Annotated in this window: 47 protein-coding genes and 1 pseudogene (1 of these 48 only partly in view); 27 read left to right on the forward strand and 21 right to left on the reverse strand. The window is 70.9% G+C overall.

Annotation, left to right across the window (positions count from 1 at the left end; genetic code table 11):
• Positions 1-360 precede the first annotated feature (360 nt).
• The 3 genes from DFR41_RS24675 to DFR41_RS24685 are packed head-to-tail and all read right to left on the reverse strand — an operon-like array spanning position 361 to position 3,865.
• A complete protein-coding gene (locus tag DFR41_RS24675) occupies positions 361-1,605 on the reverse strand; it encodes an SAM-dependent methyltransferase (protein WP_114804683.1) in 1,245 nt (414 codons plus the stop codon).
• Positions 1,602-2,483 (reverse strand): DUF1365 domain-containing protein, encoded by an 882-nt coding sequence (locus DFR41_RS24680; RefSeq protein ID WP_017757050.1) that lies wholly within the window; start codon positions 2,481-2,483, stop codon positions 1,602-1,604. Before DFR41_RS24680 ends, DFR41_RS24675 begins: the two co-directional genes overlap by 4 nt.
• A complete protein-coding gene (locus DFR41_RS24685; RefSeq protein ID WP_114804684.1) occupies positions 2,480-3,865 on the reverse strand; it encodes an NAD(P)/FAD-dependent oxidoreductase in 1,386 nt (461 codons plus the stop codon). Before DFR41_RS24685 ends, DFR41_RS24680 begins: the two co-directional genes overlap by 4 nt.
• 179 nt (positions 3,866-4,044) lie before the next feature.
• Here DFR41_RS24685 and DFR41_RS24690 point away from each other — a divergent pair, with 179 nt between their 5' ends.
• From DFR41_RS24690 to DFR41_RS24715, 6 genes are all read left to right on the forward strand, one after another.
• The gene (locus DFR41_RS24690; protein ID WP_052383735.1) at positions 4,045-4,644 is read left to right on the forward strand and encodes a sigma-70 family RNA polymerase sigma factor; all 600 of its coding nucleotides are present in this window, start codon (positions 4,045-4,047) and stop codon (positions 4,642-4,644) included.
• Positions 4,641-5,321 carry a ChrR family anti-sigma-E factor gene (locus DFR41_RS24695; protein ID WP_114804686.1) on the forward strand — a complete coding sequence of 227 codons (681 nt, stop codon included), beginning with the start codon at positions 4,641-4,643 and terminating at the stop codon, positions 5,319-5,321. The genes DFR41_RS24690 and DFR41_RS24695 overlap by 4 nt, the downstream gene beginning before the upstream one ends.
• A gap of 224 nt (positions 5,322-5,545) precedes the next feature.
• A complete protein-coding gene (locus DFR41_RS24700) occupies positions 5,546-6,052 on the forward strand; it encodes a sigma-70 family RNA polymerase sigma factor (RefSeq protein ID WP_114804687.1) in 507 nt (168 codons plus the stop codon).
• Entirely contained in the window at positions 6,049-7,002 is a 954-nt protein-coding gene (locus DFR41_RS24705; RefSeq protein ID WP_114804688.1) for a FecR domain-containing protein, read from the forward strand. Before DFR41_RS24700 ends, DFR41_RS24705 begins: the two co-directional genes overlap by 4 nt.
• Before the next feature lie 93 nt (positions 7,003-7,095).
• Positions 7,096-9,606 (forward strand): TonB-dependent siderophore receptor, encoded by a 2,511-nt coding sequence (locus DFR41_RS24710; RefSeq protein ID WP_114804689.1) that lies wholly within the window; start codon positions 7,096-7,098, stop codon positions 9,604-9,606.
• A complete protein-coding gene (locus tag DFR41_RS24715; protein WP_244917866.1) occupies positions 9,603-10,823 on the forward strand; it encodes a PepSY-associated TM helix domain-containing protein in 1,221 nt (406 codons plus the stop codon). The genes DFR41_RS24710 and DFR41_RS24715 overlap by 4 nt, the downstream gene beginning before the upstream one ends.
• Here the strand turns inward: DFR41_RS24715 and DFR41_RS24720 are convergent.
• Genes DFR41_RS24720 through DFR41_RS24735 form a run of 4 tightly spaced genes read right to left on the reverse strand, consistent with a single transcriptional unit; the run spans position 10,801 to position 13,756 of the window.
• Positions 10,801-11,217, reverse strand: a complete 417-nt coding sequence (locus DFR41_RS24720) for a DUF2177 family protein (protein WP_114804690.1) — start codon at positions 11,215-11,217, stop codon at positions 10,801-10,803. The two genes, DFR41_RS24715 and DFR41_RS24720, sit on opposite strands and share 23 nt — an antisense overlap.
• A 37-nt stretch (positions 11,218-11,254) precedes the next feature.
• Positions 11,255-11,875: a DUF6134 family protein gene (locus tag DFR41_RS24725; RefSeq protein ID WP_147284426.1), complete on the reverse strand. Its 621-nt coding sequence runs from the start codon at positions 11,873-11,875 to the stop codon at positions 11,255-11,257.
• A gap of 35 nt (positions 11,876-11,910) precedes the next feature.
• Entirely contained in the window at positions 11,911-12,699 is a 789-nt protein-coding gene (locus DFR41_RS24730) for a DUF1295 domain-containing protein (protein WP_114804692.1), read from the reverse strand.
• Between the two features lie 10 nt (positions 12,700-12,709).
• On the reverse strand, positions 12,710-13,756 hold the full coding sequence (locus DFR41_RS24735) for an SAM-dependent methyltransferase (RefSeq protein WP_017758262.1): 1,047 nt from the start codon (positions 13,754-13,756) through the stop codon (positions 12,710-12,712).
• Positions 13,757-13,859: 103 nt separating this feature from the next.
• Here DFR41_RS24735 and DFR41_RS24740 point away from each other — a divergent pair, with 103 nt between their 5' ends.
• Both DFR41_RS24740 and DFR41_RS24745 read left to right on the forward strand, forming a co-directional pair.
• Entirely contained in the window at positions 13,860-15,188 is a 1,329-nt protein-coding gene (locus DFR41_RS24740) for a lytic murein transglycosylase (RefSeq protein WP_114804693.1), read from the forward strand.
• A 20-nt stretch (positions 15,189-15,208) separates the two neighbouring features.
• On the forward strand, positions 15,209-16,405 hold the full coding sequence (locus DFR41_RS24745; protein WP_114804694.1) for an amylo-alpha-1,6-glucosidase: 1,197 nt from the start codon (positions 15,209-15,211) through the stop codon (positions 16,403-16,405).
• Between the two features lie 15 nt (positions 16,406-16,420).
• On the opposite strand, the gene DFR41_RS24750 is transcribed toward DFR41_RS24745, so the two are convergent.
• The 5 genes from DFR41_RS24750 to DFR41_RS27805 all read right to left on the reverse strand — a co-directional run bounded on the left by DFR41_RS24750 (position 16,421) and on the right by DFR41_RS27805 (position 19,785).
• Positions 16,421-16,825 (reverse strand): Fur family transcriptional regulator, encoded by a 405-nt coding sequence (locus DFR41_RS24750; RefSeq protein WP_043115684.1) that lies wholly within the window; start codon positions 16,823-16,825, stop codon positions 16,421-16,423.
• 116 nt (positions 16,826-16,941) lie between these two features.
• The gene (locus tag DFR41_RS24755; RefSeq protein WP_043115682.1) at positions 16,942-17,886 is read right to left on the reverse strand and encodes a metal ABC transporter solute-binding protein, Zn/Mn family; all 945 of its coding nucleotides are present in this window, start codon (positions 17,884-17,886) and stop codon (positions 16,942-16,944) included.
• Positions 17,887-17,936: 50 nt separating this feature from the next.
• A complete protein-coding gene (locus DFR41_RS24760; RefSeq protein WP_114804695.1) occupies positions 17,937-18,809 on the reverse strand; it encodes a metal ABC transporter permease in 873 nt (290 codons plus the stop codon).
• Positions 18,806-19,642, reverse strand: a complete 837-nt coding sequence (locus tag DFR41_RS24765) for a metal ABC transporter ATP-binding protein (protein ID WP_017759590.1) — start codon at positions 19,640-19,642, stop codon at positions 18,806-18,808. The genes DFR41_RS24760 and DFR41_RS24765 overlap by 4 nt, the downstream gene beginning before the upstream one ends.
• A complete protein-coding gene (locus tag DFR41_RS27805) occupies positions 19,639-19,785 on the reverse strand; it encodes a hypothetical protein (RefSeq protein ID WP_170159466.1) in 147 nt (48 codons plus the stop codon). The genes DFR41_RS24765 and DFR41_RS27805 overlap by 4 nt, the downstream gene beginning before the upstream one ends.
• Positions 19,786-19,958: 173 nt before the next feature.
• Between DFR41_RS27805 and DFR41_RS24770 the strand changes: the two genes are divergently transcribed.
• The 5 genes from DFR41_RS24770 (at position 19,959) to DFR41_RS24790 (ending at position 28,431) form a co-directional block, all read left to right on the forward strand.
• Positions 19,959-21,824: a glycosyltransferase family 2 protein gene (locus DFR41_RS24770; protein ID WP_114804696.1), complete on the forward strand. Its 1,866-nt coding sequence runs from the start codon at positions 19,959-19,961 to the stop codon at positions 21,822-21,824.
• 89 nt (positions 21,825-21,913) lie between these two features.
• The gene (locus tag DFR41_RS24775) at positions 21,914-24,292 is read left to right on the forward strand and encodes a Tex family protein (protein WP_114804697.1); all 2,379 of its coding nucleotides are present in this window, start codon (positions 21,914-21,916) and stop codon (positions 24,290-24,292) included.
• A gap of 102 nt (positions 24,293-24,394) precedes the next feature.
• A complete protein-coding gene (yjjJ, locus tag DFR41_RS24780; RefSeq protein ID WP_114804698.1) occupies positions 24,395-25,777 on the forward strand; it encodes a type II toxin-antitoxin system HipA family toxin YjjJ in 1,383 nt (460 codons plus the stop codon).
• Between the two features lie 92 nt (positions 25,778-25,869).
• The gene (locus tag DFR41_RS24785) at positions 25,870-26,940 is read left to right on the forward strand and encodes a patatin-like phospholipase family protein (RefSeq protein ID WP_114804699.1); all 1,071 of its coding nucleotides are present in this window, start codon (positions 25,870-25,872) and stop codon (positions 26,938-26,940) included.
• Between the two features lie 246 nt (positions 26,941-27,186).
• On the forward strand, positions 27,187-28,431 hold the full coding sequence (locus DFR41_RS24790; protein ID WP_114804700.1) for an EAL and HDOD domain-containing protein: 1,245 nt from the start codon (positions 27,187-27,189) through the stop codon (positions 28,429-28,431).
• An 88-nt stretch (positions 28,432-28,519) separates the two neighbouring features.
• Here DFR41_RS24790 and DFR41_RS24795 read toward each other — a convergent pair whose 3' ends face one another.
• Positions 28,520-29,656, reverse strand: a complete 1,137-nt coding sequence (locus tag DFR41_RS24795; protein WP_114804701.1) for an iron-containing alcohol dehydrogenase — start codon at positions 29,654-29,656, stop codon at positions 28,520-28,522.
• Positions 29,657-29,844: 188 nt separating this feature from the next.
• On the opposite strand from DFR41_RS24795, the gene DFR41_RS24800 reads away from it, so the two are divergent.
• Positions 29,845-30,801 carry an alpha/beta hydrolase gene (locus DFR41_RS24800; protein ID WP_244917868.1) on the forward strand — a complete coding sequence of 319 codons (957 nt, stop codon included), beginning with the start codon at positions 29,845-29,847 and terminating at the stop codon, positions 30,799-30,801.
• A 40-nt stretch (positions 30,802-30,841) separates the two neighbouring features.
• Complete coding sequence (locus DFR41_RS24805; protein WP_114804768.1) at positions 30,842-31,720, forward strand: YbgC/FadM family acyl-CoA thioesterase; 879 nt, start codon at positions 30,842-30,844, stop codon at positions 31,718-31,720.
• 50 nt (positions 31,721-31,770) lie between these two features.
• Here DFR41_RS24805 and ygfZ read toward each other — a convergent pair whose 3' ends face one another.
• Positions 31,771-32,688 (reverse strand): CAF17-like 4Fe-4S cluster assembly/insertion protein YgfZ, encoded by a 918-nt coding sequence (gene ygfZ / locus DFR41_RS24810; RefSeq protein WP_114804702.1) that lies wholly within the window; start codon positions 32,686-32,688, stop codon positions 31,771-31,773.
• A 123-nt stretch (positions 32,689-32,811) separates the two neighbouring features.
• Between ygfZ and mltG the strand changes: the two genes are divergently transcribed.
• The 7 genes from mltG (at position 32,812) to DFR41_RS24845 (ending at position 39,604) form a co-directional block, all read left to right on the forward strand.
• A complete protein-coding gene (mltG, locus tag DFR41_RS24815) occupies positions 32,812-33,810 on the forward strand; it encodes an endolytic transglycosylase MltG (RefSeq protein WP_017762010.1) in 999 nt (332 codons plus the stop codon).
• 2 nt (positions 33,811-33,812) lie between these two features.
• Positions 33,813-34,463, forward strand: coding sequence for a dTMP kinase (gene tmk / locus DFR41_RS24820; RefSeq protein WP_114804703.1), 651 nt, complete (start codon positions 33,813-33,815; stop codon positions 34,461-34,463).
• Entirely contained in the window at positions 34,451-35,476 is a 1,026-nt protein-coding gene (locus tag DFR41_RS24825; RefSeq protein WP_114804769.1) for a DNA polymerase III subunit delta', read from the forward strand. Before tmk ends, DFR41_RS24825 begins: the two co-directional genes overlap by 13 nt.
• The gene (locus tag DFR41_RS24830) at positions 35,473-35,844 is read left to right on the forward strand and encodes a PilZ domain-containing protein (protein ID WP_114804704.1); all 372 of its coding nucleotides are present in this window, start codon (positions 35,473-35,475) and stop codon (positions 35,842-35,844) included. Before DFR41_RS24825 ends, DFR41_RS24830 begins: the two co-directional genes overlap by 4 nt.
• 54 nt (positions 35,845-35,898) lie before the next feature.
• The gene (locus tag DFR41_RS24835) at positions 35,899-36,705 is read left to right on the forward strand and encodes a TatD family hydrolase (RefSeq protein ID WP_114804705.1); all 807 of its coding nucleotides are present in this window, start codon (positions 35,899-35,901) and stop codon (positions 36,703-36,705) included.
• Positions 36,702-37,391 carry an ankyrin repeat domain-containing protein gene (locus tag DFR41_RS24840; protein WP_017757188.1) on the forward strand — a complete coding sequence of 230 codons (690 nt, stop codon included), beginning with the start codon at positions 36,702-36,704 and terminating at the stop codon, positions 37,389-37,391. Before DFR41_RS24835 ends, DFR41_RS24840 begins: the two co-directional genes overlap by 4 nt.
• Before the next feature lie 206 nt (positions 37,392-37,597).
• Complete coding sequence (locus DFR41_RS24845; protein ID WP_244917869.1) at positions 37,598-39,604, forward strand: putative bifunctional diguanylate cyclase/phosphodiesterase; 2,007 nt, start codon at positions 37,598-37,600, stop codon at positions 39,602-39,604.
• Between the two features lie 27 nt (positions 39,605-39,631).
• Here DFR41_RS24845 and mdeB read toward each other — a convergent pair whose 3' ends face one another.
• Entirely contained in the window at positions 39,632-42,298 is a 2,667-nt protein-coding gene (mdeB, locus tag DFR41_RS24850) for an alpha-ketoglutarate dehydrogenase (protein WP_114804707.1), read from the reverse strand.
• Between the two features lie 102 nt (positions 42,299-42,400).
• Between mdeB and DFR41_RS24855 the strand changes: the two genes are divergently transcribed.
• The 4 genes and pseudogenes from DFR41_RS24855 (at position 42,401) to DFR41_RS24870 (ending at position 46,359) form a co-directional block, all read left to right on the forward strand.
• The gene (locus tag DFR41_RS24855) at positions 42,401-42,877 is read left to right on the forward strand and encodes an Lrp/AsnC family transcriptional regulator (protein ID WP_017760352.1); all 477 of its coding nucleotides are present in this window, start codon (positions 42,401-42,403) and stop codon (positions 42,875-42,877) included.
• Between the two features lie 102 nt (positions 42,878-42,979).
• Complete coding sequence (locus DFR41_RS24860) at positions 42,980-44,491, forward strand: DegQ family serine endoprotease (RefSeq protein WP_114804708.1); 1,512 nt, start codon at positions 42,980-42,982, stop codon at positions 44,489-44,491.
• A 270-nt stretch (positions 44,492-44,761) separates the two neighbouring features.
• Positions 44,762-45,511: pseudogene (locus tag DFR41_RS24865) on the forward strand (acetoacetate decarboxylase).
• A 65-nt stretch (positions 45,512-45,576) separates the two neighbouring features.
• Positions 45,577-46,359, forward strand: a complete 783-nt coding sequence (locus tag DFR41_RS24870) for a 3-hydroxybutyrate dehydrogenase (protein WP_114804709.1) — start codon at positions 45,577-45,579, stop codon at positions 46,357-46,359.
• Here DFR41_RS24870 and DFR41_RS24875 read toward each other — a convergent pair.
• The 6 genes from DFR41_RS24875 to DFR41_RS24900 form a co-directional block, all read right to left on the reverse strand.
• On the reverse strand, positions 46,349-47,317 hold the full coding sequence (locus tag DFR41_RS24875; RefSeq protein WP_244917870.1) for a bifunctional helix-turn-helix transcriptional regulator/GNAT family N-acetyltransferase: 969 nt from the start codon (positions 47,315-47,317) through the stop codon (positions 46,349-46,351). The two genes, DFR41_RS24870 and DFR41_RS24875, sit on opposite strands and share 11 nt — an antisense overlap.
• Before the next feature lie 70 nt (positions 47,318-47,387).
• Complete coding sequence (locus DFR41_RS24880) at positions 47,388-50,507, reverse strand: efflux RND transporter permease subunit (protein WP_114804711.1); 3,120 nt, start codon at positions 50,505-50,507, stop codon at positions 47,388-47,390.
• A gap of 13 nt (positions 50,508-50,520) precedes the next feature.
• Positions 50,521-51,651, reverse strand: a complete 1,131-nt coding sequence (locus tag DFR41_RS24885) for an efflux RND transporter periplasmic adaptor subunit (RefSeq protein WP_114804712.1) — start codon at positions 51,649-51,651, stop codon at positions 50,521-50,523.
• Entirely contained in the window at positions 51,648-52,202 is a 555-nt protein-coding gene (locus tag DFR41_RS24890) for a hypothetical protein (protein WP_114804713.1), read from the reverse strand. The genes DFR41_RS24885 and DFR41_RS24890 overlap by 4 nt, the downstream gene beginning before the upstream one ends.
• 22 nt (positions 52,203-52,224) lie before the next feature.
• A complete protein-coding gene (locus tag DFR41_RS24895; protein WP_114804714.1) occupies positions 52,225-53,679 on the reverse strand; it encodes a TolC family protein in 1,455 nt (484 codons plus the stop codon).
• Positions 53,680-53,822: 143 nt separating this feature from the next.
• Positions 53,823-54,170, reverse strand: coding sequence for a hypothetical protein (locus tag DFR41_RS24900; protein ID WP_114804715.1), 348 nt, complete (start codon positions 54,168-54,170; stop codon positions 53,823-53,825).
• Positions 54,171-54,350: 180 nt separating this feature from the next.
• On the opposite strand from DFR41_RS24900, the gene DFR41_RS24905 reads away from it, so the two are divergent.
• Positions 54,351-56,469, forward strand: the 5' portion of a protein-coding gene (locus DFR41_RS24905) for a YgiQ family radical SAM protein (protein ID WP_114804716.1). Its footprint extends 263 nt past the window's final position; the window shows 2,119 of its 2,382 coding nt (coding positions 1-2,119); its start codon is at positions 54,351-54,353; its stop codon lies beyond the right edge, outside the window.

The following is a 56,469-nucleotide window of genomic DNA, read 5'->3' on the forward strand; positions in this document are numbered from 1 at the left end:
TCGGTCATATCGGCGCTGCCGTTCACCTTGTAGCGCAGCAGCACCATCGTTTCTTCGCGAACGCCGGGCGCGGTCATGGGCCTGGGATGCTCAGAAGGTGTGAATGAGGCCGGCGTGGCTGAGCGGGCTGCCAAAACGTGGCCGATCAGGGCGCAAGGCGCAGCCATAGCTCGGACTATGGCGAGCATTCGCAACGCAGAGCGGGCGTGTTTTGGCAGAACGAGAGGGCATGACGGACTCGTTCGACCCTTCTCAGTCCAGGCTGAGGTTGATCGAGCGGATGAGCCCGCCTCAGTCCTGGCGATCCTGGCGGAGACAGGAGGGCACGCCTTGGCGCGGCGCATGCCTCCGCGCGGCTGCTCAGCGGCCGTGCTCGAAGACGTAGAGCCCGACGTCGATCCGGCCTTCGCGGAAGCCCGCCTCGCAATAGGCCAGGTAGTACTCCCACAGGCGGTGGAAGCGCTCGTCGAAGCCCAGCGGCTGGATCGACGCCCATTGCGCCATGAAGCGGCGGCGCCACTCCGCCAGGGTCAGCGCATAGCTGTGGCCGAAGCGTTGCACCTCGGCCAGCCGCAGGCCCACCCGTTCGCCGTGCTCGCGCATCAGGGTCGGCGTGAGCAGCATGCCGCCCGGGAAGATGAAGCGCTGGATGAAGTCGGCACCGGCGCGGTACCGCGCGAAGGCCGATTCTTCGATGGTGATCGCCTGGATCACGACGCGCCCGCCGGCCGCCAGCCGGTCCTTCAGCACCTGGAAGTAGGTCGGCCACCAGGCCTCGCCCACGGCCTCGATCATCTCGATGGAGACGATGCGGTCGAACTGGCCCTGCACGTCCCGGTAGTCCTGCAGCCGCAGGTCGACGCGCTCTTGCAGGCCGGCCTGCGCCGCGCGGTCCTGGGCGCAGCGCAACTGCTCGGTGGACAGCGTGAGGCCGGTGACGAGGGCACCGGCTTGGGCGATCTGGCGCGCCAGGCCGCCCCAGCCGCAGCCGATCTCCAGCACCGACTGCTCGGGCGCCACATCGAGCAGCTCGACGATGCGACCGAGCTTGCGGGCCTGTGCGGCTTCGAGCGTCTCGTGGTCGTGGGCGTAGATGGCGCTGGAGTACTGCAGGCCCGGGTCGAGCCAGCGCTCGTAGAAGGCATTGCCCAGGTCGTAGTGGAAGGCGATGTTGTCGCGGCTGCCGCTGCGGCTGTTGTCGCGGCGCAGATGGGCCAGCCGGGCCAGCCAGCGGGCGGGCCGCATGCCGTCGATGGCACCCTGCCACGCGGCCTCGTTGGCGGCGCCGAGTTCCAGCACGGCCAGCAGGTCGGGCGTCGACCATTCGCCGTCGCGATAGGCGATGGCCAGGCCCAGGTCGCCCTGCGCCAGCAGGCGCAGCAGCGGGCGCCAGCGGTGCAGCCGGATCAGCGCCTGGGGACCGGGCAGGGCGCCGCGCGCCTCCAGCCGCTCGCCATGGGGCAACTGCACGATCAGGTGCCCGGCCTTCAGCTGCCTGAGCAGGGGGCGGATGCAGCGACGGGCCAGCAGCGCCGCCAGCAGGCCGGGCCGTCGCGAGTCGGGCGGCGGTGTCAGGTCGCAGGAGGGATCGAGGGGAGCGGTCATGGCGTGGGACGCAAGGTGGCGGACGGGCCGGAGGGCAGGGCCGGGGACTCTGCCGGCGACACGGTAACCGGATTCTGGGGAGGCGCCGGCCGGGCCACCAGGCCGACGCCCTTGAGCCACAGCTGCAGTGCCTCCCAGTGGATGGCGCCGATCACCTTGAGCGTGAGCAGCGGGTGGCTGAAGAAGGCCCGCAGCAGTGCGGCGTCGCCCAGCGGACGGGCCTGCGCGTCCAGCCGCGCCACCAGCAGCGGGCCCTGGGCGTCCACCGCATCCACGCCCACCGTCAGCGGGCTGTCGGCGCTGGCGTTCTCCTCGGGCGGGCGGATGCGGAAGCGGTAGTGCATGTCCAGCCCCAGGAAGGGCGAGACGTACAGCTGCTTGTCGCAGCGCTGCTCGATGACACCAGCGTGGTCCGCCGCGACAGGCAGCAGGTAGCTGTGGCGCTGGCCGAAGGTGTTGTTGACCTCGTAGAGGATGGCCTGCAGGCCGCCTGTGGGCGCATCGCAGAAGTACACGCTCAGCGGATTGAAGGCATAGCCGAGGATGCGCGGCATGGTCAGCAGGCGGATGCGCCCGCCCGTCGGCAGGCCGGCGGCCTGCAGTTGCTGCTCGACATGCGCGCGAGGCCCCTGCGCATCGCCGGCGCCGTAGTCACGCCAGTGCAGGCTGAACAGGTTGAAGCGCCCCAGCGAGAAGAGCCGGCTGCGCGCCGCAAGGGCCGGCACGCGGTCGATGTCCAGCAGCAGCGAATACACGCGGTAGCCCAGCCGGTGCCGCCGGGGCCGCAGGCGCTGATGCATCACGCGGCCGAGGTACAGGGCCTGTCCGTCGCCCTGTGCGGCGTCGGGCGTGCCAGCGGCCGCCGGACGCCCGCTCACGCGGCCACCTCGGCCGGCCGGGCGCCGAGGTGGATGCGCCCCGACTCGTTCGCGACCTGCCAGGGCCGGCGCACGCCGCCCAGCGCCTCGGCCACGGCCAGGCCCGACTGCAGGCCGTCCTCGTGGAAGCCCGAGCCGAAGTAGGCGCCGCAGTACCACACGCGCCGCTGGCCCTGGATCGACCACAGCGACCGTTGCGCCTCGATGGCCCGCGCGTCGAACAGCGGGTGCTCGTAGACCTGCGTACGGATCAGGTGGTCCCCATGGGGTTCCACGATGGGATTGAGCGTGACGAACAGCGGCGTCTTCTCGTCGATGCCCTGCAGGCGGTTCATCCAGTAGGTGACGCAGGGGGCGCCGTCGGGCTGGCGCCGGTCGGACAGGTAATTCCAGCTCGACCAGACGGCGCGGCGCCGCGGCATCAGCGCCGGATCGCTGTGCAGCACCGTGTGGTTGCGCGAATAGCGAAAGGCGCCCAGCAGGCGACTCTCGTCCCCGCTCGGGTCCTGCAGCATGCCCAGGGCCTGGTCGGCATGGGCGCCGACGACGATGGCGTCGAAGCGCTCGGGCCACCAGCCCGCGGCCGTGCGGACCCAGGCGCCTTCGTCGTCGCGGCGCAGCGCCACCACCGGCTGATCGAGGTACAGGCGATCCCGGAAGCCCGCCGTCAGCCGCTGCACGTAGGCGCGGCTGCCGCCCTTGACCGTGCGCCAGACGGGGCGGCCGTTGACCTGCAGCAGGTGATGGTTCTCGCAGAAGCGGATGAAGGCCTCGGTCGGGTAGCGGCCCACCTGCCCGGCGGGCGTGGACCAGATCGCCGCCGCCATCGGATAGAGGTGGTCCTCGCGGAAGGCGCGGCTGTAGCCATGGGCGTCCAGGAATTCCTCCAGCGGCTGCAGGCCGGCCTGGGCCGCGAGCGGCGGTGCCTCGCGGTAGAAGCGCATCAGGTCGCGCAGCATGGCCCAGAAGCGCGGGCGCAGCAGGTTGCGCGGCTGCGCGAACAAACCCTGCAGGTCGGTGCCGGCGTATTCGAGCGCGCCGCCGTCCTGGCTGACGGCGAAGGACATGTCCGAGGCCACCGTCGGCACCTCGAGGTGCGCGAACAGGGCGGTGAGATTGGGGTACGACGGCTCGTTGTAGACGATGAAGCCCGTGTCGACGGGCACATGGCCGCCGCCGGTGGCCGGCGCATCGACCGTGTGGCTGTGGCCACCCGGGCGGGGTTCGCTTTCGAAGACCGTCACGCGGTGGCGCGGGTTGAGCAGCCAGGCGGCGGACAGGCCGGCGATGCCGCCGCCGACCACCGCGATGTTCAGCGGCGCGTCCCCGGAGGCGACGGGCGCGGGCGGCAGGCCGGGGGCGACAGGGGTGGTCAGGCTCATCGGAACTCCAGGGTGCATGCTGCCTATACGGCCGGCCGCGGGATTTGGATTCGTGCTGTCCTACAAGGGATGCAGCCGTCGCCGTGATCCAATCCGCCGGCGGCAGCGTAAAGGCTTCCATCATGGAAGCTCGGTACCAGCCGTCGAACGTCCCCCCGCCACGGAAGCGTCCGCTGCCCGTGTCCATCGTGAACCTCGCCGACGCCCAAGCCGTACTCCCCACCTCTGCCGAACTGTGCGACCTGGTTCGCGCCGTGGCCGAGCGTCAGGACCGTACGGCCTTCGCGGTGCTGTTCAAGCACTTCGCGCCACGCGTCAAGACCTACCTCATGCGCGCCGGGGCCGACCCGGACGCCGCGGAAGACCTGGCGCAGGAGACCATGGTGGCGCTGTGGCGCAAGGCCGCGCTCTTCGATGCGCGGCAGGCCGGCGTGTCGACCTGGGTCTTCACCATCGCGCGCAACCTGCGCGTGGACCGCTACCGCCGGCAGGGCGGGGCGGTGGAGGTGCTCTCGGCCGAGCAGGCCGACCTGGATTCCATGCCCGAGGATGCCCCCGCACCGGACGAGCGCCTGCACGCCCGCCGCTGCGAGCACCGGTTGCGCGAGGCGCTGCGGCGCCTTCCGCCCGACCAGGTGCGGGTGCTCCACCTGTCTTATTTCGAGGACCAGCCGCATGCGCGGATCGCCGACGAACTCGGCATCCCCCTGGGCACGGTCAAGTCGCGCGTGCGGCTGGCCGTGGCGCATCTGCGCAAGCTGCTGGACGGCCTGGCATGACGACGGTCCGACATCACCCGACCGACGACATGTTGGTCGCACTTGCCGCGGGCACGCTGCCCGCCGGCCCGGCGGCCGTGCTGGCCTGCCATGTGGAAACCTGCCCGGCCTGCGCCGAGCGCCTGACGGAACTGGAAGCCCTGGGCGGCGCCCTGCTGGAGGAACTGCCGGATGCCGGCTTGGCGCCCGAGGCGCTGGCCCTCACGCTGGCCGCCATCGACGCGCCAGCGGCGACGCGTGTCACGCCGTCCCCTGCGCGGCGGGCGCGCGGTCACCAGCTCTCCCGTCCTGAGCTTCCGGCCGGCGCGCACTGGCCGCGTGCCCTGGACGGCTGCAGCGCCACGCCCTGGCGCTGGATCGGCCCTGGCATGCGGTGGAGCCGCCTGCACCTGCCGCAGGATCCGGCGGCCAACGTCTTCCTGCTGCGCATCGGCGCCGGCAAGTTCCTGCCGCCGCACACGCACAGCGAACTGGAACTGACCCAGGTGCTGTGGGGCAGCTTCCATGACGGCCGGGCCCTCTTCGGTCCGGGCGATTTCGATGCGGCGGACGGCGACATCCATCACCAGCCGGTGGTGCAGGCCGGCAGCGAATGCATCTGCCTCGCGTCCGTCGATGGGCGGGTGGTGTTCGACAGCTTCCTGGCGCGCACGCTGGGATCGCTCGTCGGCATGTGACCGGGCGGCACCGGCCGTCCGTTGGGGACGTACCGGTCGCCGGGGCTCGGCACTTTCCGCAGGTTCGCCACATCCAGCGGTCAGCTGGATGAAGATGAGAACCACTATCGTTTAAGATGGCGGCCCTCCGACACTGCGTGGCAGGGCGGGACGCGGTGGCCGTCGTGCCATGGCGTCCGTGGCCGGCCGCGCCATGCCCGCCGACCGTTCTCGCCTCGTTCCTCATGCCTGCCGTCTCCGACTCCGTGCAGCGCCACCTCGTGGGCGCGATGTATGTCGAACACCAGAGCTGGCTCCAGGGCTGGCTGCGCCGCAAGCTTGGCAATGCCTTCGACGCCGCCGACCTGACGCACGACACCTTCGTTCGAGTGCTCAGCCGCGACGACGCGCCGAACATCCGCGAGCCCCGCGCCTTCCTGGGCACCATCGCCCATGGCCTGATGGTCAACCTGCTGCGTCGGCGCAGCCTGGAGGCGGCCTATTTGGAGGCACTGGCCTGCCATGGCGAGGCAGCCTCGCCGTCGCCGGAGGAGCGCGCGCTGGTCGTCGACGCCCTGGTCCAGATCGATGCGCTGCTCGACGGCCTGCCGGCCAAGGTGCGCCGCGCCTTCCTGCTGCTGCAGCTCGAGGGCCTCACGCATGCCGAGATCGCCGCGCAACTGGGCGTCTCGGTCAGCTCGGTGCGGCAGTACATCGCCCGGGCCATGCAGAACTGCCTGCTGCTGCGATGACGCCGTCGCTCGACCCCGAGGTCGCCCGGGTGGCGGCGCTGTGGTTCTCCCGCGCCACCTCGGGCGAGTTCGCGGACTCCGACCGCGCGGCCTGGCTGGCCTGGCGGCGCAGCGATCCGGCCCATGAACAGGCCTGGGCGCAGGTGGAGGCGATCAGCCAGCGCTTCGGCCTGCTGCTGCCGGCAGCCGGCATGGCGGCACTGGCCCGACCGCGCCCCGAGGCGCGCCGCCGGGCGTTGCGCGCCATCGCGGCCTTGGGCGTGACGGGTGGTGCCGGCTGGCTGGCGTGGGAGCAGACGCCCTGGCGCGGCGAACCCGGCCGCTACCAGACGGCCACCGGCGAGCGGCGCTCGCTCACGCTCGAGGACGGCACCGCGCTGATGCTGAACACCGCCACGGAGGTGGCCGTCCGCATCGACGGGCAACTGCGCCGCGTGACGCTGCGCCGGGGCGAAATCCAGGTGCGCACCGCGCGCGACCCGCAGCAGCGGCCCTTCGTGGTGGCGACGCGTTTCGGCGAGCTGCGCCCTATCGGCACGCGCTTCGTGGTGCGGCAGGAGGACGAGGCCGTGCAACTGACCGTGCTGGAAGGCGCGGTGCAGGCGCAGCACACCCCGGCCGCGGCCACGCCGCCGGTACGGGTGGACGCCGGCCGCAGCGTCCGGCTGGACCGCCACGGCGTCGGCCCGGTGCAGCCCGCGCCGGAGAGTGCCGATGCCTGGACCCAGAGCCTGCTGTTGGCCGACGGCATGCGGCTGGCGGACTTCACCGCCGAGCTCTCGCGCTACCGGCCCGGCTTGCTGTCCTGCGACCCGGCCGTCGGCGCGCTGCGGCTGTCGGGCGCCTTTCCGCTGGACGACACCGACCGCGCCCTGGCGGCGGCCACGCGCGCGCTGCCGGTGCGGGTCCATCGCCTGACGCGCTGGTGGGTGCGCATCGGTCCCGCCTGATCGGCCCTTTGAAAGTTTTTTTCGGGCGGGGCCTGTCACTTTCGGCGCTTCGATTGGCAAGGAGGTGAACGACATCATCTCCAGGAGAAGCCCATGGCCCAGCGCCACCGCCGACCGCGCTCTTGCGCGCCCTCTCGATCCCTGATCCGTCCGACGGCACAGGCCGTCATGGCCGCGCTGGCCCTGCAGCTGGCGGGCACCGCCGTCGCCTGGGCGCAGGCGGGCCCTGCTGGCGCGGCGGTGGCCACGCAGCGGGACATCCCCGCCGGGCCGTTGGGCCGGACGCTGTCGCTCTATGCGGCGCAGGCCGGCATCGTGCTGTCCTTCGACGCCGCGCTGACGGACGGGCTCGCCTCCCGCGGCCTGTCCGGCCGCTACACGGTGCAGCAGGGCTTCGACACACTGCTGGCCGGCACCGGGCTGGAGGCGCTGCGCGCCACCGACGGCAGCTACGCGCTGCGCAGGTCGCCCACGGCCGCCCGCAACGGCGCGCAGCAAGCTGGGGCCGCCGCCTCGCTGCCGCCGCTGACCGTCAGCGCGGAGGCACAGAGCGCCGGATCGACCTTCGGCCCCCAGGCCCGGCGCAATACGACGGCCACCAAGACCGACACACCCAACATCGAGGTCGCCCAGGCCATCAGCGTGGTCACCCGCGACCAGATGGACGAGCAGGGCGCCGCACCCGCGCTGCAGGACGCCCTGCGCTACACGCCGGGCCTGATCGGCACGCGCGGCGTCAACCTCACCGACGACTCGTTCAACGTGCGGGGCTTCGCGGCAGGGCTGGCCACGTCGTCCAACACGCCGGTGTTTCGCGACGGGCTGCGCCAGGCGCCGGCGATGTATGCCTCGACCGTCGAGCCCTACGGCCTGGAGCGCATCGACGTGCTGCGCGGGCCGGGCTCGGTGCTGTTCGGGCAGGTCACGCCCGGCGGGCTGGTCAACGTGGTCTCCAAGCGGCCGACCGCCGACACGCTGCGCGAGGTCGACCTGCAGGCCGGCAGCCACAACCACCGCCAGCTCGGCCTGGACCTGGGCGGCAAGCTCGACGACGCGGGCGAGTGGACCTACCGCCTGACGGCCATGGCGCGCGACGCCGACACTCAGACCCGCTACATCCCCAACGACCGGCAGTACGTCGCGCCGGCCATCACCTGGCGTCCGTCGGCCCGCACTTCGCTCACGCTGCTGGCCAGCTACCAGAACACCGACACGGCCTACAACTGGGGCCTGCCGGTCGCCGGCACGTTGCTGCCCAACCGCAACGGCCAGCTGCCGCGCAGCACCTTCACCGGCGAGCCGGGCTTCGACCGCTATAACACCCGCACCTGGACGCTGGGCTACCTGTTCGAGCACCAGTTCGACGACACCTGGACCGTGCGGCAGAACGCCCGCTGGTACCAGTCGGACATGACCTGGGACTCGGCCTATGGCTCGGGCCTGCAGGCGGCCAACCAGCGCCGCCTCAACCGCTTCGCCTTCATCCGCTCGGACGACTACAAGTCCTTCAACATCGACACGCAGGTGCAAGCCAAATGGCGCCACGGCGTCTTCGAGCACACCACGCTGGCGGGCATCGACTATGCCGACGTGCCCTGGGTGCGCAACGAGCGCCGCGGCACGGTCGGGGCGCTCGACCTCTATGCGCCGGTGTACGGCTCGGCCATCGTCCCCAACTTCCAGCCGAGCCGTGTGCTCAAGACCGATTCGAGCCAGCTCGGCGTCTACCTGCAGGAGCAGGTCAAGATCGACCGCCAGTGGGTGCTCATGGCCGGTGTGCGGCACGACAGCGCGCGTAGCGACATCACCGGCCGGGTGACCAACGGCTCGGCCACCAGCCCGATCACGCCGGTCAACCTCCGCGACAACGTCTCGGCCACCACGGGCCGCGTCGGCGCGGTCTACCTGATGGACAGTGGCTGGGCGCCGTACCTGAGCGCCGCCACCTCCTTCGAGCCCGAGGCCGGTGCGCTCGACTACAACAACAACCCCTTCAAGCCCACCCGCGGGCGGCAGTACGAGGCGGGCATCAAGTACGAATCGCCGGACAGCCCGGTGTCGATGACGGCGGCGGTTTTCGACCTGCGCCGCACCAACGTGCTCACCACCGATCCCGACCATCCCGGCTATTCGGTGCAGGCGGGCGAGATCAAGTCCCGCGGCCTGGAGCTCGAGGCCAAGGCCCGCATCGGCCGCGCCTTCGAACTGATGGGCGCCTACAGCTACACCGACGCAGAGATCACGCGCAGCAACAACGGCGACCAGGGCACCGCGCCGCCCGGCGTGCCCAGGCACAACCTGTCGGTGTGGGCCAGCTACCGCCTGCCGCAGGACATCCTGCCCGGCGTGAAGGTGGGCCTGGGCGTGCGCCGCGTCATCGGCACCAGCGGCTATGTGCTGGGCAGCACGCCCACGCCGGCCGAGTTGCCGGCCTACACGGTGATCGACGCGCTGATCGGCTACGACCGCGGGCCCTGGAGCATCACGCTCAACGTGGGCAACCTGTTCGACAAGACCTACGTGCAGTCCTGCTACTACGCGACCACCACCTGCTTCTACGGCGACGGCCGCAACGCCATCGTGCGGGCCACCTACCGCTGGTGACCGGCGTGCGTCGCCTTGGGCGCGCGCATGTCGTGGCGCTGCACCGCTATGTCGGGCTGCTGATGGCGGCCTTCCTGGTCGTGGCCGCCGCCACGGGCAGCGTGCTGGCCTTCCGGGACGAGCTGGACGAATGGCTGGCGCCCGAACTGTTCGTCGCCCGTTCGGCTGCCTCGGCGCCGCTGCTGGATCCTTTCGTGCTGCGCGCCCGCGTGGCGCAGCAGGTGGCGCCGCAGGGCCGGGTGGATGCCCTGGTGCTCGACCTGCGTCCGGGCCGGACCGCGCGCTTTCCCGTCGCGCCGAATCCCGACGGCGCCGGTGGCTTCCACAGGCTGGACTACGACGAGGTGTTCGTGGACCCGCACACCGGCGCCATTCAGGGCGGCCGCGCCCGCGAGGCCATCGCCTTCACGGCGCAGCAGGCCGTGCCGCTGCTCTACAAGGTGCATCACAGCCTGGCGCTGCCGGGCATCTGGGGCACGCTGCTGCTGGGCGTGATCTCGCTGCTGTGGACATTGGACTGCTTCGTCGGCGCCTGGCTGACCTTTCCCAAGGGTCAGCCCTTCCTGACCAAATGGAAGCCTGCGTGGTGGGTGAAGTGGCGTGCAGGAGCGCACCGGGCCACGCTGGACCTGCACCGCGCCGGTGGCCTGTGGCTGTGGGCCGTGCTTCTGTTGTTCGCCTGGTCGAGCGTGATGTTCAACCTCCGCGAGCCGGTGTTCCGGCCAGTGATGGGCGTGGTGTTCCCTTTCGACGACTCCTGGCGCACCGTGCCCATGCGTCCGAAGCCCGTCGTCGCGCCGCGGCTGGACTGGCCGGCGGCGCATGCCGCCGCACGGCTTGCCATGCAGGACATGGCGGCCGAGGTCGGCTTCGCCGTCGACCGGGAGGACCGCCTGCAGCTCGACCGGCGCCGCGGCGTCTATGCCTACCTCGTGCATTCGACGGTGGACCTGCGCAGCGACGCCGGCAACACCGCCGTCCTGATCGACGCCGACACCGGGGCGCCGATGGGGCGCTGGCTGCCCACTGGGGGCCCCACGGGCAACACGGTCAGCAACTGGATGGGCGCGCTGCACATGGCGCAGGTCTTCGGGCGGCCCTACCAGGTCTTCGTCTTCGTGCTGGGCATCGCCGTGGTCGTCATCACGGTCACGGGCGTGATGGTGTGGCAGAAGAAGCGCAGGGCCCGAATCCTCAGCCGCGCCAGGCGAGCGTGAGCCGCGTCGCCAGCGCCGAGGCCACGCCGGTCACGAAGGTGCCCCAGATCAGGTCGGCCACGGTCACCTGCCAGGGCCATTGCTTGAGCGTGGCCTGGTTGGTGAGGTCGTAGGTGGCGTAGCAGATGAGGCCCAGCAGCGCGCCCATGGCCAGCGCCTGCAGGGGCTTGCGGGCTTCCAGCGCCGGGGCGATGGCGAAGACCACCATGCCCACCAGGTACAGCAGGTAGAAGATGACCGCGGGCGCCACCGAAAAGCCGTCCGCCATCAGGTGGCCGATGGAGGGCCGGTACAGGCGCGACGCCATCGTGCCCAGCCAGATCGCGTCCAGGCCGAGGAAGACGACAGCGGCGATGCCGTAGGCGGTGAGGTAGTGCGAAAAGGGCAGGGCCATGGTCGTTCGGCGGGGAGGGTGGATGAATGAAGTGCGCTCAGCGCAGGCGATAGCTCAGCAGCTTGCCGCCTTCGAGCGTGCCGTCCAGGCCCACCCAGCGGCCGCCGCCGTCGTACCAGAGGTCGATGCGCTGTTTGAGCGCCACGATGCGCCAGCGCTGTGCTTCGACCGACTGGCCGCGCACGTCGATGCTGGCGGCTGGCAGCGGCTCGATGCGCACTGCCTCCAGCTTGCCAGTCTGGGCATTGAGCAGCTCGCGCTGCTTCAGGATCGCGCGGTTCCAGTAGGCGAAGCTCATGGCGCAGCCGGCCAGCAGCGGGTCGCCGGGCTCCAGCCGCACGGCGAGCTTGTCGCCGTTGTCGTCGGTGTCGGCGCTGAGGGACTTCAGGCAGTCGCCCTGCCAGCGCTCCTGCGCCTGATGGCGGTAGCGGTAGACGGTGATGCCCAGCAGCTTGACGTCGAAACGGGCGTCGCTGCGCAGGCTGCGGGCGCCGCCGTCCTGCGTCTCCAGCGTGAAGACATGCTGGCCGATGGGCTTGCCGTCGAGGAATGCTTCGAAGGACCAGACCTGCTGCGCCAGGGAGCAGACGGGCAGGGTGAGGGCGATCAGAGCCAGCGCGGTGCGCAGGCGCCGGGGTGTGCATCTGGATTCGTGCACAGCGCTGTCACCGCCTGCGGCGGTCGGGCGCGTCATCATGCCGCGCGCCGCCGCGGCGGCCAGGGAATGAAGGCGCTGGTGCGGGCCACGTAGTCGCGGTAGGCCGGGCGGCGTGCGCTCAGGTCCTTCTCCAGCAGCGTCACGCCCGACACACGCAGCAGCATGAAGGTGATCAGCACCGGCGAGACGAAGCACCAGAGCGCGCCCGCGCCGCCGGCCTCCAGCGTCATCAGCGCCAGGCCCCACCACACGCAGCTCTCGCCGAAGTAGTTGGGGTGGCGGGTGTAGTGCCACAGGCCCTGGTCCATGACCGCATGGCCGCCTTTGTGCTTCGCGCGGAAGCCGGCCATCTGCGCATCCGCGACCGCCTCGAACACGATGCCGAACAGCACCAGCGCCCCCCCCAGCAGGTCGAGCGCGCCAAAAGGGCGGTTGCCTGCCATGCCGGCCAGCAGGGGGGCCGAGATGATCCAGCCCAGCACCCACTGCAGGCCGAACACGATGACCAGGCTCTTCCAGGCGAAGGCCGGGCCATGGCGCTCGCGCATCTCGGCATAGCGGCGATCCTCGCCATGGCCCCAGTTGCGCCAGCTGATGTAGACGCACAGGCGCAGCGCCCAGGCCAGCGCGAGGCCCAGCATCACGATGCGGCGTGTGGGATCGGTAGCCGGCATGGCGGACGCATAGGCCAGCGCCGGCACCGTGATCAGCCAGGGCCAGATGCGGTCGGCCAGGCTGGCGTCGCGCTTCCACAGGCTGGCCAACCAACCGGCCAGCGCGACCGGCAGCGACACCAGAAGACCCATAAGCGCGGCGTGGAGCATGGTCCGATCCTCAGCGCTTCTGGAACAGGTAGTGGCCCACCCACCAGCGCTGGCCTTCGTCCCAGCCGAAGAGCTCTTCGACCGAGAGGAAGAACAGGCGCCAGCGCATCCACCAGCGGTCGGCCTCGTTGGCGCCATAGGCGGCCGCGATGACGGGCAGGAGCTCGGGCCGGTGGGCGTCCATGTTGTCCAGCCAGGCGCGGGCGGTGCGGGCGTAGTGCCGGCCGTCCCAGCGCCAGCGGTCGACCAGCCGAAGGTCGTCCTGGCACTGCATCGCCAGGTCGTCGCTGGGCATCATGCCGCCGGCGAAGAAGTAGCGCGTCATCCAGTCGCTGGCGTCGCGCTCGACGAAGGGGTAGGGCGCCTCCTTGTGCACGAAGACGTGCATGAAGAAGCGGCCTTCGGGCGAGAGCCACTTGGCCACGCGGGCGAAGGCGGCTGGCCAGTTGCGCAGGTGCTCGAACATCTCCACCGACACGATGCGGTCGAAGCGCTCGTCGGTGTCGAAGGCGTTGACGTCGCAGGTGATGACCTTGAGGTTGCACAGGTGCCGCCGCGCCGCCTGTCCTTCGATGTAGGCCCGCTGCGAATGCGAGTTCGACACCACCGTGATCGGGCTGGCCGGGTAGCGCGCCGCCATGTAGAGCGACAGCGAGCCCCAGCCACAGCCCAGCTCCAGGATGCGCTGGCCGTTGACCAGGCCGGCGCGCTCGCAGGTGGTGGCCAGTGCGGCGGCCTCGGCGGCGTCGAGGTCCTCGATGCCCGGGCCCCATTCGCAGCAGCTGTACTTGCGGTGGGCGCCCAGCACGCCGCCGAAGAAATCGGCTGGCACCTCGTAGTGCTGCTCGTTGGCCTTCTCGGGCAGCGGCGCGAGCGGGGCGGTGCGCATGCTGGCGAGGAAGTCGCGGGTCTGCTGGGCCACGGCTTCGGCGTCGCCGCAGCGCAGTTCCTCGATGCGCTCGCGGATCAGGCGGCGGATGCCGAGGCGGATCACGCTGTCGGGCACATAGCCCTGTTCGACCCAGCGGATGGCGGTGGCGGTGTTGTCACGGGGCATGGCGGTGTTCGTGTCGCGTTGGGACGAAAGCGTGTGTGTCCGTCTGTACGCAGGCTGCGGGCTTTTGGATTTGCAGAGGGTGGTCAACGGGCGGCTGTGGACAATGGTCCGGATGCTCCTGCGCCTCTCGAATCGCCATTCCCCCCGCGCCTGCGCGCTGGCGGGTGCTCTTCTTCTGGCCGGTTGTGCGTCGACGCCGCCGACCGCGCCGCCGCCCACGACGACCCGCACGCCCGGGGCGCCTGCTGCGAGCGTGGCGAGGCCGCCGGCCGATGTGCCGCCGCCGGCACGGGCCCAGGTCGATGACCGGACGCCCGCATTTGCGGTATGGTTGTCGCAGTTCCGCCAACAGGCGCTCGCCGCCGGCATTCAGGAGTCGACGCTGCGCGCTGCGCTGGAGCCGGCGCGCTACCTGCCCGCCGTCGTCGAGCGTGACCGCAGCCAGCCCGAGTTCACCCGCAGCGTGTGGGACTACCTGGACACCGCCGTCTCACCGCAGCGCGTGACCCGCGGCCAGGCCAAGCGGCAGGAAGCGGCGGCCGCTGCCGATGCCGCCGCGGCGCGCTACGGCGTGCCGGCCGAGGTGCTGGTGGCCGTCTGGGGCATGGAAAGCAACTTCGGCAGCAACTACGGCGACATCTCCACCATCGACGCGCTGGCCACCCTCGGCTTCGACGGCCGGCGCGCGGACTGGGCGCGGCAGCAGCTGATCGCGGCCCTGCGCATCGTGCAGAACGGCGACATCGACGCCGCCCACATGATCGGCTCCTGGGCCGGTGCCATGGGGCAGACCCAGTTCCTGCCGACCAACTTCCTGGCCTATGCAGTCGACGCCGACGGCGACGGTCGCCGCGACATCTGGGGCAGCATGGCCGACGTGATGGCCTCCACCGGCAATTTTTTGATGCGCGAAGGCTGGCAGCGCGGGCAGACCTGGGGCAGCGAGGTGCGCCTGCCGACCGGCTTCGATCTGGCACGGGCCGACCCGTCGGTGCGGCAGTCCTCTGTGCAATGGGCGGCTGAAGGCTTGAGCGCCGCGACGGGCGGCCCGCTGCCCGAGCTGAGCGACGCATCCGTGCTGCTGCCCGCCGGCGCGCGCGGCCCCGCCTTCCTGGTCGGCCCCAACTTCCGCGCGCTGCTGCGCTACAACAACGCCACCAGCTACGCGCTGGGCGTCGGCCTGCTGGCGCAGCGCATCGCAGGCGGGCTCGGCGTGATCGCCGAATGGCCGCGCGACCTGCAGCCGCTGGGCCGCAGCGACATGCTGGCGCTGCAGCAGGCCCTGGCCGCACGCGGCTTCGACCCCGGCACGCCGGACGGCCTGCTCGGCCCGGCCACCCGAGGCGCCATCCGCGCCTGGCAGCGCAGCAGCGGCCAGCCGGCGGACGGCTATCCCACGCAGCAGATGCTCCAGCAACTGCGCGGGCACTGAACCTGCATGCCTTGTTGCCGATGAAGGACCTGAGCCCCGACGACCGCGCCCTCATTGCCCAGTGCGAGCAGGCCTCGCTGGACCTGCTGGTGCGCAACCTCTCGCCGCACGGCATCCTGGCGGCCAGCCGCACCGAGGCGGCGGTGGCGCGGCGCTACACGCGCATCTTTGGCCGCGACGCGGCCATCTGCATCATGGCCATGGCCGGCAGCGGCGTGCCGGCGCTGGAGGAAGGCGCCATCGCCAGCGTGCAGGCCCTGGCCGACCAGCAGGCGGCCAACGGGCAGATTCCCAAGTACGTGGATCCCGAAGGCCAGGACGCCGATTTCTGGTACCTCGGCTGCATCGACGCCACGCTGTGGTGGCTGATCGCCATCGACCACCTGCGCGGCCTGGGCCGCGTGCCGGGCGGACGATGGGCCGCCGGCGAAGCGCTGGCCATCCAATGGCTGCTGGCGCAGGAGCACCAGCACTTCCGTCTGCTCCAGCAGAACGAGGCCAGCGACTGGGCGGACATCATGCCCCGCTCGGGCTTCGTGCTCTACACCAATGCGCTGTGGTACGAGGTCAAGCGCCGCTTCGGTCTGGCCCATACGGACGCGACGAAGCACCACTTCAACCACCTCTTCAACCCCTTCCAGCGCGACCTGCCCGAGTACCACCGCGCCCGGCTGCTGCGCCACTATGCGCGGCGCGGGCGGCGCGACCCGGGCATGTACCTGAGCTTCGTCAACCTGTCGGTGGTGGGCGACGAGGGTGACGTGTTCGGCAATGTGCTGGCCATCCAGAGCGGGCTGGCCGATGCGGACATGGCGTCCAGCATCGTGCAGCGCATCGGCGAGGCGGCGGCGAGCGAGCCCTGGCCGGTGCGGGTGGTGCTGCATCCGCTGTCGCAGCAGCATCCGCTGTGGCGGCCCTACATGGGGCGCCACCAGCAGAACTACCTGCACCAGTACCACAACGGCGGCATCTGGCCCTTCGTCGGCGGCTTCTGGCTGATGGTGCTGGCGCAGCTCGGTCTGCACGACCAGGCGAGCGCCGAGCTGGTGAAGCTGGCCCGGGCCAATGCGCACGACGACTGGCGCTTCACCGAGTGGTTCCACGGCAAGACGCTGGCGCCCATGGGCATGGCGGGGCAGAGCTGGAATGCAGCCGCCTTCCTGATGGCATCGAAGGCCGTGCGCGACTCGGCGCCGGCCGCCGCGCGGGCCGGCTGAGACGCAAGGCCCGGATCAGCGGGCGGCGTCTGCGCCGCAGTCGGCGCAGACGCCGTACAGCGTCAGCTCGTGCGCCTCGACCGCGAAGCCGGCGGGCGCCAGGCCGGACAGGTCCCCGGGGCAGGCGTGGATGTCGAACACCCGGTCGCAACGTCTGCACTGGAAGTGGTGGTGGTGCGCATGCCGAGCCGATTCGTAGCGCGCCACGGCGCCGGGCAGTTCGACGGTGCGGATGGCGCCGCTTTCCAGCAGCAGCTTGAGGTTGCGGTAGATGGTCGCCATGCCCAGCGCCGGCACCTCCTGCTGGGCCACCGCCAGAATCTCGGCCGGCAGCAGCGGCCGAGGCGATTCGTCGATCACCCGCCGGATGGCGGCCCGCTGGCGGGTGCCGCGCGTGCCGATGGCGCCTTCCGGCGCCATGCCTTCGTCGGACGCGGGGGCGTCGTCCTCGTGGTCATGCGAATGGCGATGGGCGGCGCTCATGGCGGGCAGTCTATCGAGTCGGTCGGCCGGCCCGGCGCAGGACGGCACCGCCTTCACCGCGCCTTGGCGGTCAGCGCCGTTGCGATGGCGTCGGCGTTGAAGCGGAACAGCTGCAGGTAGCTCGCGGCCTCGGTGCCCGGCGCAGACAGGGCGTCCGAGTACAGCTTGCCGCCCACGGCCACGCCCGATTCGCGGGCGATGCGCTCCACCAGGCGTGGGCTGGAGATGTTCTCCATGAACACGGCGCTCACCTGGCCCTTGCGGATCTGCCGGATCAGCTGGGCCACGCCGGCGGCCGAAGGCTCGGCATCGGTGTTGATGCCTTGCGGCGACAGCAGCGTCACGCCATAGGCCGCGCCGAAGTAGCCGAAAGCGTCGTGCGACGTGAGGATGCGGCGGCGCTGGGCCGGGATGGCGGCGAAGCGGGAGCGGACCTCACGGTCCAGCGCCTGGAGCTTGGCGGTATAGGCGGCCGCCCGCTCGCCGATGGCGGCGGCATGGGCCGGGCGCAACTGAGCCAGTGCGTCGCGGATGTTGGTCACGTAGCGCACGGCGTTGCGCAGGTCCTGCCAGGCATGCGGATCGGTGCCTTCGCCGTGGCCATGGTCGTGGCCGTGTTCGGCCTCGTCGTCGTCGGCCTTGCGTGGCGTGACGCCGGCGCTGGCGACCACAACGCTGCCCCGGTAGCCGGAGGTCTTCACCAGCCGGTCGATCCAGCCTTCGAAGCCCAGGCCGTTGACCACCACCAGGTCGGCTGCGGCCAGGGCGCGGGCGTCGGCGGGCGTGGGCTGGAACACATGCGCGTCGGCATTGGGGCCGACCAGCGCCTGGACCTGCACGTCGGGGCCGCCGACTTCGCGCACCATGTCAGCCAGGATCGAGAAGCTGGCGACGACCTGGAGGGGCTTTTCCTGGGCGTGGACAGCGCTGCTGGCGACCGCAGCTAGGGCGAGCAGGCGGGTCAGAAAGGGACGGCGGGAGATCAGCAGGGACGGCATGGTGCGGTAACGGAAGACGAAGGAGTCTGGCGAGCGAGGAATCGGCGGCGTCATGCCAGCCGGTGCGGCCGCCGCAGCCGCTGCCAAAGCAAGCCCTCGCGGCTGCCGACGAACAGCGACAGCAGGTAGAAGGCGCCGGCCACCAGCACGATGGCCGGGCCGGATGGCCACTGCGCGTGGTACGACAGCAGCAGCCCGGCGAAGCCGGAGAAGGCGGCGATCAGCGCTGCCACCGCGATCAGCCCGCCGACCTGGCCCACCCAGAAGCGCGCGGCGGTGGCGGGCAGCATCATCAGCCCGACCGCCATCAGCGTGCCCATGGCCTGGAAGCCGGCCACCAGGTTGGCCACGGTGAGCACCAGGAAGGCCAGGTGCACCCAGCGGCCCGGTCCGCCCATGCTGCGCAGGAAGCCCGGGTCCACGCATTCGGCGATCAGCGGGCGCCACAGCAGAGCCAGCACGGCCAGCGTGACAGCGGTGGTGCCGCAGATCAGCAGCAGTGCGCCGTCGTCCACCGCCAGGATGGTGCCGAAGAGCAGGTGCATCAGGTCCACGCTGGTGCCGCGCAGCGACACCAGCATCACGCCCAGCGCCAGGGCGATGAGGTAGAAGGCGGCGAAGCTGGCGTCCTCGCGCTGCGCGGTGGCCCGCGCCACCACGCCGGCGCCCAGCGCCACGCCGATGGCGGCCAGGAAGCTGCCGATGCTCATGGCCGCGAGCGACGGGCCGGCGATCAGAAAGCCCAGGGCCGCGCCGGGCAGCAGCGCGTGGCCGGTGGCGTCGCCCATCAGGCTCATGCGGCGCAGCACCAGCAGCGTGCCCATGGGCGCGCTGCCCAGGGCCAGCGCCAGGGCGCCGACCAGGGCCCGGCGCATGAAGCCGAAATCGACGAAGGGCTGGATCAGCAGCTCGTGCAGCGTCATGGCGTGGCACCTTCGACCCGATGCAGCGTCGGCGTACCTTCGCAGATGGGCGCATGGTCATCCCAGGCCTGCGCCATGTGCCGCGCCGAGGCCAGGTGAGCGGGCTGCAGCACCTCGGCCACAGGCCCCCAGGCCACGCAGCGCCGGGCCAGCAGCAGCGCCTCGTCGAAATGCGCCTGCACCTGGGCCATGTCGTGCAGCACGGCGATGACCGTGCGGCCCTCGGCTCGCCAGCCCTGGACCACGGCGAGCAGGTCGTCGGTGGTTCGGGCGTCTACGGCGTTGAAGGGCTCGTCCAGCAGGATGACCTGCGCGTCCTGCAGCAGCGTGCGGGCGAAGAGCACGCGCTGGAACTGGCCTGCCGAAAGCTCGCCGATGTTGCGCCGCTCGAAGCCGCCCAGGCCGACGGTCTGGAGCGCGGCGACGATGGCCTCGCGGTGCGTGGCGCGCAGCCGGCCAAAGCTGCCGATCTGCCGCCACAGCCCCATGGCCACCAGGTCGAAGACCTGCAGCGGAAAGGTGCGGTCGACCTCCGCCTGCTGCGGCAGCCACGCGATGCGGCCGGCGCAGTGTGCGGCCAGCTCGACCCGGCCAGTGCTCGGCCGCAGCCGACCCATGATGGCGTTGAGCAGGGTGGTCTTGCCGGCACCGTTGGGGCCGACGATGGCGGTCAGCGCGCCGGCCGTGAAATCGCCCGACACATGGTGCACCGCCGGATGGCCGCGGTACGCCACGGTCAGGTCGTGCAGCCGGATGGGGCAGGTCTGGGTCGCCTGCACGGGCGAGGCCGCGATCGGCGTGGGCGGCGTCGTGGAAGGGCGGAGCGCGCTCATTCCAGCATCGCCCACCAGGCGGCCAGCGCCAGCGCCACCATCAGGATTGCGGCCAGCGCCAGACGCACGCCCGCGCCCAGGCTCAGGAGGCTGGTGGGCGAATGGGCCCAGGTTGAAAAGGCGTCACGAAGCTGCGAGAACACGATAACGATTGTACGTTATCAATAATGGGTCAGCGGGCTTCCCTTTTTTTCATCGCTCGTCGCGATCCCAACTAGCTCCCAGATGTCTTTGCAACATCGCGTGTCGGCAGGCTGCGTGACTCCGTCGGATGCGTGGCCTCCTGGTAGCCAAGAACAAGCGATGAAGAATTGATATGACTGTTTCGGTGGCTGTCTGGTCCCGCTGGACCGTGCTCGTGTTGCGCAATGCGCCAGAGCTGGCCTTGCGTATCCCCGTGGCCTGGCGTGTCTGGAGGAAGGTGGGCTGGCGCGGCCTGCTGGCTGAACTGCGCCGCAAGCTTCGCCCTGAGACCGATTACCTGCGCTGGGTGCACGAGCACGACACGATCACGCCCAAACTCCGCGAAGCCCTGCGTGCGCGTGCCGCAGCGCTGGCCGATGGCCCGCTAATCTCGGTGCTGATGCCCTGCTACAACCCCGACCCGCAGTTTCTGCGTGCCGCCATCGCCTCGGTGCAGGCCCAGCTCTACGGCCGCTGGCAGCTGTGCATCGCCGACGATGCCTCGCCCGCGCCCGAGGTGCGCCAGGCGCTCGAGGCCTGCCAGGCCGAGGACCCGCGCATCCAGGTCGTCTTCCGCCCGAAGAACGGCCACATCTCCGCCGCCTCCAACAGCGCGCTGGATCTGGTGCAGGGCGAGTGGATCGCCCTGATGGACCACGACGACCTGCTGCCCGAGGACGCCCTGCTGCGCGTGGCCGAATGCGTGCGCGATCATCCCGATGCGCAGCTCGTCTACTCCGACGAGGACAAGGTCGACGATGCGGGCCAGCGCTCGGACCCGTACTTCAAGCCCGACTGGAACCTGGATCTCTTCCGCTCGCACAACATGTTCAGCCACCTGGGCGTGCTGCGCACGGCACTGGTGCGCGAGGTGGGCGGCTTCCGCCAGGGCCTGGAAGGCTCGCAGGACTGGGACCTGGTGCTGCGCTGCGTCGAGCGCATCGCGCCCTCGCAGATCGTGCACATCCCGCGGGTGCTCTACCACTGGCGCATCCATGTGCAGAGCACGGCCAAGTCCATGGATGCCAAGCCCTATGCGGCCGTGGCCGGCGAGCGGGCGCTGGACGAGCACTTCCAGCGCCTGGGTATCCAGGCCAAGGCCGAGTACCTCGGTTACGGCTACCGCGTGCGCTATGCGCTGCCGAGCCCGCCGCCGCTGGTGTCGCTGATCATCCCGACGCGCAACGCGCTCGCACTGGTGCGCCAGTGCATCGAGTCGATCCAGAAGCGCACCGAATACCCAAGCTGGGAAATCATCCTGGTGGACAACGGCTCGGACGATCCGGCGGCGCTGGCGTACTTCGAGCGACTGGCGCAGCAGCCCAATATCCGCGTGCTGCGCGACGACCGGCCGTTCAACTATTCGGCGCTCAACAACCAGGCGGTGGCGCTGGCGCGCGGCGAGCTGGTGGCGCTGGTCAACAACGACATCGAGGTGATGTCGCCCGGCTGGCTCTCCGAGATGGTGAGCCTGGCCGCGCAGCCGGGCGTGGGCGCGGTGGGTGCACGGCTTTGGTACCCGGACATGACGCTGCAGCACGGCGGCGTGATCCTGGGGCCGGGCGGCTGCGCCGTGCACGCGCACAAGGCGTTGACTCACGACAGCCATGGCTACGCTTGCCGCGCTTCCCTGATCCAGTCCTTCAGCGCCGTGACGGCGGCCTGTCTGGTGGTGCGCAAGTCGCAGTACCAGCAGGTGGGCGGGTTGGACGAGGTGAATCTCACCGTCGCCTTCAACGACGTGGACCTCTGCTTGCGGCTGCGCGAGGCGGGCTACCGCAACGTGTGGACACCCTATGCCGAACTGCTGCACCACGAATCGGCCACGCGGGGCGAGGATGTGGCGCCTGAGAGGCGCGCCCGCTTCGAGCGGGAGCTTTCGTTCATGCGTCGGCGTTGGCGTTCGGTGATCGACCATGACCCGGCATACAACCCCAATCTCACGGTGCATGCCGAGGATTTCAGTCTGGCGTGGCCACCTCGGCACGCTCTGCCGTGATCGCCCGGTTTCCGTAGCGCTCGCCGGAGGGGCGGTCGACCCGCTATGGCAAACTGCCGCCCTTTTTCCCTGGGTAGAACCAAGCAAGCATGCAGAAGATCATTCGCCAGATCGCCGCCGAGCTGAAGGTGGGCGAGCACCAGGTCCAGGCCGCGACCGACCTGCTGGATGGCGGCGCCACGGTGCCGTTCATCGCCCGCTACCGCAAGGAGGCCACCGGCGGCCTGGACGATGCGCAACTGCGCGAACTGGAAGTGCGCCTGACCTACCTGCGCGAGCTGGAGGACCGCCGCGGCGCGGTGCTCAAGGCCATCGACGAGCAGGGCAAGCTCACCGACGCCCTGCGCCTGGCCATCGCCAGCGCGCCGACCAAGCAGGAACTGGAAGACATCTACCTGCCCTTCAAGCAGAAGCGCCGCACCAAGGGCCAGATCGCCCGGGAATTCGGCATCGAGCCGCTGGCCGACAAGCTGCTGGCCGACCCCACGCTGGATCCGGTGGCCGAGGCCCAGGCCTTCCTGAAGCCGCCGACCACGTTGGACGACGGCAAGCCGGGCCCCGATTTCTCGACCACCATGGCGGTGCTCGACGGCGTGCGCGACATCCTCTCCGAGCGCTGGGCCGAAGACCCGGCGCTGGTGCAATCGCTGCGCGAATGGCTGTGGGCCGAGGGCCTGCTCAAGTCCTCGCTGGTGGCGGGCAAGAACGAGAACGACCCCGAGGTCGCCAAGTTCCGCGACTACTTCGCGTACGACGAGCCCATCGGCCGTGTGCCTTCGCACCGGGCGCTGGCCGTGTTCCGTGGCCGGCAACTGGAGATCCTGGACGCCAAGCTGGTGCTGCCCGTGGAGCCCGAGCCGGGCAAGCCCAGCATCGCCGAAGGCCGCATCGCCCTGCACCTGGGCTGGAGCCACCAGGGCCGCAAGGCCGACGACCTGATCCGCAAGTGCGTGGCCTGGACCTGGCGCGTCAAGCTCAGCCTGTCGAGCGAGCGCGACCTGTTCTCGCGCCTGCGCGAAGAGGCCGAGAAGGTCGCCATCAAGGTCTTCGCCGACAACCTGCGCGACCTGTTGCTGGCCGCGCCGGCGGGCCCGCGCGTGGTGATGGGACTGGACCCGGGCATCCGCACCGGCGTGAAGGTGGCGGTGGTCGACGCCACCGGCAAGCTGGTGGACACGGCCACCGTGTTCCCGCACGAGCCGCGCAAGGACTGGGAAGGCTCGCTGCACACCCTGGGCAAGCTGTGCGCCAAGCATGGCGTCAACCTGATCGCCATCGGCAATGGCACGGCCAGCCGCGAGACGGACAAGCTGGCGGCCGACCTGATCAAGCTGCTCGTCAAGATGAGCGAGCAGGCCGGCGCGCCCGCGCCGCATGTGGAGAAGGTGGTGGTCAGCGAGGCCGGCGCCTCCGTCTACAGCGCCAGCGAATACGCCAGCCAGGAGATGCCCGATGTGGACGTGAGCCTGCGCGGCGCGGCCAGCATCGCCCGCCGGCTGCAGGACCCGCTGGCCGAGCTGGTCAAGATCGACCCCAAGAGCATCGGCGTGGGGCAGTACCAGCACGACGTCAACCAGAGCGAGCTGGCCCGCACGCTGAGCGCCGTGGTCGAGGACTGCGTGAACGGCGTGGGTGTGGACCTGAACACGGCCAGCGTGCCGCTGCTCAGCCGCGTCTCGGGCCTGACACCCAGCGTGGCCAAGGCGGTGGTGCGCTGGCGCGAGGCCAACGGCGCCTTCTCCACGCGCCGGCAACTGCTGGAGGTGAGCGGCTTCGGCCCCAAGGCCTTCGAGCAGAGCGCGGGCTTCCTGCGCATCCGCGGCGGCGCCGACCCGCTGGACATGACCGGCGTGCACCCCGAGACCTATCCGCTGGTGCAGAAGATCATGGAAAAGACCGGCAAGCCGGTGGCCGAGCTGATGGGCCGCGCCGACATGCTCAAGACGCTGCGGCCGGAGCTGTTCGCCAACGAGCAGTTCGGCGTCATCACCGTCAAGGACATCCTGTCCGAGCTGGAGAAGCCCGGCCGCGACCCGCGTCCCGACTTCAAGGTGGCCCGCTTCAACGAGGGCGTCGAGGACATCGCCGACCTCAAGGAAGGCATGGTGCTCGAAGGCACGGTGAGCAATGTGGCCCAGTTCGGCGCCTTCGTGGACCTAGGCGTGCACCAGGACGGGCTGGTGCACGTGAGCCAGCTCTCCCACAAGTTCGTCAACGACGCGCGCGAGGTGGTCAAGACCGGCGACATCGTGCGCGTGAAGGTGATGGAGGTGGACGTGGTGCGCAAGCGCATCGGCCTGACCATGAAGCTGGATGCGCCCACGGGCGGCGGCCGGCGAGACGGCGCGCGGGACGGCAACCGTTTCGATCCGGTCGGGCGGGGGCAGGGGCCCCGGCGCGACTCGGCCCCGCAGGCCGGCGGGCAGATGGCTGCGGCCTTCGCCAAGCTGCAGGGCATCAAGCGCTGACGATTTCGGGAATCTTCTCGAAAAGGCCGTTTGCCAATTGGCAAGTTGCTGATGGGAAAAGGAATTTCTGAATAAAATCTTCTCAGAAATCGTTTCATAACCATGCGGCCCGTTCAACTCAGCCCGGAAGCCTTGCGGCAGCAGCTGGCGCGCCAGGCCGCCCAGGCGGCGCCCGATCTGGCGGCGGCGCTCGGCGTCAGCGTGCCGACCCTGCATCGCCAGATGGCCCGCCTGCCGGCTGGCGAGGTGATCAGCGCCGGGCGGGCCCGGCGTACGCGGCATGCCCTCACGCGTCGCCTGCGGGGAGGACAAACGCAGTTGCCGGTGTTCTCCGTTGACCGCGAAGGCCGATTGCAGACGGTGGGCCCGCTCACGCTCACCGCGCCCGAGGGCAGTCATCTTCTGCTGGCAGCCGCCGGCTGGCCCGTGCCGGAGGAGGCTCGCGACGGCTGGTGGCCCGGCCTGCCTTATCCGCTGCACCAGATGCGACCCCAGGGCTACATGGGCCGGCAATTCGCGCGCCTGTCGCATCACCGGCTGCAGGTGCCCGAGGACGTGGCCCGCTGGAGCGACGACGATGCACTTTACGTCATGAGCGTGGCCGGCAGCGATCTGAGCGGCAACCTGATCGTGGGCGAGGCGGCCTGCCAACAATGGCTGGCCGAGCGCGCGCAGGCCCAGGCGCCGGTGGAGGAAGCGGACCTCGTGGCGCACTACCTGCAGCGCGCCGACGAGGCCGTGGCGGCCGGCGTGCCGGGCTCCAGTGCGGCGGGCGAGTTCCCCAAGTTCACCGCCGCGCGAGCGCTGACGGGTGCCGCCACGCCGCATGTCATCGTCAAGTTCTCCGGCGCCGACGATTCCGCCACCGTGCGCCGCTGGGCCGATCTGCTGGTGTGCGAACACCTGGCGCTCGAAACGGCGGCCACGTTGCAGGGCCTGAATGCAGCCCGCAGCCGCATCCTCGCGGGCGGCGGCCGGACCTTCCTCGAAGTCGAACGTTTCGACCGGCACGGCGAGGCCGGCCGCAGTCCGCTGTGCGCGCTCGATGTGCTGGACGCCGCTTTCCTCGGCCGCGGCGGCAGCCAATGGCCGGTGCTGACGGCCGCGCTGGCCGGCCTGGGGCTCCTGGTCGACGGCGTGGAGGCTGCCGTGCAGCGGCTCTGGTGGTTTGGCCGTCTGATCGCCAACAGCGACATGCACACCGGCAACCTGGCCTTTGTGCCGCAGGAGGGGCGGCTGACGCTGGCTCCGGCCTATGACATGCTGCCCATGCGCCTGGCGCCGCTGGCCGGTGGCGAACTGCCCGCGCGCGCGCCCGAGTTCGCCCTGCCGCTGCCCGAGGAGCGGCCCGCCTGGCACGAAGCCTGCACCGCGGCCCTCGGCTTCTGGGAGGCTGCAGCGGTCGACGTGCGCATCAGCGACGGTTTCCGGGCGCTGTGCGGCCAGCACGCGCAGGCGCTGCGGTCGCTGGCGGAACGGGCCTGAATGCCCGCCATTGCTCGCTGCGCCGCCAGTCCACGCCTGCCCCGCGGCGCAAACCCCGGCCTTCCGCACCATCCGCCGCCTTCCACGCTCCCATGAAAGCCCTGCGCATCCACGCCGGCCCCGCGGCCCGCGCCCACATCGAGAAGCACGGCCTCGCGCCCGAGCACATCCGCGTGATCCCCGGCGCGGCCGGCGGGCCCAAGGGGCTGATCCTTGGGCCGCTCGACCGCTTCATCTTCGGCGAATGGCTGCCGCAGTCTGGCCAGCCGGTCGACCTGGTCGGCGCCTCCATTGGCGCCTGGCGCCTTGCCACCGCCTGCCTGCACGACCCCGCCGAGGCCTTCGCCCGCTTCGAACGTGACTACATCGCCCAGCGTTTCGATCCGCCACCCGGCGCGCGACGCATGACGGCGCAGCAGGTCAGCGAGCGCTTCAATGCCGACCTGTGCGGCTTCTTCGGCCCGCGGGCCGCCGAGGTGCTCTCCCATCCCCGCTACCGGCTGCATATCGTCACCGCGCGCGGCCGCCATCTGCTGGGCCGCGAGGGCGGGGCGCGCACGGTGGCCGGTTATCTGGGGGCCTTCGTGGCCAATGGCGTGCATCGGCGCGGCCTGGGTGCATGGCTGGAGCGCTGCGTGTTCTCGGCCGGCGGTGCCGAACTGCCCTTCGACGCCCAGGACTTCCGCACCCGGCGGGTGCCGCTGGACGCGGCCAACTTCCATCCCGCGCTGCAGGCTTCGTGCTCCATCCCCTTCGTGCTCAAGGCCGTGCACGACATCCCGGGTGCGCCGTCGGGCGCCTATTGGGACGGCGGCATCACCGACTATCACCTGCACCTGCGTTACCGGGCCGACGACGGCCTCGTGCTCTATCCGCATTTCCAGCAGGCCGTGGTGCCGGGCTGGCTGGACAAGGGCCTCAAGTGGCGGCATCGGTCCACGCCCGCGCTCGACCGCATGGTGCTGATCGCGCCCGATCCGGACTGGGTGCGCAGCCTGCCGCGCGGCAAGCTGCCCGACCGTACCGATTTCACCGACCTCCAGCTGGACCCGGCCGCGCGCATGCGGGCCTGGAGCACGGCGGTGGCCGAGGCGCGCCGGCTGGCGGATGAATGGGCGCAATGGCTGCGCCGGCCCAATCCGGCCCGGCTCCTGCCGTTGTAGCCCCAGGCCGGCGGCGCCTGGCCTGCTCCGCAGGCCACTCGATCCTTCCCGCCGCATAAGTTCATGCCGCGCGCGTGCCAGGCCGCGTCGTGGCGAACTACTGTGAAATTGAATCCTTTGGATTTAATAAATGCCGAAATTTGTCCGGCACTGTGTTAAATCAAGAAGATTTTTCTTGAAAAAGCTAAAGACGGGGGTGACGCTGCCGATATCGCGCTAAGGGATCAGTCCCATGGAAGGCTTGCCATGCTCAACACCCAATCGCCCTCGCTGCCCGTGCCCGGTGACGAAACCGGCGCCCTGGCGCAGGACGGTGCAAGGCCTTCGCTGGGCCGGCGTGTGATCGTCGACGCGCACCGGCGCCTGGGCGGCTACCAGGCGGTGCCGCTGCGCGGCCGGCCTTCCGAACGGCTGATGGACCCGAGCCTGCGGGAGCCGCCCGACGGCTCGATGCCGGCGCTCAAGAGCCCCACCTTCCTCGCCTGCAGCTGCGACGACATCGCCGCAGGTGCGCTCGATGGCCTGGACACCGAGCATGTCGTGCTGCAGATCGCCGGCGGCGGGGCGCAGCATGGCCTCGACACCGACCTGCTGCAGGCCGCCCGTGCGCGCGGCTTCAAGCTCGCCTTCGACGTGCGGCTGCTCAAGGAATACGAGGCCTCGGTGCCGCTGGCCTCCTACGTCATCCTGGAGATGGGCGTGCTGCCGCTGGACCTGGCCTCGATGATGGCGCGGGCCATCCAGAAGACCACGCAGGCCATTCCGCTGGCGGTGCATGTGCGCACGCCGGTGCAGTTCAAGCAACTGGCCGCCGCCGGCGTGCGCCTGTTCGAGGGGCGCTGGTACCTGCAGCCGCCCACCGTCGCCGACCGCAGCGTGCAGCTGTCCTATGCCTCGATCATCAAGCTGGTGAACCTGGTGGCGCGCGAGGCCGAGATCTTCGAGATCGAGGCGCTGCTCAAGCACGAGCCCACGCTGGCCTACAAGCTGCTGAGCCACCTCAACACTGCGGGTATCGGCTTCGGCCACAAGATCGAGTCCTTCCGCCATGCCGTGATGGCCGTCGGCATGAAGCCGCTGCTGCGCTGGTCGGCCCTGCTGCTGGCGGGCAGCGCGCCCGGCAGCGTGGCGCCCGCGGCCGGCACCACGGCGGTCGTGCGCGGGCGCCTGATGGAGCTGCTGGCGCTGCAGGAGATGTCGCCGGGCGATGCCGACCAGGCCTTCATGGCCGGCCTGTTCTCGATGCTCGACGTGCTGATGTCCACGCCGCTGCGCGAGGCCCTGGCGCTGATGCCGCTGCCCGACGCGGTGCGCGAGGCCATCGTGCAGGGCAGCGGGCCGTTCGCCGGCCTGCTGGAGCTGGCCAAGGCCTGCGAGAGTGCGGACGCCGGGCTGCTGGAGATCGTCTCGCAGCGCTACCGCGTGCCGGTGGACCGGCTGCTGGCCATGCACGTCGAGGCCCTGGGCTGGGCCGAGCAGTTGGGCGTCTGAGTCGGCCCCGTCCGGCGCCTGCGCGAAGGGGCCGGGCGCCGCGCGGCGGATCGCCCGGGCGGGCAACCCGCCTGGTCGGTGCCGCGCCTCACATCGACGTGGCCAGCATCTCCCGGTAATCCTCGCGCGTCGCCAGCCGCGGATTGGTCTTGTGGCAGTGGTCGGCAATGGCGCCGTCGATGACCTTGTCGAACATCGCCTCGGTGACGCCGACCTCGGCCAGGCCCTTGGGCAGGCCGAGGCGGGCATTCATGTCGCGGATCGCCTCGCCGATGTCGCCCGGCTGGTCGAGGTGCATGGCGCGGGCCATGCGCTGCAGGCGCAGTTCCTTCTGCACCGACTCGGCCCCCGCGTTGAAGCGCACCACGGCCGGCAGGAAGAGGGCGTTGAGGGTGCCGTGGTGCAGACGCGGATCGACGCCGCCCAGGCTGTGGCTCAGGCTGTGCACGCAGCCCAGGCCCTTCTGGAAGGCCATCGCGCCCTGCATCGAGGCGCTCATGAGGTTCAGGCGGGCTTCGCGGTCGCTGCCGTCCTTGGTGGCGCGCTCGATGTGGTTCCAGGCGCGCTCCAGGCCGTCGAGTGCGATGCCGTCGGCCGGCGGATTGAAGGCGCCGGCCATGAAGGTCTCCATGCAGTGGGCGATGGCGTCCATGCCGGTGGCGGCCGTCAGCCTGGCGGGCAGGCCGAGGGTGAGTTCGGGGTCGCAGATGGCGGCCTTGGGCATCAGGTGCCAGCTGTGGAAGCCCAGCTTGCGGTGGTCGTCCACGATGATGATGGCGCCGCGGGCCACTTCGCTGCCGGTGCCGGCCGTGGTGGGTACGGCGATCAGCGGCGCAACCTGCTCAGTGATCTTCGGCGAGCCGCCTTCGATGGTGGCGTAGGTCTTGAGCGGCCCCTCGTGCGTGGCGGCGATGGCCACGCCCTTGGCACAGTCGATGGCCGAGCCGCCGCCCACGGCGATCAGCCCGTCGCAGCGGCCCTGGCGGTACACCTCGACGGCGGCGCGCACGGCGGCCTCCGTGGGGTTGGAGGGCGTCTGGTCGAAGACCGAGGCCTGCAGCCCGCCCAGGGCGGCGAGCGTCCTGTCCAGCAGGCCGGCGGCACGCACGCCGGCGTCGGTCACGACCAGCGGGCGTTCGATGCCGATGCGCCGGCATTCGTCGGCCAGCAGGCGCAGCGCGCCGAACTCGAACTGGATCTGGGTGAGGTAGTTGATGAGCGCCATCGTCGGTTGTCTCCGCGTTGAGGATTCGCCCGCATCCTAAAGCGAAGCCCGGCCGCGGCCATTCAACCCGGAGACAGGCTGCAGGTCCTCGGCCCCATCGCTGCGCGCTGTTGCCCCCGCGACCGGGGCCGCGCGCGACCGTCCACTACGATGGCGCACCGTTCCGCTGACCCTTTCCCCCGCCTCGCATGCCTCATGAATCCTCGGCCATGGCCGGCCTCACGCCCCGCATGGCGGGCGTGGTCGAGCGCATGGCCCGCGCCGGCCATCCGCCCCTCAACGCCCTCACGCCCGCCCAGGCCAAGCAGGCCTACGAAAAGGGCGCCGCCGTGCTCGAAGTGCCCCGGCCCGAGCTGGCGCGCATCGAAGACCTGCACATCCCGGCCCGCGACGGCGCGCTGCTTCCCGCGCGGCTGTACGCGCCATCGGCCGGTCAACTTCCGGTGCTGCTGTACTTCCATGGCGGCGGCTTCGTGGTCGGCAGTGTGGCCACGCACGACACGCTGTGCCGCGTGCTCGCCCAGCGCTCGGGGTGCGCAGTGGTGTCGGTCGACTACCGCCTGGCGCCGGAGCACCGCTTTCCCACCGCCGTGAACGACGGCTGGGACGCCTTCCAGTTCATGGCCGGCCATGGCGCCGAGGCGCTGGGCCTGGACCGCCGGCGCCTGGCTGTGGGCGGCGACAGTGCCGGTGGCACGCTGGCCGCGGTCTGCGCCATCCTGGCACGTGACGCGGGGTTGCCGCTGGCCCTGCAACTGCTCTTCTACCCGGGCACCGGGCCGTTGGCCGACACCGATTCGTACCGCCGCTTCGCCGACGGGCCGGTGCTTACCAAGGCGCTGGTGGACTGGTTCTTCGCCCAGTACATCGACGCCGCGGACCGCCACGACTGGCGTTTCGCGCCGCTGCTGGCCGAAGACCTGGACGGCGTGGCGCCGGCCTGGATCGGGCTGGCCGAGCACGACCCCGTGGTCGACGAGGGTGTGGCCTATGCCGACCGGCTGCGGTTGGCGGGCGTGCCGGTCTCGCTCGAGATCTACCGCGGCGTCATCCACGAGTTCATCAAGATGGGCCGCACCATCCCGGAGGCGCAGCAGGCCCATGCCGATGCCGCGCATGCCCTGGCGGCCGCGCTGCAGCCCTGATCCCCATGCCGGCCCGGCCGGACATTCCCATTCCAAGACCATGAGCACCGAGACATTGCCCCACCGCGTCGACTTCCGCTTCTTCCACCGCCTGCGCGTGCGCTGGGCCGAGGTGGACATGCAGAAGATCGTCTTCAACGCCCACTACCTGATGTACTTCGACACGGCCATCGCCGACTACTGGCGGGCGCTGGCCATGGCCTACGAGTCGTCGATGCATGCGCTCGGCGGCGACCTGTACGTGCGCAAGGCCACGGTCGACTACCGCGCCTCGGCACGCGTGGACGACGTGGTCGACGTGGCCATGAAGTGCGTGCGCATCGGCAATTCGTCCCTCGTGTTCGAGGGCGCGCTGTTCCGCCAGGACCAGTACCTGGTCGGCTGCGAACTGGTCTATGTGTATGCCGACCCGGCGACGCAGACCTCCAGGCCGGTGCCGGAGGCGCTGCGGGCGGTGCTGATGGGCTACGAGGCCGGCGAGGCCATGTCCGAGGTGCTCACCGGCGACTGGGGCACGCTCGGCGAGGCGGCCGGCGCGCTGCGCCGCACGGTCTTCGTGCAGGAGCAGGGCATTCCCGAGGCGCTCGAATGGGACGACGACGACGCCACCAGCCTCCACGGCGTGGCGCGCAACCGCCTGGGCCACGCCATCGCGACCGGCCGGCTGCTGCCGGCGGATGCGCAGGGCGTCGCGCGCATCGGCCGCATGGCCGTCGAGCGCGTGCTGCGCGGCCAGGGCCATGGCGAACGGGTGCTGCGCGCGCTCGAGGCGGCCGCCCGCGCCCGCGGCGACAAGGCGGTGGCGCTGCATGCCCAGCGCAGCGCCGAGCGTTTCTATGCGCGCTTGGGTTACGAGCCCGTCGGCGAGCCCTTCGAGGAGGCGGGGATCGCGCACATCACGATGCAGCGAGCCCTGTAGTCCATCCACGCGCGGCGGCGGCCGGGCCCGCATCCGGCCCGTTCACCTTTTCAGATGTCTTCCAGCAGCGGATAGGGCAGGGGCTGGATGGTCAGCGGCGCCTCGCCCGCCCGCAGGCCGCCGGCTTCCAGGGCCGCGGTCTGCAGCGACACGAACGCGGCCCAGCCGCCGCCCGGTGCCGGGGCCGCCGCCGCCACGGTGCCGACGGGCTGCTCGGGGTCGGCGCCGAAGACCTCCTGGCCGGCGGCCAGGGGCGCCTCGGCCGTCATCACATAGCCGCGCCGCTTGAGCGTGCCGCGGAACTGGCTGCGGGCCACCACCTCCTGGCCGGGGTAGCAGCCCTTCTTGAAGTTGACGCCGCCCACGGACTCGTAATTGAGCATCTGCGGTACGAAGGCATCGACCACCGGCGCGCTGATGGCCACCACGCCGCTCATCACCTCGCTCCAGGCCCAGGTCTCGGGGCTCAGCGCGGTGCCGGCCGGGGCGGGCGTGCCCGCGGGGGCCAGCCACAGGGCACGTGGCACGCCTTCGCAGCCGTGCAGAGCCACGACGCTCAGGCCCTCGGCGGGCGTCAGGCGCTGGCCGGGCGCCGCGGCAGGGTCGGCGCCGGCCGCAGCGATGGCCGCGCCGGCCAGGCCGCGCACATCGAAGTCGGCCGTGGCGTCGCTCAGCTTGACCTTGGCGCGCAGCACGAACATCGACAGCCGCTTGAGCGTGGGCGCCAGCAGGTCGCGCGCGCAGACCAGCAGGAACTGCTCCGGCGCCTGCCGCCAGGCGACGAAGCTGGCCAGCATGCGCCCCTTGGGCGAGCACAGCGCCGCCAGGCGGGCCGTGTCGTCCTTGAGGAGCAGGACGTCCTGCGTGAGCTGGCCATGCAGGAAGGCGGCCGCATCGGCGCCCTCTGCGCGGATCACGCCCAGCGCCGCAAGCGGGGGCGTCACACCTTGAAAAAGGGGAGAGGTCATGCCTGAATTATCATGGCCGGCTTTTGGCGGCGCCTTGCGCGGGACACTCGCTCCAGCCCGCGCCGCCGGCCCCGGCGGCCCGCCGATCCCGCCCTTCGGCCATTCCCGATCCACCCATCCGCCGTGCGTCGCTTCTTCGCCTCCCTGTTCCTGCTGGTCTTGCTGTCGGTGCTGGCCGTGGGCGGCTGGGCGCTCTGGTGGCTGCACCAGCCCCTGCGTCTGCCAGCGGCCAGCGTCGACCTCTCGGTCGAGCCCGGCACCACCCCGCGCGGCGTGGCGCAGGCGGTGGCCGACGCCGGCGTGGCGGTCGATCCGCGCCTGCTCTATGCCTGGTTCCGTGTCTCGGGCAAGGACCGCCAGATCCGCGCCGGCAGCTACGAGATGGATGCCGGCGTCACGCCGCGGCTGCTGCTCGAGATCCTGGTGCGCGGCCGCGAGGCCACCCGCAGCGTGGTGCTGGTGGAGGGCTGGAACATCCGTCAGGTGCGCGCGGCGCTGGCCAAGGCCGAGATGCTCAAGCCCGATACCGCCACGCTCTCCGATGCCGACCTGATGGCGCGCCTGGGCCGGCCGGGCCAGCATCCGGAAGGTCGCTTCTTCCCCGACACCTACACCTATTCCAAGAACTCGACCGACGTGGCGCTGCTGCAGCGCGCCCTGCGCGCCATGGACCGCAAGCTCGAGGCCGCCTGGGCCGCCCGCGCGCCCGACCTGCCGCTCAAGTCGCCCGAGGAGGCGCTGATCCTCGCCAGCATCGTCGAGAAGGAAACCGGCAAGGCCAGCGACCGCGCCGAGGTGGCCGGCGTCTTCATCAACCGGCTGCGCATCGGCATGCCGCTGCAGACAGATCCCACCGTCATCTACGGCCTGGGCGACGCCTTCGACGGCAACCTGCGCAAGCGCGACCTGCAGACCGACACGCCCTGGAACACCTACACGCGCCAGGGCCTGCCGCCCACGCCCATCGCGATGCCGGGCAAGGCCTCGCTGCTGGCGGCCGTGCAGCCGGCGCGCACCAAGTCGCTGTACTTCGTGTCGCGTGGCGACGGCACCAGCCAGTTCAGCGAGACGCTCGACGCGCACAACCGCGCGGTCAACCAATACCAGCGGGGAGGGCGGTGAGCATGGATCAGCAGGCGCGCCGGGGGCAGTTCATCAGCCTGGAGGGCATCGACGGCGCCGGCAAGTCCAGCCATCTCGATGCGATCGAGCGGTTGTTCGCTGCGGCCGGCCGTGAGGTCGTGCGCACGCGCGAGCCCGGCGGCACGCCATTGGCCGAGTCGCTGCGCGCGCTGTTGCTGAACGAAGCCATGGACCCGCTCACCGAGTCGCTGCTGGTGTTCGCGGCCCGGCGCGACCACGTCGTGCAGGTGATCCAGCCGGCCCTGGCGCGCGGTGCCGTGGTGCTGTGCGACCGCTTCACCGATGCCACCTTCGCCTACCAGGGCGCGGGCCGCGGCTTCGACCTCGCCGTGCTGCAGACGCTGGAGCGCTGGGTGCAGCAGCAGGAGGCCGGCGCCGCCTTGCTGCAGCCCGAACTCACGCTGTGGTTCGACCTGGCGCCCGAGGTGGCCGCCGAGCGCTTGGCCGGCGCCCGCATGCCCGACCGCTTCGAGGCCCAGCCGGCCGAGTTCTTCCGCCGCGTGCGCGAGGGCTATGCCAGGCGCGCCGCGGAAGAGCCCGGCCGCTTCGCCCGCATCGACGCCGACACGCGTCGCGAGGCGGTCTGGGCGCAGGTCGAAGCCGCCCTGCAGGAGCGCGGATGGCTGAAGTGAACGAGGCGCCCGCGCTCTCGCCCTGGCTGGCCCGCGCCCGCGACCAGCTGCTGCGCCAGCGCGGCCATGCGCTGCTGCTGCAGGGGCCGTCGGGCCTCGGCCAGTACGACCTGGCGCTGGCCCTGGCCGCCGCGTGGCTGTGCGAGCAGCCCGTATCCGAGGGCGCCTGCGGCCACTGCCCGAGCTGCCATGCCATCGCCGTGCGTACCCATGCCGACCTCGCGGTGCTGATGCCCGAGGTCGCCATGATGGAGCTGGGCTGGCCCATCGACGAAAAGGCCCAGTCCGAGATCGACGACAAGAAGCGCAAGCCCAGCCGCGAGATCCGCGTCGAGGCCATGCGCGACGCCGTAGGCTTTGCCCAGCGCACCAGTGGCCGCGGGCGCGGCAAGGTGGTGCTGGTCTATCCGGCCGAGCGCATGAATGCCATCTCGGCCAATGCGCTGCTCAAGACGCTGGAGGAGCCCGTCGGCGACGTGCGCTTCGTGCTCGCCACCGAAGCCGCCTGGCAACTGCTGCCTACCATCCGCAGCCGCTGCCAGGCATTCACGCTGCCCTGGCCGGCCGAAGGCGAATCGGAAGCCTGGCTGGCGACACAGGGCGTGCCGGCGGCCGAGGCCCATGCACTCCTGCGGGCAGCGGGCGGCCGGCCCTCAGACGCGCTGCGGCTGGCGCGCGGCGGCACCTCGGCCAAGGGCTGGTCGCTGCTGCCACAGGCCATGCGCCGCGGCGACGTGACGGCGCTGGCCGACCAGCCGCCCCCCGCCGCCATCGACACGCTGCAGAAGCTCTGCCACGACCTGATGGCCGTGGCCGGCGGCGGGCAGCCCCGTTTCTTCGAGGCCGCCTCGCTGCCGGCACCGCCGTCGGCGCCGGTGCTGGCGCGCTGGTCGGCGTCGCTGCTCAAGGCGGCCCGCACGGCCGAGCATCCGTTCAACGCGGGGCTGATGATCGAGGCCCTGGTGAGCGAGGCGCAGGCCGCCCTAAACTCCCGCAGCCCCGAACGCCCATGAACGCGACTGCTGCCCCGTCCTCCCCGATCCCGCGGCCCAGCGTCATCCAGCTGGCCATCAAGGAGAAGGGCGCGCTGTATGCGGCCTACATCCCGCTGTTCGCCGATGGCGGCATCTTCATTCCCACCGCGCGCGAGTACCGCCTCGGCGACGACGTCTACGTGCTGCTGACCCTGCCGGAGGATCCGCAGCGCTACCCGGTGGCCGGCAAGGTGGCGTGGATCACGCCGCCGCAGGCTGCGGGCAACCGCTCGCCGGGCATCGGCATCCGCTTTCCGGGCGACGAGAAGTCGCGCCAGCTCAAGGCCCGCATCGAGGAGATCCTCGGCGCCAGCCTGGCCGCCGACCGGCCCACCCAGACCCTCTGACGTGCCGGCCTCGCACGAGGCGCCGCGTCCCTTGCCTTCTTCTTCGCTTCGCCCATGTTCGTCGACTCCCACTGCCACCTCACCGAGCCCTCGCTGCTGCCCGACATCGACTGCATCCGCGCCGACATGGCGCAGGCGCAGGTCGACCGCGCGCTGTGCATCTGCACCACGCTGGAGGAGTTCGAGGCTGTGCAGGGCCTGGCCGCGCGCTTCGACAACTTCTGGGCCAGCGTGGGCGTGCATCCGGACAACGAGGATGTGCGCGAGCCCGACGTGGACCTGCTGGCCGCGCTGTCGGCGCAGCCCAAGGTGGTGGCCATCGGCGAGACCGGCCTGGACTACTACCAGATGGACGCCCGCAAGGGCGGCCGCACCGTGGCCGACCTGGACTGGCAGCGCGAGCGCTTCCGTGTGCACATCCGCGCCGCGCAGCGGGTGGCCAAGCCACTGGTGATCCATACGCGGGAAGCCTCGGCCGACACGCTGGCCATCCTGCGCGAGGAGGGCGAGGACGGCCGCGAGGGCGCCGCCGGTGGGGTCTTCCACTGCTTCACCGAGACGGCCGAGGTGGCCCGCGCCGCGCTCGACCTGGGCTTCTACATCTCCTTCTCGGGCATCCTGACCTTCAAGAACGCCCAGCACCTGCGCGATGTGGCCGCCTTCGTGCCCATGGACCGCGTGCTGATCGAGACCGACAGCCCCTACCTGGCGCCCGTGCCCTATCGCGGCAAGACCAACAACCCGTCGTACGTGCCTTACGTGGCCAAGCAGATCGCCGAGCTGCGCGGCATGACGGTCGAGGCAGTGGCCGAGGTCACCAGCCGCAACTTCGAACAGCTTTTCAAGGTCCACGCCGAATGAGCTTTCCTGCCCGCGCCTCCATCGCCCGCCGCACCCTGTTCGCCTTCGCGGCGGCCCTTGCCGCGGCCTCCTGCGCCACGGCCAGCCCCAGCGATGACTTCTTCCGCGCCGTCATCAGCGACAACCCCGGCGCGGTGGAGCGGCTGCTCAAGCAGGGCTTCGACCCGAACGGCCGCGACCCCAAGGGCCAGACCGGCCTGCTCCTGGCGCTGCGCGAGCCTTCGCCGCGCGTCGCCAAGGTGCTCATCGCTTCGCCGCGCGTCAACGTCGACGCCACCAACGCCAGCGACGAGACGCCGCTGATGATGGCGGCCCTCAAGGGCCAGAAGGAGTACGTCGACCTGCTGCTGGCCCGCGACGCGGCCGTCAACAAGCCGGGCTGGGCGCCGCTGCACTACGCGGCCACCAACGGCCACATCTCGATCATGAAGCAGCTGCTGGAGCAGCATGCCTTCATCGACGCGCAGTCGCCCAACGGCACCACGCCGCTCATGATGGCCGCCATGTACGGCTCGGCCGAGGCCGTGAAGCTGCTGCTGGACGAGGGCGCCGACATCGCCATGAAGAACCAGCTGGGCATGACGGCGCTGGATTTCGCCAAGCGGGGCAACCGCCCCGACGCAGTCGAAATGCTTACCCGCGCGCAGCAGCTCAGGCCCCGTCCGGCGGGCGCCGGCAAGTGGTGAACGGTCGCCCCTAGAACTTTCGGATTCAACGCTTCGGCGGGCTGACAAACCCGGCTCGAAAGTGCTTGCAAGCGGGCGGCAAGCGATGGCCCAATGCCCGCGTAACGTCCCGTTTCAAGGTGACATCGAGCGTGCGGCTTGACAGCCGCGCCGCAACGATGTCGCCCTGTCCTGCGGCCCGGGCGTGGGGCCGCCGTCCAGTGTCTATGAGTTCCCTTTCCGTCTCTGCTCCGGCCATGCATGCCGAGCACCTCGACGCGGCCGAGCTGCGCCGGATGGTGCGGCACGACCAGATGGTCGCCGTGCGCCACAGCGTGCTGGCGGCCATTCCCATCAATGCCGTGCTGACCGTGGCGGCGCTGCTCATGGCCTACAGCGGTGGCGAGCTGGCCATGGGCGTGGTATGGGCGATGCTGTCTGCCCTGGTCAACATCACCCGCGCCATCGTGTGCCGGCTGCCGTACCGTGGGTCCGAAGAGGTCACACCAGGCCAACCCGCCGCGCCGGCCCTCAGCGGGCGCTGGTGGCGCACGCGCAGCGTCGAATGGCACCTGCGCGCCGCGGCGCTGCTGGGCCTGTGCTCGGGCGGGGTGTGGGCGCTGGTTCCGCTGCTGTGCGACGGCTATACCTCGCCGCAGACCCTCTTCTACCTCACGGTGGTGTGCGGCATCACTGCCGGCTCAGTCACCTACGGCATTGCCTACGCGCGGGTACCCATCTTCTTCATCACGCCGGCCCTGCTGTCGGTGGCGGGCTGCCTGCTGGTCGCCGGCGGCTTCGAGCGGCAGATGCTCGCGCTGATGGTGTTCGTCTACCTGGCCGCGCTGATCCGCAGCGGCGTGCAGAGCGAAGCCGCCTTCAAGCGCGGCAGCCTGCTCAAGAACGAGGCCACCGCCATGGCCGAACGCCTGCGCCAGGCCCACGAGTCATCGCAGGCAGCGGCGCGGGAACTGGAGTTCCGCGCCATGCACGACCCGCTCACGCGGCTGTTCAACCGCGACGGCTTCACGGATACCGCCGGCCGTCGCCTTCAGGCGGCCGGCGAGCGCGAGCAGTGCCTGCTGATGCTGGACCTGGATGGCTTCAAGGCCATCAACGACGTGTTCGGCCATGGGGTGGGCGACCGCGTGCTGCAGGACGTGGGCGGCTGGCTCAGCCGCGAGCTGGAGCGGCTCGATGCGGTGGTGGGACGCTGGGGGGGCGACGAGTTCGTGGTGCTCTACGACGTGCCCGGCTCCGCGCAAGCGCCCGAGCAGTTGGCCCGGCTGCTGACGCAGCAGATCCCACAGGCCAGCGTGATGGAAGGCGGCCAACTGGGCGTGAGCGTGGGCCTGTGCGTGGGGCGCGGCCTGGGGGTGATGGACATGCTGAGCTTCGCGGACGAGGCGCTCTACAGCGCCAAGCGCGCGGGTGGCGACAGCTTCCGCTTCTTCGACCACGGGCTGCAGCAGGCCTTGATGGTGCGTCGCGACGTCGAGCGTGACCTGGCCCTGGGACTGGAGAGCGGTGGCATCGTGCTGTGGTACCAGCCCATCTTCACGGCGGGCGGCGAGCTGCACAGCTTCGAGGCCCTGCTGCGCTGGCTGCATCCGCGGCACGGCTGGGTTTCGCCCGAGCAGATCGTGCATGCGGCGGCGGCGACCGGACTGGCGAGGCGCTTGCTGAGCCATGTGCTCACGCAGGTGTGCCTGGCGGCGCGCCAGCTCGATGCGGCCGGCATGGGCCATCTGCCGCTGGCGGTGAACGTCTCGCCGCGCGAGATGGCGCACCTGGACGTGGACGACCTGGTGCTCGACACGCTGCAGCGCCATGGCGTGCCGCCGCGGCGCCTGCAGCTGGAGATCACCGAGGAGGTGGCGCTCAACGCGGAGAGCACGCAGGGCAAGCTCGCGCGGCTGGCCGCAACGGGCGTGGCGATTTCCATCGACGACTTCGGCGTGGGCTATTCCTCGCTGGCCTCGCTGCGCGGCGACCATGTGCGGCAGGTGAAGATCGACCGCAGCTTCATCTCGGGCCTGGATGCCTCGCGCGACAACCGCCTGCTGGTGGGCACCATCCTGCAGATGGGCCGTTCACTCGGCATCGACGTCGTGGCGGAGGGCGTGGAGCGGGTGGAGGAGCTGATGGCCCTGCGCGCGCTGCAATGCCGGCTCATGCAGGGCTACCACCTCTGCCGCCCGGCGCCGCTGGACGAGATCGTCCACGCTCGCTGAGCCGCGGCGCCTGGTGCGGCGCCCGTCTCAGGTGCCGGCCGCGACCAGCAGACGCCGTGCCGCCGTCGCGATGGCCGCGGCGTCCACCCCGAAGAAGTCGCGCAGCGCGGCCCGCGTGTCGCTGCGGCCGAATCCGTCGGTGCCCAGCGTGAGGTAGCGCCGGCCCTCGGGCACGTAGGCGCGGATGGACTCCGGCACGGCGCGCACATAGTCGGTGGCGGCGATCACCGGGCCTTCGCTGGCCGCCAGCAGGCGGGTGATGAAGGGCTCGATGCGCACGGCCGCAGCCTCGCTGGTCAGCAGCCGCGCCTCGCAGGCGAGGCCCTCGCGCGACAGCTCGCTCCAGCTGGTGATGCTGAACACCGTGGCCTCGATGCCTTCCATGGCAAGCGCCTGCGCCGCCTTGACCACCTCGGTGAGGATGGCTCCGGAGCCCAGCAGCGTGACGCGCTGCGTGGCCGCCGGTGCGCCGTCGGGCCGCTGCCAGCCGTCGTAGCGCCAGCCGCCGCGCAGCAGGTCCTCGTGCGCGCTCTCTGGCACGTCGGGCTGGGCGTAGTTCTCGTTCATCAGCGTGATGTAGTGGAAGACGTCGCGCTGCTCCACCAGCATCTCGCGCATGCCGGCATCGACGATCACGGCCATCTCGCCGGCGAAGGCCGGGTCCCACGCGCGGCAGTTGGGAATGGTGGCCGCCACCAGATGGCTGCTGCCGTCCTGGTGCTGCAGGCCCTCGCCGCCCAGCGTGGTGCGGCCGGACGTCGCGCCCAGCAGGAAGCCGCGCGCCCGCTGGTCGGCCGCGGCCCAGATGGCGTCGCCCACCCGCTGGAAGCCGAACATCGAGTAGTAGATGTAGAAGGGCAGCATGGCCAGGCCGTGCACGCTGTAGCTGGTGGCGGCCGCCGTCCAGCTGGCGATGGCGCCGGCCTCGCTGATGCCTTCTTCCAGGATCTGGCCGTCGATGGCCTCGCGATAGCTGAGCACCGAGCCGATGTCCTCCGGCGCATAGCGCTGGCCCACGCTGCTGTAGATGCCCACCTGCTTGAACAGGTTGGCCATGCCGAAGGTACGCGCCTCGTCGGCCACGATGGGCACGATGCGCGGGCCCAACTCGCCGTCCTTGAGCAGGTTGCCCAGCAGGCGCACGAAGGCCATGGTGGTGCTCATCTCCTTGCCCGCCGCCTCGGTGGCGAAGCGGGCGTAGCTGGCGAGCGGCGGCACGGGCAGCTTGTCGCAATCGGTGCGGCGCTGGGGCAGGGCGCCGCCGAGGGCCGCACGTCGCTCGCGCAGGTAGCGCATCTCGGCGCTGTCCTCGGCCGGCTTGTAGAAGGCGAGCGACGTGGCCTGTTCGTCGCTCAAGGGCAGGTTGAAGCGGTTGCGAAAGCCGATCAGGTCGGCCTCGTCCAGCTTCTTCTGCGAGTGCGTGGTCATCCTGCCCTGACCCGCCGTGCCCATGCCGTAGCCCTTCTTGGTGTGGGCCAGGATCACCGTGGGTTGGCCGCGATGCGCGGCGGCCGCGGCATAGGCGGCGTGGATCTTCACCAGGTCGTGGCCGCCGCGCTTGAGGCGGTCGATCTGCTCGTCGGTCATGCCCTGGGCCAGGCGCTGCAGGGCCTCGTTCTGGCCGAAGAAATGGTCGCGGTTGAAGCGGCCGTCCTTGGCGGCGAAGGTCTGCATCTGGCCGTCCACCGTCTCGGCGAAGGCGCGCAGCAGGGCGCCGTCAGTGTCGCGGGCGAACAGGCCGTCCCAGTCGCTGCCCCAGACCAGCTTGACCACGTTCCAGCCGGCGCCGGCAAAGAGCTTTTCCAGCTCGTCGATGATGCGGCCGTTGCCGCGCACCGGGCCATCCAGGCGCTGCAGGTTGCAGTTGACCACCCACACCAGGTTGTCGAGCTTCTCGCGCGCGGCCAGCGTCAGGGCGCTCATGGACTCGGGCTCGTCCATCTCGCCGTCGCCGAAGAAGCCCCAGACCTTGCGGCCCCCGCAGTCCAGCAACCCGCGGTGCGTCAGGTAGCGCATGAAGCGCGCGTGGTAGATGGCGCTGATCGGCCCGATGCCCATGGAGCCGGTCGGGAACTGCCAGAAGTCCGGCATCAGCCACGGGTGCGGATAGCTCGACAGGCCTTTCGCCCCCTTCAGCGGCGCCGTGATCTCCTGACGGTAATGGGCCAGGTCGTCCTCGCTCAAGCGGCCTTCAAGGAAGGCGCGGGCATACACGCCCGGCGCGCTGTGCGGCTGGAAGAACACCAGGTCGCCTCGGTGCGCGTCGGTGCGGCCATGGAAGAAGTGATGGAAGCCCGTTTCGAACAGGTCGGCCGCGCTCGCATAGCTGGCGATGTGGCCGCCCAGCTCGCCATAGGCCTGGTTGGCGCGCACCACCATCGCCAGCGCGTTCCAGCGCATCAGCGCGCCGATGCGCTCTTCGATGGCCAGGTCGCCGGGGAAGGGCGGCTGGCGGTCCACCGGCACGGTATTGGCATAGGGCGTGGCCAGCTCGGGCTGCCAGCCGATGTGCTGCGCGCGGGCCAGGCGCGCGAGTTCATGAAGCATCCACCGGGCGCGCTCGGGGCCGTGGGTGTGCAGCAGCGCGACGAAGGCCTCGCGCCATTCGGCAGTCTCGACGGGGTCGACATCGGTGGAAGACGTGTCCGTGGCGGCCAGGGACAGGAGCTGCGCGGCATGGATCGGGGCATTCATGCCCGGCACTTTAGGCATGCCGCCGGCAAATGTGCTGTCGGATTCGGGCGTGTCGACCCTGAGTCGACGGCATAAACTGCCGCCGAACCTCAAGGATGCCGCATGAACAACCTCCCGCTCGACGCCACGGACCTGCGCATCCTGGACGAGCTCCAGCGCGACGGCAGCCTGTCGAACGTCGAGCTCGCCCGGCGGGTGCATCTGTCCCCCTCGCCCTGCCTGGCGCGCGTCAAGGCGCTGGAGGCGGCGGGCGTCATCGCCCGCTACGTCGCCCTGTGCAGCGCGCCGGCGCTCGGGCTGGGCCTGAACGTCTTCATCTCCATCAGCCTGCGCACGCAGAGCAAGGAGGCACTGGGCTCCTTCGAGCGCCGCATCGCCGAGCATGACGAGGTGATGGAGTGCTACCTGATGACCGGCGACAGCGACTACCTGATCCGCGTCGCCGTGGCCGACATGGCAGCACTGGAGCGCTTCATCCTGGAGCAGCTCACGCCCATCCCCGGTGTCGAGAAGATCCGCTCCAGCTTTGCGTTGAAGCAGGTTCGCTACAAGACCGCATTGCCCCTGCCGCGGCGTTGAACGGAGCGGCCGGCAAGGCCGGCCCGGGGGTTTAAGTCGTGCCTAAGCGATGGCTTTCACAGTCACGCCATCGCAACTCGACACGCAGCCAGGAGGCTCACCATGAACACCCAGACGATCCTGCAATCGCCCAAGCGGCTGGTGATCGCCCTTGCTGCCGCAGGCGTGCTCGGCGCCGCGGCCGGCGGGGCCTACACCAGCGCCCATGCCCTGGGCTCCGCGCCTCAGCCCCCGGTCGTGGCCGCGGCCCCGATGGTGGCGCCCATCGCCGCGCCCGACTTCTCGGTCATCACGGCCCAGCAGGGCCCGGCGGTGGTCAACATCAGCGTCTCGGGCATGACCAAGACGGCGCTGGACACCAGCGGTGACGACGACGACAGCGGCAGCGCCGCCATGCCACCCGGCATGTCGCCCAACGATCCGTTCTATCAGTTCTTCCGCCAGTTCGGCGGCGTGCCCGGCCACCGGCAGGGCCCGCAGCGCTCGGTGCCGACGCGCGCCGAAGGCTCCGGCTTCATCCTGAGCCCAGACGGCATCATCCTGACCAACGCGCACGTGGTCGAGGGCGCCAAGGAAGTGACCGTCAAGCTCACCGACCGCCGCGAATACCGCGCCAAGGTGCTGGGCGCCGATCCCAAGACCGACGTCGCCGTCCTCAAGATCAACGCGAAGGACCTGCCCACGGTCAAGCTCGGCAGCCCCAAGGACCTCAAGGTGGGCGAATGGGTGCTGGCCATCGGCTCGCCCTTCGGCTTCGAGAACAGCGTGACGGCCGGCGTGGTCAGCGCCAAGGGCCGCTCGCTGCCCGACGACGGCTTCACGCCCTTCATCCAGACCGACGTGCCGATCAACCCCGGCAACTCGGGCGGCCCGCTGTTCAATGCGCGCGGCGAGGTGGTGGGCATCAACTCGCAGATCTACAGCCGCAGCGGCGGCTACCAGGGCGTGTCCTTCTCGATCCCGATCGACATCGCGATGCGCGTGAAGGACCAGATCGTCGCCACCGGCCATGCCGACCATGCCAAGCTGGGCGTGGCTGTTCAGGAGGTGAACCAGGCCTTTGCCGATTCCTTCAAGCTCGACAAGCCGCAGGGCGCGCTGGTGTCGAACGTGGAGAAGGGCGGGCCTGCGGACAAGGCCGGCCTGAAGTCCGGCGACGTGATCCTGAAGGTGGACGGCGAGCCCATCACCACCTCCGGCGACCTGCCGGCCATCATCGGTCAGATGGCGCCCGGCCAGAAGGCGCGCATCGAGGTCTGGCGCGACGGAGGCGCACGCGACCTGACGGCGCAGCTGGGCAACGCCAGCGACAAGGTCAAGGTCGCCAAGGCCGAGGAGGCCGTCGGCAAGGGCAAGCTGGGCCTGGCGCTGCGTCCCCTGCAGCCGCAGGAGCAGAAGGAGGCCGGCATCGCCGGTGGCCTGCTGATCGAGGACGCCCGCGGCCCGGCCGCCAATGCCGGCATCCAGCAGGGCGACGTGCTGCTCGCCATCAACGGCACGCCGGCCCGGAGCGTGGACCAGGTGCGTGAAGCCGTGGCCAAGGCCGACAAGTCGGTGGCGCTGCTGATCCAGCGTGGCGACGAGAAGATCTTCGTGCCGGTGAACATCGGCTGATGGGCGCGGGGCCCGGAGGAAGCGCCCGAGCAGCGGCGCTTCCTCCGCGGCCATGTTCCACAGGAGCCGACTGGTGCCGTGGGCGCCGGTCGGCTTTTTTTGCGTGCGGAGCGCAGCCGGTGGACGGGCCCGCGCAACCTGGCCACCTGCGCGCCCGGGGCGTCGGCGTAGGACGGCGCCGCTTTCGCGTCGCCACGCTGGCGACTTCAGCTTGCGCTAAGTCGTGCGACGCAGCATGAATGCTCACCATCCACTTTGCCCCCGTACCCCATGAAAGCCTCGGACCTGCGCGAACGCGCCTTTGCGATGCCCTTCTCCAGCCCGGCCTTCCCGCCGGGCCCTTACCGATTCGTCGACCGGGAATTCATGGTCGTCACCTATCGCACCGATCCCGACGCCCTGCGCGCCGTGGTCCCGGAACCGCTGGAAATCGCAGAGCCGGTGGTCAAGTACGAATTCATCCGCATGCCCGATTCCACCGGCTTCGGCGACTACACCGAGTCGGGCTAGGTGATCCCGGTGCAGCTGCGCACGGCCAAGGGCCTGGAGAAGGGCGCGTACGTGCATGCCATGTACCTCAACGACCATCCGCCCATCGCCGGCGGGCGGGAGCTGTGGGGCTTTCCGAAGAAACTGGCCACGCCCCGATTCGGCTACGAGACCGATGTGATCGTGGGCACGCTCGACTACGGCGCCGTGCGCGTGGCCACCGCCACGATGGGCTTCAAGCACCGCACGCTGGAACACGGGCCGATCCTCGACGCCATTGCGCAGCCCAACTTCCTGCTCAAGATCATTCCGCATGTGGATGGCACCGCCCGCATCTGCGAGCTGGTGCGCTACCACATGGTCGATGTACAGCTCAAGGGCGCCTGGACGGGCCCCGGCTCGCTGGAGCTGCATCCGCATGCGCTGGCGCCGGTCGCCCAGCTGCCCGTGCTGGAGGTGCTGTCCACCGTGCACTACATCGCCGATATGACGCTGGCGCTGGGTACCGTCGAACTCGACTATCTGAAGTAGTCGGCCACGTGCCGGGCCTCGAGCCCCTTTCCTATTTCTTCAACCTCGCATCGAAAGGAACCACCATGCAACTCAAGGACAAGGTCGCCTACATCACCGGCTCGGCCAGCGGCATCGGCAAGGAGATCGCGACGCTCTTCGCGCAGGAGGGCGCCAAGATCGTCATCGCCGACCTGAACAAGCAGGCAGCGGAGGCGACGGCCGCCGAACTGAAGGCGGCGGGCGCCCAGGCCATCGGCGTGGCGGTGGACGTCACCGACGAGCAGCAGGTCGAGGCGTCCGTGGAAGAGGCCGTCAAGGCCTTCGGCGGCATCGACATCCTGGTCAGCAATGCCGGCATCCAGATCGTTCACCCGGTCGAGGAATTCGGCTTTGCCGACTGGAAGAAGATGCTGGCGATCCACCTGGACGGCGCCTTCCTCACCACGCGCGCCTGCCTCAAGCACATGTACGCGCAGGGACGCGGCGGCAGCGTGATCTACATGGGCTCGGTGCATTCCAAGGAAGCCTCGATGCTGAAGGCGCCCTACGTCACGGCCAAGCACGGCCTGATCGGCCTGGCCAAGACGGTGGCCAAGGAAGGCGCCAAGCACGGTGTGCGCGCCAATGTGATCTGCCCCGGCTTCGTGCGCACGCCGCTGGTGGAAAAGCAGATCCCCGAGCAGGCGAAGACGCTGGGCATCTCCGAAGAGGAGGTGGTGAAGAACGTGATGCTCAAGGAAACGGTGGACGGCGAATTCACCACCACCGACGACGTGGCGCGGGTGGCGCTGTTGTTTGCCGCCTTCCCGAGCAATGCGCTGACCGGCCAGTCGCTGGTGGTCAGCCACGGCTGGTTCATGCAGTGAGCGCCATCGACCAGCGCTCGGCGACCAGCGGGCCGCTGCCGTAGCCCTCGTGCGGCTCGCTGGTGTCGAGCACGAAGCCGCGCGCGGCATACAGGGCCCGGGCGGCTTCGAGGCAGCTGTGGGTCCACAGGATCATCTGCTTGTAGCCACGGGCGCGGGCGAAGGCGATGCATCCGTCGACCAGCTTGCCGCCCAGGCCCAGGCCCCGCGCTTCGGGCTTCAGCACCAGCAGGCGCAACTGCGCCACCCCGGGGCTGTGGCGGATCACGAAGACGGCGCCGACGCGCTGGCCGTCCAGCTCGGCGATCCAGCCCTTCTCCCAGGCGGGGTCGGTGGTGCGCAGCCATTGGGCGGCGATGTCGGCCACGGCGGCCTCGAAGCGGCCGTCCCAGCCGTACTCGCGGGCGTAGACCTCGCCATGCTGCTGCACCACCCAGCCCAAGTCGCCCGGGGCAGGGTCGCGCAGCACGGCGGTGCGCAGGGGCACGGGCGTGGCGTCGAACAGCGTCTCCACCCGTGCAAGTGCTTGGACCAGTTCGTCGCGCGCGGCCGGCGCGAGCGGCGCCAGCAGGGCCGCCGCGGCATCGCGCGAACGCTGCTGCAGTGGCGCGAAGGCCGCGTGGCCTGCCTCGGTGAGCGACAGCCGCTGCTGCCGCGCATCGCGCGCATCCGTCGCGCGGGCCAGCCAGCCCAGCGATTCGAAACGCTTGAGCAGGCGGCTTAGGTAGCCCGCGTCCAGGCTCAGCGCCTGGGCCAGCTCGCGGGCGGTGAGCCCACGGTGGTGCGCCAGTTCGTAGAGCACCCGCACCTCGGTCAGCGAGAGCTCGCTGCCGAGGTAGGGCTCCAGCACGCCGATGCGCTGGGTGAAGAAGCGGTTGAAGCGGCGCAGCGCCTTGACGGCGTCCGCCGGAACGGCGGATGCGACGGGCGAGGAGGCAGAAGCAGGCGAAACGGGCATGGGCGCCATTGTCAATCAATAAAGTTGACGGAAGCAACCATATCCCGTTTCTGCTTCGCTTCGCGCGCCTTCACAGGGCTTGCGTGTCCCCGTCCGCCGCCAGCCGCTCGGCGCTTCGCCGCCCGAACAGCCAGAACAGCGCGGGCGTCAGGAAGGTGTCGAGCAGCGTGGCGCTCACCAGCCCCGAGAAGATGACCACCGCCACCGGATGCAGCACTTCGGTGCCTGGCCGCTCGGCCTCGAACAGCAGCGGCGCCAGCGCGAAGGCCGTCACCAGCGCCGTCATGAGCACCGGCGACAGCCGCTCCAGCGAGCCGCGCACGATCATCCGCGGCCCGAAGGCCTCGCCCTCGAAGCGCATCAGGTTGACGTAGTGGCTCACCTTGAGGATGCCGTTGCGCACCGAGATGCCCGCCAGCGTGATGAAGCCCACCAGCGCCGCCACCGACAGCGGTTGCCCCGACAGCCCCAGCCCCGCCACCGCACCGACGAGCGCGAGCGGGATGTTGGCCATGATGAGCACCGACAGCACCGCCGAGCGGTAGCGGCTGTAGAGCACGACGAACATCAGCGCGAGCGAGACCAGCGACAGCAGGCCGACCAGCCGCGAGGCCTCTTCCTGCGCCTGGAACTGGCCCCCCAGCGTGATGAAGTAGCCGGCCGGCAGCGGCGTCTGCGCCACCACCGCCCGCATGTCGGCCACCACGTCCGACAGCGGCCGGCCCGACGCATTGGCCGAGAGCACGATGCGCCGCCGCCCGTCGTCGCGGCTGACCTGGTTGGGGCCGTCGCCTTCCTCGATGGTGGCCAGGCGCGACAGCGGCACAGGCCCCAGCGGCGTCTCGATCAGCAGCCGGCCCAGGCCGTCGACCGAGCGCGCCGGCTCGGGCAGGCGCAGCACCAGCGCGAAGCGGCGACCGTCCTCCACGATCTGCGACAGCTTCTCGCCCTCGACCATGCGCGCCAGCGTCTGCAGCACCTGGGGCGCGGGCACGCCGTACTGCGCGGCGCGGTCGTAGTCCATGCGCACCTTGATCTGCGGCGCCAGCACCTGCTTTTCCACCTCCAGGTCGGTCACGCCGGGGATGGCGGCCAGCCGCGCACGCAGCAGCTCGGCCTGGCCGCGCAGCACGTCCAGGTCTTCGCCGAAGACTTTGATGGCGATCTGCGCCCGCACGCCCGAGAGCATGTGGTCGATGCGGTGCGAGATCGGCTGGCCGATGCCGATGGCGGCCGGCAGCGGCGCCAGGCGCTGGCGGATGTCGGCGGTGATGGCGGCCATCGGGCGCGTGAGTTCGCTGGCGGGTTTGAGGCCCACGTCCAGCTCGCTCACGTGCACGCCCTCGGCATGCTCGTCCAGCTCGGCCCGGCCGCTGCGGCGGCCGACGTGCGTCACCTCCGGCACCTGCCGCACCAGGCGTTCGGCCTGGCGGGCGAGGGCGCTGCTTTCCTCCAGCGTCACGCCGGGATTCAGCCGCAGGCCGACGAGCAGGGTGCCCTCGTTGAAGGGCGGCAGGAAGGTGGTCGGGAAGAAGGGCACGGCCACGGCCGCCGCCGTCACTGCCACGACCGCAGCGGCCACGGCGATGCGTGGCCGGCGCAGCACCGCCTCCAGCCCGCGCGCATAGCGGGCCTTGAGCCAGGTCAGCAGCCGGGTGTCGCCATGCGCCAGCCGCTTCATGCGCGGCAGCAGCCAGTAGCTCAGCACCGGCGTCACCGTCACCGACACGAGCAGCGAGGCGAGCGTGGAGACGATGAAGGCGATGCCCAGCGGCACGAAGAGCCGGCCCTCCAGCCCCGGCAGCGCGAACAGCGGTACGAAGACCAATACGATGATCACCGTGGCATAGAGGATGGCCGAGCGCACCTCCATCGAGGCGCGCGTGACCACCGTGAGCACGCCCAGCCGCTCGGCCTCGGGCCGGGCCCGGTTCTCCTTCAGGCGCCGCATGATGTTCTCGACGTCCACCACCGCGTCGTCCACCAGCCCGCCGATGGCGATGGCGAGGCCGCCCAGCGTCATGGTGTTGATCGACAGCCCGAAGACACGGAACACCAGCGCCGTCGCCAGGATGGAGACCGGAATGGCCACCAGCGCGATGAGTGTGGGTCGCAGCGTGCCCAGGAAGAAGAACAGGATCAGCGCCACGAACACCGCCGCGCCCACCAGCTTGCCCTGCAGCGTGTCGATGGAGGCCTCGATGAAGCTGGCCTGGCGGAAGGTGACGCGCGGCTTTTCCATGCCGGGCGGCAGCGCGGCGGCCAGGCCGTCGAGCGCCGACTCGATCTGCCGCGTGAGCGCGATGGTGTCGGCCGCCGGCTGCTTCTGCACGCCCAGGATGACGGCCGGCCGGCCTTCGAAGCCGGCGTCGCCGCGGCGGATGGCGGGCGCGAAGTCCACCTGCGCCACCTGCTGCAGCAGGATCGGCTGGCCGTTGCGCGCGCCCAGCGCCAGGCGGCGCAGGTCGTCCAGCCGCGCGGTGCGGCCCAGGTGGCGGATCAGGTACTCGCGGCCGTTGAGCGACAGGAAGCCGCCCGAGGTGTTGGCCGCAAAGCCGCGCAGCGCGGTGGCCAGCGCCTCGGTCGAGATGCCCAGCTGTGCCATGCGCGTAGCGTCGGGCTGCACCTGGAACTGCCGCACCTCGCCGCCGATGGGAATGACCTGCGCCACGCCCGGCACCGACATCAGCCGCGGGCGCAGCACCCAGTCGGCGTACTCGCGCACCAGCATCGGCGAGATCTTCTGCGGATCGACCGGAATGGCGATCTGCATGATCTCGCCCATCACCGAGCTGACCGGGCCCATGCGCGGCACGGTGCCGGCGGGCAGGCCTTCCTCCATGGCCGACAGGCGTTCGGACACCAGCTGCCGGGCGCGGAAGATCTCGGTGCGCCAGTCGAAGGTCACGTACAGAAAGGACAGGCCGGCCGAGGACACCGAGCGCACCGTCTCCACGCCGGGCAGGCCGCTCATGGCGGTTTCCAGCGGGAAGGTGATGAGCTGCTCCACCTCTTCGGGCGCCATGCCGCCGGCTTCGGTCATCACCGTCACCGTGGGCTTGTTGAGGTCGGGGAACACGTCCACCGGCGTGCGCGTCAGCATGTACGCGCCATAGGCCATCGCCGCGAGGGCGAGCACGATCACCAGCAGCCGGTTGCCCAGGCTGCGTTCGAGGAGCCACTTGAACATGGGGGGTGCGGCCTCAGCGGATCTGGTTGATGAGCGTGGCGCCGTCGATGACGACGCGCTCGCCGGGCGCGACGCCCGAAGTCAGGGCCACGCGCAGGCCGTCCAGCGGTGCGGTGGTGACGGTGCGCGGCGCGAAGCGCTCCGGCGCCGTCTTGACCCAGACGATGGTTTCGTTGGCCGCATTGCGCATCAGCGCGGCGCGCGGCACGGCAATCGTTTCGTGCGTGCTGCGGCTGTGCACCTGCAGCCGCACGGGCTGCCCCACGGCCAGCGTCGACAGCGCGGCGCCCTGGGCGCGGAAGGCCAGCGGCAGGGCCTGGTCGCGCAGCGCGCGGGCGGCGCCCACGAACTGCAGCGGCACTTGCGTGCCGCCGACGGCCAGCGAGGCGCCGCCGATGTCGCTGATGAGCGCCGGGTCGTAGGCCAGGGCCTCGATGCGCAGGCGCGCCGGGTCGACGATCTCGAACACCAGCTCGCGCGCGTCGACGACCTGACCGGCGACGACGGACGAGGAGGCGATGACGCCCGAGGCCGGCGCGACCAGCGCATCGCGACCCGAGAGTCCGGTGCCGATGGCCCCGGCCCGCTCGCGGGCAGCGGCCACTTCGCTTTCGAGCGCCTCGATCTCCTTGCGGGGCACGGTGTCGGCCAATTCGCGCAGGCGCGCCAGGCGCTTTTCGGCCAGCGTGCCGGCGGCCCGCAGCTCGGCCAGCTGGGCTGCCTGTGCGGCCCGCTCCAGCGGCGCGGCGGCCGGTTGCACCCAGGCCAGCACCTCGCCCTTGCGCACGGCCTGGCCGGGCTCGGGCAGGCCGCGCGGGCCGGACTCGATGCGGCCGGCGACCAGGGCCTGTACCTTGCCGCCGCTCTGTGGATCGCTGACCACGCGGCCGTCAAGCTCGATGCTGCGCGGCAGGGCGGCGAGGGTGGTGACGACGGTGCGCACCGCGAGCTGCCGCTGGCTGGGCTTGGGCAGGAAGACGCTGCCGTCTGCCAGGCGCTGCGGGCCGTTGGCCGCCGCGGCCGGCGGTGCGCCGCCGTGGTCGTGGCCAGCGTCGGCCAGGGCGCCCGTGGGCGGGGCCAGGGAAAAAAGGAGGGCGAGCGTGGCGGTGAGCTGCCGCGGCGTAGAAGAAGGAAGGCGGTTCATGCGGCGGCTCCGTGGGCGGGACGGCGGCGCAGCAGCCAGGCGGCTGCGGCGAGGAGGACGACGAGGGCCGTGGCGCCCCAGGGCAGCAGGTGGCGCCAGGCGGGGGTGGCGTCGGCGTCGTGGCCATGGCCATCGGCGGCCTCGATGTGCCACTCGCCATGCAGCTCGTCGCGCGTGTCGCCCACGCTCAGGCGGGCGAGCAGCGGCAGTTCGCCGGTGGCCTCGGCCGTGGCCTCGTCCAGTTCGGCTTCGTACGTGCCTTCGCCGTGCGGCTCGGCGACGAAGTCCTTCTCGCCGATGCGCAGCGCGATGCGGGCGTCGTTGACAGGCTGGTTGTCGGCATGGCGGTCCAGGTAGAGCGTGAGTTCATGGCCCTGGCGCACGCCGACCAGCTCGAAGGCCCCGGATTCGAGGGCGAAGCGGGGCAGGGCGGCCGCGGCCGGTGCGGCGGGTGCCGCGTCATGGCTGTGGCCTTCGTCGGCCAGGGCGGTGGGCAAGAAGGCGGCGGCGGCCAGGGCCAGCGCGGTGCCTGCAAGGAATCGGAAGTTCATGGGAGGGTTGGGTGTCGGGTTGTCATTCGGGCAGCAGGCCCAGGGCCTGGCGCCATTGCGAGACGGCTGCCGCCAGCTCGATGCGGCTGGCGGCCAGCTGGCGGGCGGCGTCGCTGGCTTCCTGCGTGGTGCGCAGGCGGGTGGGCAGGTCGGATTCGCCGAGGCGGAAGGACTTCTCGATCAGGCCCAGGGTCTGGCTGGCGAGGGCATCGCGTTCCTCGGCGGCGGCCAGGCGGATGCGGGCCGCGTCCACGCGGGCCCGGGCGGCCTGCTGTTCGGCGGCGAGGCGGCTTTCCTCCAGCCGCCACTGCGCTTCCAGCGCGATGGCCTCGGCCAGCGCCGCGGCCTGGCGGGCCTCCTGCCGCGCGCTCGCGCCGAAGGGGATGCGCAGGCCTACGTTGAGCGTGCTGCGCGCCGGCTCGTCGTTGCTGCCGCGCTCGCGGGTGGTGCCCAGCGTCAGCTCCGGGTTGCCGGCGCCCTGGCGGGCCGCCAGCTCGGCCTGGGCACGGCCGATGGCGAGGCGCTGGGCGAGTTCGGCCAGGGCGGGGTGGGTGGCGGTGGACGCCCCGGGCTCTGCGCGCGGCTCGGGTTCTGCCTCGGCACCGACGCCGTCGACCAGGCGCTCGGACCCCGCCTCGGACCCGGCGGTGCCGCCGGCCGGCGTGGGCCTGGAGGCCACCTCAGCCTGCCGGTTGGCCGGCGCAGATTCGGCGGGGATGGCCGCCCCTCCGATGCCGGCCTGCGGCAACGCCGCGCCGGAAGCGCCTGTGGCTGCGCCCGTCAGCGCCTGCCAGCGAAGCGCGGCTTCGACCGCCGCGCGCGCGGCCTCGGCCTGCACCGCACGGGCGGCAGCCACTGCGCCCTGCGCCTGCAGCAGGTCGCTGCGGGCCAGGTCGCCGGCGCGCCAGCGGCGCTCCACGTCGGCGGCCAGGGTGCGGGCATGGGCCAGTTGGGCATCCGCCACCTGCTGCTCGATGCGGGCGCGGGCCCAGGGCCACCAGGCATCGCGCAGCGCGCCGGCCAGCCGCAGCCGTGCAGCCTGCTCGCGCAGGGACACGGCGACCGCCTCGGCCTGCGCCACGGCCTGGCCACGGCTGCGCTCGCCCGGCCGCCAGAGCGGGATCGCCAGACCTGCCTCCCATTCGCGCTGGCCGTCGTTGGCATTGGCGCGGTCGGTGCGGTGGGTGAGTTCGAGCGCCATCGGCTCGGGCGTCCAGGCCGACGCGGCGCGCTGGCCTGCCTCGGCCGCCTGCTGGCGCGCCACCAGCGCCCGGGCTTCGGGCTGGCGCGCCCAGGCCTGGTCGAAGGCCTGCCGCAGCGGACCGGGTGCCGCGGGGGCGACGGGGGCCGGCAGCGCCGGCGGTTGGGCCAGCGCCCAGGGCGCCAGCAGAAGCCCAAGCGTCAGCGCAAGCCGCTGCCGCCAGGCAGGATGGGGCCGGGGCGACACGCGCCACGGCCGATGGGGTGTGAAAGGCATTCCAGTTCTCCAAGGCAAATCGATGTGCGAGGGAGACCGGCAAGCCGCACGCACCCCGGAGGGGGCGCGCGCATGCAGCGCGTCACTGGCGCGCCGGGCGCGTCAGGCGGAAGGGAAGGGGGTGAAGCTGCAGGCCTTGCCGGTCAGGCAAGGCCGGGCCACTGGGGCCGTTCGGGTGGGGCCAGCGCGCGCACCGCCAGCGGAGCAGCGGCGCCTTCGCGCAGTTCGGCCTTGGGAATGGCCGGGGCCTCGGGCGCGACCGCGGTGGCCAGCGCGACGCAGTGCGCGTGGCAGTGGCCGCAGTCCAGGTGGCCCAGCGCCGGTGGCGTGCCCGGCTCGTCGTCGTTGTCGGCGACGTCGAAATGCTGGTGCTCGTGGTGGCCCAGGTGCGTCATGCCGCCGGCCTCGTGCTGGCAGTAGGCCTTCAGCGCAGCAACGCTGAACTGAAGCGGCATCAAGACCAGCAGGAGGATGAAGAAAAGGCGGCGCACGACGGGCGCGGATTCTAGGGGTGGCCCGTGTCCCGCTCGCGCGGCTTCCCTTCGGGATGAGGGGAGAAGGCCCCGGCCCTTAAAATCGCCGCCTTCTTTCCGCCCGGGCGCCAGCGCGGTTCCCGAACGCAGCATCGCAGCGCAGCGCCGCCCTCCCGCGCCGCCGGATCCACCCCACGCATGAACGCACCCGTCGACGTCTCCTTCTTTGCGCGCGCCGCCAAGCCGATCACCAGCTACCGCAAGTACTGGGCGCAGCGCTTCGGCACGGCGAAGTTCCTGCCGACCTCGCGCGAGGAGATGGCCGCCCTGGGCTGGGACAGCTGCGACATCATCGTGGTGACCGGCGACGCCTATGTGGACCATCCGAGCTTCGGCATGTCCGTCATCGGCCGGGTGCTGGAGGCGCAGGGCTTTCGCGTGGGCATCATCGCCCAGCCCGACTGGCAGAGCGCCGAGCCCTTCCGCGCGCTGGGCAAGCCCAACCTGTTCTGGGGCGTCACCAGCGGCAACATGGATTCGATGATCAACCGGTACACCGCCGACCGGAAGATCCGCAGCGACGATGCCTACACCCCCGGCGACGTGGGCGGCAAGCGCCCCGACCGCGCCGCCATCGTCTACAGCCAGCGCTGCCGCGAGGCCTTTCCGGAGGTGCCGATCGTGCTCGGCGGCATCGAAGGCAGCCTGCGCCGCATCGCCCATTACGACTACTGGAGCGACAAGGTCCGCCGCTCGATCTTGGTGGACAGCAAGTGCGACCTGCTGCTGTACGGCAACGCCGAGCGCGCCATCGTCGAGGTGGCCCACCGCCTGGCCGCGCGCGAGCCGGTGCAGCAGATCACCGACGTGCGCGGCACCGCCTTCGTGCGCCGCGAGACGCCCGAGGGCTGGTTCGAGCTCGACTCCACCGAGGTCGACCAGCCGGGGCGCGTGGACGCGCACCTGAATCCCTACCTGATGGTGTCGGAGCAGGCCAAGGCCCAGGGCCAGACCTGCGCGCGCGAGGATGAGGCGAATGCGGTGGCCGATGAGGCCAATGGTCAGACCGGTGCCGCAACCATCGCCCAGGCTGCTGCCGTCAAACCCATCACCTTCATCGCCAACCCGGCCGTCCGCCTCAAGGCCCCGGCCCGCGAAAAGACCGTGATTCGCCTGCCCAGCTACGAGCAGGTCAAGGCCGACCCGATCCTCTACGCCCACGCCAACCGCGTGCTGCATCTGGAGACCAACCCCGGCAACGCCCGTGCCCTGGTCCAGGCCCACGGGGAAGGCATCACCGCCCGCGACGTGTGGATCAACCCGCCGCCCATCCCGCTGACCACGGCCGAGATGGACTACGTGTTCGACCTCCCCTACGCCCGCAGCCCGCATCCGCGCTACGCCGACGAGCAGGGCCGCCACGACGGCGCGACCAAGATCCCGGCCTGGGAGATGATCCGCTTCAGCGTGAATATCATGCGCGGCTGCTTCGGCGGCTGCACCTTCTGCTCCATCACCGAGCACGAGGGCCGCATCATCCAGAGCCGCAGCGAGGACTCGATCATTCGCGAGGTGGAGGACATCCGCGACAAGGTCGAAGGCTTCACCGGCGTCATCTCCGACCTGGGCGGCCCGACCGCCAACATGTACCGCCTGGGCTGCCGCAGCCCCGAGATTGAGGCCGCCTGCCGCAAGCCCAGCTGCGTGTACCCGGGCATCTGCCCGAACCTCACCACCGATCACGGCCCGCTGATCCAGATCTACCGCCGGGCGCGTGCGCTGCGCGGCATCAAGAAGATCCTGATCGGCTCCGGCCTGCGTTACGACCTGGCCGTGAAGTCGCCCGAGTACGTCAAGGATCTGGTGCAGCACCACGTCGGCGGCTACCTCAAGATCGCGCCCGAGCACACCGAGGAGGGCCCGCTCTCCAAGATGATGAAGCCGGGCATCGGCAGCTACGACCGCTTCAAGAGCATGTTCGAGAAGTACAGCGCCGAGGCGGGCAAGAAGCAGTACCTCATCCCGTACTTCATCGCCGCGCACCCGGGCACGCGCGACGAGGACATGATGAACCTGGCGCTGTGGCTGAAGAAGAACGGCTTTCGCGCCGACCAGGTGCAGACCTTCTACCCCAGCCCCATGGCCACCGCCACGGCCATGTACCACTCGGGCCGCAACACGCTCACCAAGGTGCGCCGCACCATGCGCGACGAGGCCGAGGAGTCGGTGGACATCGTGCGCGGCGAGAAGCGCCGCCGCCTGCACAAGGCCTTCCTGCGCTACCACGACCCGAACAACTGGCCGCTGCTGCGCGAGG

The organism is Pseudacidovorax intermedius (assembly GCF_003350475.1).
GTDB classification, from domain to species: domain Bacteria; phylum Pseudomonadota; class Gammaproteobacteria; order Burkholderiales; family Burkholderiaceae_C; genus Xenophilus; species Xenophilus intermedius.

Excerpts from the sequence above, each read along its gene's own strand:
- DFR41_RS24675 (WP_114804683.1), bottom strand. The coding sequence starts at position 1,605 with ATGACCGCTCCCCTCGATCCCTCCTGCGACCTGACACCGCCGCCCGAC.
- DFR41_RS24685 (WP_114804684.1), bottom strand. The coding sequence starts at position 3,865 with ATGAGCCTGACCACCCCTGTCGCCCCCGGCCTGCCGCCCGCGCCCGTC.
- DFR41_RS24695 (WP_114804686.1), top strand. The coding sequence starts at position 4,641 with ATGACGACGGTCCGACATCACCCGACCGACGACATGTTGGTCGCACTT.
- DFR41_RS24700 (WP_114804687.1), top strand. The coding sequence starts at position 5,546 with ATGCCTGCCGTCTCCGACTCCGTGCAGCGCCACCTCGTGGGCGCGATG.
- DFR41_RS24705 (WP_114804688.1), top strand. The coding sequence starts at position 6,049 with ATGACGCCGTCGCTCGACCCCGAGGTCGCCCGGGTGGCGGCGCTGTGG.
- DFR41_RS24710 (WP_114804689.1), top strand. The coding sequence starts at position 7,096 with ATGGCCCAGCGCCACCGCCGACCGCGCTCTTGCGCGCCCTCTCGATCC.
- DFR41_RS24720 (WP_114804690.1), bottom strand. The coding sequence starts at position 11,217 with ATGGCCCTGCCCTTTTCGCACTACCTCACCGCCTACGGCATCGCCGCT.
- DFR41_RS24730 (WP_114804692.1), bottom strand. The coding sequence starts at position 12,699 with ATGCTCCACGCCGCGCTTATGGGTCTTCTGGTGTCGCTGCCGGTCGCG.
- DFR41_RS24735 (WP_017758262.1), bottom strand. The coding sequence starts at position 13,756 with ATGCCCCGTGACAACACCGCCACCGCCATCCGCTGGGTCGAACAGGGC.
- DFR41_RS24740 (WP_114804693.1), top strand. The coding sequence starts at position 13,860 with ATGGTCCGGATGCTCCTGCGCCTCTCGAATCGCCATTCCCCCCGCGCC.
- DFR41_RS24745 (WP_114804694.1), top strand. The coding sequence starts at position 15,209 with ATGAAGGACCTGAGCCCCGACGACCGCGCCCTCATTGCCCAGTGCGAG.
- DFR41_RS24750 (WP_043115684.1), bottom strand. The coding sequence starts at position 16,825 with ATGGCGCCGGAAGGCGCCATCGGCACGCGCGGCACCCGCCAGCGGGCC.
- DFR41_RS24755 (WP_043115682.1), bottom strand. The coding sequence starts at position 17,886 with ATGCCGTCCCTGCTGATCTCCCGCCGTCCCTTTCTGACCCGCCTGCTC.
- DFR41_RS24760 (WP_114804695.1), bottom strand. The coding sequence starts at position 18,809 with ATGACGCTGCACGAGCTGCTGATCCAGCCCTTCGTCGATTTCGGCTTC.
- DFR41_RS24765 (WP_017759590.1), bottom strand. The coding sequence starts at position 19,642 with ATGAGCGCGCTCCGCCCTTCCACGACGCCGCCCACGCCGATCGCGGCC.
- DFR41_RS24770 (WP_114804696.1), top strand. The coding sequence starts at position 19,959 with ATGACTGTTTCGGTGGCTGTCTGGTCCCGCTGGACCGTGCTCGTGTTG.
- DFR41_RS24775 (WP_114804697.1), top strand. The coding sequence starts at position 21,914 with ATGCAGAAGATCATTCGCCAGATCGCCGCCGAGCTGAAGGTGGGCGAG.
- yjjJ (WP_114804698.1), top strand. The coding sequence starts at position 24,395 with ATGCGGCCCGTTCAACTCAGCCCGGAAGCCTTGCGGCAGCAGCTGGCG.
- DFR41_RS24785 (WP_114804699.1), top strand. The coding sequence starts at position 25,870 with ATGAAAGCCCTGCGCATCCACGCCGGCCCCGCGGCCCGCGCCCACATC.
- DFR41_RS24790 (WP_114804700.1), top strand. The coding sequence starts at position 27,187 with ATGCTCAACACCCAATCGCCCTCGCTGCCCGTGCCCGGTGACGAAACC.
- DFR41_RS24795 (WP_114804701.1), bottom strand. The coding sequence starts at position 29,656 with ATGGCGCTCATCAACTACCTCACCCAGATCCAGTTCGAGTTCGGCGCG.
- DFR41_RS24800 (WP_244917868.1), top strand. The coding sequence starts at position 29,845 with ATGCCTCATGAATCCTCGGCCATGGCCGGCCTCACGCCCCGCATGGCG.
- DFR41_RS24805 (WP_114804768.1), top strand. The coding sequence starts at position 30,842 with ATGAGCACCGAGACATTGCCCCACCGCGTCGACTTCCGCTTCTTCCAC.
- ygfZ (WP_114804702.1), bottom strand. The coding sequence starts at position 32,688 with ATGACCTCTCCCCTTTTTCAAGGTGTGACGCCCCCGCTTGCGGCGCTG.
- tmk (WP_114804703.1), top strand. The coding sequence starts at position 33,813 with ATGGATCAGCAGGCGCGCCGGGGGCAGTTCATCAGCCTGGAGGGCATC.
- DFR41_RS24825 (WP_114804769.1), top strand. The coding sequence starts at position 34,451 with ATGGCTGAAGTGAACGAGGCGCCCGCGCTCTCGCCCTGGCTGGCCCGC.
- DFR41_RS24830 (WP_114804704.1), top strand. The coding sequence starts at position 35,473 with ATGAACGCGACTGCTGCCCCGTCCTCCCCGATCCCGCGGCCCAGCGTC.
- DFR41_RS24835 (WP_114804705.1), top strand. The coding sequence starts at position 35,899 with ATGTTCGTCGACTCCCACTGCCACCTCACCGAGCCCTCGCTGCTGCCC.
- DFR41_RS24840 (WP_017757188.1), top strand. The coding sequence starts at position 36,702 with ATGAGCTTTCCTGCCCGCGCCTCCATCGCCCGCCGCACCCTGTTCGCC.
- DFR41_RS24845 (WP_244917869.1), top strand. The coding sequence starts at position 37,598 with ATGAGTTCCCTTTCCGTCTCTGCTCCGGCCATGCATGCCGAGCACCTC.
- mdeB (WP_114804707.1), bottom strand. The coding sequence starts at position 42,298 with ATGAATGCCCCGATCCATGCCGCGCAGCTCCTGTCCCTGGCCGCCACG.
- DFR41_RS24855 (WP_017760352.1), top strand. The coding sequence starts at position 42,401 with ATGAACAACCTCCCGCTCGACGCCACGGACCTGCGCATCCTGGACGAG.
- DFR41_RS24860 (WP_114804708.1), top strand. The coding sequence starts at position 42,980 with ATGAACACCCAGACGATCCTGCAATCGCCCAAGCGGCTGGTGATCGCC.
- DFR41_RS24870 (WP_114804709.1), top strand. The coding sequence starts at position 45,577 with ATGCAACTCAAGGACAAGGTCGCCTACATCACCGGCTCGGCCAGCGGC.
- DFR41_RS24875 (WP_244917870.1), bottom strand. The coding sequence starts at position 47,317 with ATGCCCGTTTCGCCTGCTTCTGCCTCCTCGCCCGTCGCATCCGCCGTT.
- DFR41_RS24880 (WP_114804711.1), bottom strand. The coding sequence starts at position 50,507 with ATGTTCAAGTGGCTCCTCGAACGCAGCCTGGGCAACCGGCTGCTGGTG.
- DFR41_RS24885 (WP_114804712.1), bottom strand. The coding sequence starts at position 51,651 with ATGAACCGCCTTCCTTCTTCTACGCCGCGGCAGCTCACCGCCACGCTC.
- DFR41_RS24890 (WP_114804713.1), bottom strand. The coding sequence starts at position 52,202 with ATGAACTTCCGATTCCTTGCAGGCACCGCGCTGGCCCTGGCCGCCGCC.
- DFR41_RS24895 (WP_114804714.1), bottom strand. The coding sequence starts at position 53,679 with ATGCCTTTCACACCCCATCGGCCGTGGCGCGTGTCGCCCCGGCCCCAT.